The 57,180-nt window shown below is 59.5% G+C and carries 58 protein-coding genes (1 of these 58 only partly in view); 29 read left to right on the top strand and 29 right to left on the bottom strand.

The features are described from left to right. The first annotated feature begins 97 nt into the window (after positions 1-97). Genes ABD720_RS11320 through ABD720_RS11310 form a run of 3 tightly spaced genes read left to right on the top strand, consistent with a single transcriptional unit; the run spans position 98 to position 4,168 of the window. On the top strand, positions 98-2,056 hold the full coding sequence (locus ABD720_RS11320; protein ID WP_344763392.1) for a putative bifunctional diguanylate cyclase/phosphodiesterase: 1,959 nt from the start codon (positions 98-100) through the stop codon (positions 2,054-2,056). A gap of 51 nt (positions 2,057-2,107) precedes the next feature. Then, the gene (locus ABD720_RS11315; protein ID WP_344763391.1) at positions 2,108-3,103 is read left to right on the top strand and encodes a metallophosphoesterase family protein; all 996 of its coding nucleotides are present in this window, start codon (positions 2,108-2,110) and stop codon (positions 3,101-3,103) included. An 18-nt stretch (positions 3,104-3,121) separates the two neighbouring features. After that, the gene (locus ABD720_RS11310) at positions 3,122-4,168 is read left to right on the top strand and encodes a GMP reductase (protein ID WP_344763390.1); all 1,047 of its coding nucleotides are present in this window, start codon (positions 3,122-3,124) and stop codon (positions 4,166-4,168) included. 48 nt (positions 4,169-4,216) lie between these two features. Here the strand turns inward: ABD720_RS11310 and ppnN are convergent, their stop codons facing one another. Beyond that, entirely contained in the window at positions 4,217-5,587 is a 1,371-nt protein-coding gene (ppnN, locus tag ABD720_RS11305) for a nucleotide 5'-monophosphate nucleosidase PpnN (RefSeq protein ID WP_344763389.1), read from the bottom strand. 63 nt (positions 5,588-5,650) lie between these two features. Beyond that, positions 5,651-6,517 carry a tRNA cyclic N6-threonylcarbamoyladenosine(37) synthase TcdA gene (gene tcdA, locus ABD720_RS11300; protein WP_344763388.1) on the bottom strand — a complete coding sequence of 289 codons (867 nt, stop codon included), beginning with the start codon at positions 6,515-6,517 and terminating at the stop codon, positions 5,651-5,653. A gap of 93 nt (positions 6,518-6,610) precedes the next feature. Here tcdA and ABD720_RS11295 point away from each other — a divergent pair, with 93 nt between their 5' ends. The 3 genes from ABD720_RS11295 (at position 6,611) to ABD720_RS11285 (ending at position 8,773) form a co-directional block, all read left to right on the top strand. Beyond that, positions 6,611-7,171: a hemerythrin domain-containing protein gene (locus ABD720_RS11295; protein ID WP_344763387.1), complete on the top strand. Its 561-nt coding sequence runs from the start codon at positions 6,611-6,613 to the stop codon at positions 7,169-7,171. Further along, positions 7,158-7,793 carry a pyridoxamine 5'-phosphate oxidase gene (gene pdxH / locus ABD720_RS11290; RefSeq protein WP_344763386.1) on the top strand — a complete coding sequence of 212 codons (636 nt, stop codon included), beginning with the start codon at positions 7,158-7,160 and terminating at the stop codon, positions 7,791-7,793. The genes ABD720_RS11295 and pdxH overlap by 14 nt, the downstream gene beginning before the upstream one ends. 758 nt (positions 7,794-8,551) lie before the next feature. After that, a complete protein-coding gene (locus ABD720_RS11285) occupies positions 8,552-8,773 on the top strand; it encodes a hypothetical protein (protein WP_344763385.1) in 222 nt (73 codons plus the stop codon). Positions 8,774-9,318: 545 nt separating this feature from the next. On the opposite strand, the gene msrA is transcribed toward ABD720_RS11285, so the two are convergent. Then, complete coding sequence (msrA, locus tag ABD720_RS11280) at positions 9,319-9,849, bottom strand: peptide-methionine (S)-S-oxide reductase MsrA (RefSeq protein WP_344763384.1); 531 nt, start codon at positions 9,847-9,849, stop codon at positions 9,319-9,321. 101 nt (positions 9,850-9,950) lie between these two features. Here msrA and ABD720_RS11275 point away from each other — a divergent pair, with 101 nt between their 5' ends. Further along, positions 9,951-10,481 (top strand): flavin reductase family protein, encoded by a 531-nt coding sequence (locus tag ABD720_RS11275; RefSeq protein ID WP_344763383.1) that lies wholly within the window; start codon positions 9,951-9,953, stop codon positions 10,479-10,481. Positions 10,482-10,550: 69 nt separating this feature from the next. Here ABD720_RS11275 and ABD720_RS11270 read toward each other — a convergent pair whose 3' ends face one another. Next, positions 10,551-11,237: an OmpW/AlkL family protein gene (locus ABD720_RS11270; RefSeq protein WP_344763382.1), complete on the bottom strand. Its 687-nt coding sequence runs from the start codon at positions 11,235-11,237 to the stop codon at positions 10,551-10,553. Between the two features lie 100 nt (positions 11,238-11,337). On the opposite strand from ABD720_RS11270, the gene ABD720_RS11265 reads away from it, so the two are divergent. Beyond that, positions 11,338-11,592: a SemiSWEET transporter gene (locus tag ABD720_RS11265; RefSeq protein WP_344763381.1), complete on the top strand. Its 255-nt coding sequence runs from the start codon at positions 11,338-11,340 to the stop codon at positions 11,590-11,592. A 57-nt stretch (positions 11,593-11,649) separates the two neighbouring features. On the opposite strand, the gene ABD720_RS11260 is transcribed toward ABD720_RS11265, so the two are convergent. From ABD720_RS11260 to ABD720_RS11215, 10 genes are all read right to left on the bottom strand, one after another. Beyond that, a complete protein-coding gene (locus tag ABD720_RS11260; protein ID WP_344763380.1) occupies positions 11,650-12,717 on the bottom strand; it encodes an SGNH/GDSL hydrolase family protein in 1,068 nt (355 codons plus the stop codon). 123 nt (positions 12,718-12,840) lie between these two features. Continuing rightward, positions 12,841-13,869 carry an L-threonylcarbamoyladenylate synthase gene (locus ABD720_RS11255; RefSeq protein WP_344763379.1) on the bottom strand — a complete coding sequence of 343 codons (1,029 nt, stop codon included), beginning with the start codon at positions 13,867-13,869 and terminating at the stop codon, positions 12,841-12,843. A 10-nt stretch (positions 13,870-13,879) separates the two neighbouring features. Then, a complete protein-coding gene (locus ABD720_RS11250; protein ID WP_344763378.1) occupies positions 13,880-15,109 on the bottom strand; it encodes a 5-(carboxyamino)imidazole ribonucleotide synthase in 1,230 nt (409 codons plus the stop codon). Beyond that, positions 15,106-15,612 carry a 5-(carboxyamino)imidazole ribonucleotide mutase gene (purE, locus tag ABD720_RS11245; protein ID WP_344763377.1) on the bottom strand — a complete coding sequence of 169 codons (507 nt, stop codon included), beginning with the start codon at positions 15,610-15,612 and terminating at the stop codon, positions 15,106-15,108. The genes ABD720_RS11250 and purE overlap by 4 nt, the downstream gene beginning before the upstream one ends. A gap of 1 nt (position 15,613) precedes the next feature. Further along, positions 15,614-16,507, bottom strand: a complete 894-nt coding sequence (locus ABD720_RS11240) for a phosphoribosylaminoimidazolesuccinocarboxamide synthase (protein ID WP_344763376.1) — start codon at positions 16,505-16,507, stop codon at positions 15,614-15,616. 92 nt (positions 16,508-16,599) lie between these two features. Then, positions 16,600-17,664, bottom strand: coding sequence for a class II fructose-bisphosphate aldolase (fba, locus tag ABD720_RS11235; RefSeq protein ID WP_344763375.1), 1,065 nt, complete (start codon positions 17,662-17,664; stop codon positions 16,600-16,602). Positions 17,665-17,710: 46 nt separating this feature from the next. Continuing rightward, on the bottom strand, positions 17,711-19,144 hold the full coding sequence (pyk, locus tag ABD720_RS11230) for a pyruvate kinase (protein ID WP_344763686.1): 1,434 nt from the start codon (positions 19,142-19,144) through the stop codon (positions 17,711-17,713). A gap of 72 nt (positions 19,145-19,216) precedes the next feature. Next, positions 19,217-20,410 carry a phosphoglycerate kinase gene (locus ABD720_RS11225; RefSeq protein WP_344763374.1) on the bottom strand — a complete coding sequence of 398 codons (1,194 nt, stop codon included), beginning with the start codon at positions 20,408-20,410 and terminating at the stop codon, positions 19,217-19,219. 91 nt (positions 20,411-20,501) lie between these two features. Then, on the bottom strand, positions 20,502-20,825 hold the full coding sequence (locus tag ABD720_RS11220) for an AzlD domain-containing protein (protein WP_344763373.1): 324 nt from the start codon (positions 20,823-20,825) through the stop codon (positions 20,502-20,504). Next, complete coding sequence (locus ABD720_RS11215; protein ID WP_344763372.1) at positions 20,826-21,578, bottom strand: AzlC family ABC transporter permease; 753 nt, start codon at positions 21,576-21,578, stop codon at positions 20,826-20,828. A gap of 116 nt (positions 21,579-21,694) precedes the next feature. Between ABD720_RS11215 and ABD720_RS11210 the strand changes: the two genes are divergently transcribed. The 5 genes from ABD720_RS11210 to ABD720_RS11190 are packed head-to-tail and all read left to right on the top strand — an operon-like array spanning position 21,695 to position 24,856. After that, a complete protein-coding gene (locus tag ABD720_RS11210; RefSeq protein WP_344763371.1) occupies positions 21,695-21,895 on the top strand; it encodes a zinc-finger domain-containing protein in 201 nt (66 codons plus the stop codon). Between the two features lie 40 nt (positions 21,896-21,935). Next, positions 21,936-22,367, top strand: a complete 432-nt coding sequence (locus tag ABD720_RS11205) for a YybH family protein (protein ID WP_344763370.1) — start codon at positions 21,936-21,938, stop codon at positions 22,365-22,367. 46 nt (positions 22,368-22,413) lie between these two features. Continuing rightward, positions 22,414-23,379, top strand: a complete 966-nt coding sequence (locus ABD720_RS11200) for a YheT family hydrolase (RefSeq protein WP_344763369.1) — start codon at positions 22,414-22,416, stop codon at positions 23,377-23,379. Next, positions 23,372-24,013, top strand: coding sequence for a DUF2946 family protein (locus tag ABD720_RS11195; protein ID WP_344763368.1), 642 nt, complete (start codon positions 23,372-23,374; stop codon positions 24,011-24,013). The genes ABD720_RS11200 and ABD720_RS11195 overlap by 8 nt, the downstream gene beginning before the upstream one ends. Positions 24,014-24,019: 6 nt before the next feature. Further along, complete coding sequence (locus tag ABD720_RS11190) at positions 24,020-24,856, top strand: HDOD domain-containing protein (protein WP_344763367.1); 837 nt, start codon at positions 24,020-24,022, stop codon at positions 24,854-24,856. 18 nt (positions 24,857-24,874) lie between these two features. On the opposite strand, the gene ABD720_RS11185 is transcribed toward ABD720_RS11190, so the two are convergent. Beyond that, entirely contained in the window at positions 24,875-26,458 is a 1,584-nt protein-coding gene (locus ABD720_RS11185; RefSeq protein WP_425547966.1) for a M48 family metalloprotease, read from the bottom strand. A gap of 66 nt (positions 26,459-26,524) precedes the next feature. On the opposite strand from ABD720_RS11185, the gene moaC reads away from it, so the two are divergent. Continuing rightward, positions 26,525-27,037 (top strand): cyclic pyranopterin monophosphate synthase MoaC, encoded by a 513-nt coding sequence (gene moaC / locus ABD720_RS11180; protein ID WP_344763366.1) that lies wholly within the window; start codon positions 26,525-26,527, stop codon positions 27,035-27,037. 341 nt (positions 27,038-27,378) lie between these two features. On the opposite strand, the gene ABD720_RS11175 is transcribed toward moaC, so the two are convergent. The 9 genes from ABD720_RS11175 to recA form a co-directional block, all read right to left on the bottom strand. Next, on the bottom strand, positions 27,379-27,849 hold the full coding sequence (locus ABD720_RS11175) for a pilin (RefSeq protein ID WP_344763365.1): 471 nt from the start codon (positions 27,847-27,849) through the stop codon (positions 27,379-27,381). Between the two features lie 205 nt (positions 27,850-28,054). Beyond that, entirely contained in the window at positions 28,055-28,729 is a 675-nt protein-coding gene (locus tag ABD720_RS11170; protein ID WP_344763364.1) for an FHA domain-containing protein, read from the bottom strand. Positions 28,730-28,785: 56 nt separating this feature from the next. After that, entirely contained in the window at positions 28,786-29,604 is an 819-nt protein-coding gene (locus ABD720_RS11165) for a Stp1/IreP family PP2C-type Ser/Thr phosphatase (RefSeq protein WP_344763363.1), read from the bottom strand. 86 nt (positions 29,605-29,690) lie between these two features. Continuing rightward, on the bottom strand, positions 29,691-30,425 hold the full coding sequence (locus tag ABD720_RS11160) for a TerC family protein (protein ID WP_344763362.1): 735 nt from the start codon (positions 30,423-30,425) through the stop codon (positions 29,691-29,693). A 126-nt stretch (positions 30,426-30,551) separates the two neighbouring features. Next, positions 30,552-31,433, bottom strand: coding sequence for a succinate--CoA ligase subunit alpha (sucD, locus tag ABD720_RS11155; protein WP_344763361.1), 882 nt, complete (start codon positions 31,431-31,433; stop codon positions 30,552-30,554). A gap of 34 nt (positions 31,434-31,467) precedes the next feature. Beyond that, on the bottom strand, positions 31,468-32,634 hold the full coding sequence (gene sucC, locus ABD720_RS11150; protein ID WP_344763360.1) for an ADP-forming succinate--CoA ligase subunit beta: 1,167 nt from the start codon (positions 32,632-32,634) through the stop codon (positions 31,468-31,470). Between the two features lie 43 nt (positions 32,635-32,677). Next, positions 32,678-33,256 carry a DUF2889 domain-containing protein gene (locus tag ABD720_RS11145; protein ID WP_344763359.1) on the bottom strand — a complete coding sequence of 193 codons (579 nt, stop codon included), beginning with the start codon at positions 33,254-33,256 and terminating at the stop codon, positions 32,678-32,680. A gap of 679 nt (positions 33,257-33,935) precedes the next feature. After that, positions 33,936-34,409 carry a recombination regulator RecX gene (gene recX, locus ABD720_RS11140; protein ID WP_344763358.1) on the bottom strand — a complete coding sequence of 158 codons (474 nt, stop codon included), beginning with the start codon at positions 34,407-34,409 and terminating at the stop codon, positions 33,936-33,938. Between the two features lie 94 nt (positions 34,410-34,503). Then, a complete protein-coding gene (gene recA / locus ABD720_RS11135; RefSeq protein ID WP_344763357.1) occupies positions 34,504-35,610 on the bottom strand; it encodes a recombinase RecA in 1,107 nt (368 codons plus the stop codon). 278 nt (positions 35,611-35,888) lie between these two features. Here recA and ABD720_RS11130 point away from each other — a divergent pair, with 278 nt between their 5' ends. The 9 genes from ABD720_RS11130 (at position 35,889) to ABD720_RS11090 (ending at position 46,116) form a co-directional block, all read left to right on the top strand. Beyond that, entirely contained in the window at positions 35,889-36,857 is a 969-nt protein-coding gene (locus ABD720_RS11130; RefSeq protein WP_344763356.1) for a hypothetical protein, read from the top strand. A gap of 99 nt (positions 36,858-36,956) precedes the next feature. Beyond that, positions 36,957-37,667, top strand: a complete 711-nt coding sequence (locus ABD720_RS11125) for a response regulator (RefSeq protein WP_344763355.1) — start codon at positions 36,957-36,959, stop codon at positions 37,665-37,667. A gap of 1 nt (position 37,668) precedes the next feature. Then, on the top strand, positions 37,669-39,186 hold the full coding sequence (locus ABD720_RS11120) for a sensor histidine kinase (protein ID WP_425547965.1): 1,518 nt from the start codon (positions 37,669-37,671) through the stop codon (positions 39,184-39,186). After that, complete coding sequence (locus ABD720_RS11115; RefSeq protein WP_344763354.1) at positions 39,186-39,467, top strand: DUF4212 domain-containing protein; 282 nt, start codon at positions 39,186-39,188, stop codon at positions 39,465-39,467. Before ABD720_RS11120 ends, ABD720_RS11115 begins: the two co-directional genes overlap by 1 nt. Then, a complete protein-coding gene (locus ABD720_RS11110) occupies positions 39,457-41,496 on the top strand; it encodes a sodium:solute symporter family protein (RefSeq protein ID WP_344763353.1) in 2,040 nt (679 codons plus the stop codon). Before ABD720_RS11115 ends, ABD720_RS11110 begins: the two co-directional genes overlap by 11 nt. A 140-nt stretch (positions 41,497-41,636) precedes the next feature. After that, positions 41,637-43,052, top strand: a complete 1,416-nt coding sequence (locus ABD720_RS11105) for a circularly permuted type 2 ATP-grasp protein (protein ID WP_344763351.1) — start codon at positions 41,637-41,639, stop codon at positions 43,050-43,052. A gap of 1 nt (position 43,053) precedes the next feature. After that, positions 43,054-44,004, top strand: coding sequence for an alpha-E domain-containing protein (locus tag ABD720_RS11100; RefSeq protein ID WP_344763350.1), 951 nt, complete (start codon positions 43,054-43,056; stop codon positions 44,002-44,004). A gap of 283 nt (positions 44,005-44,287) precedes the next feature. Next, complete coding sequence (locus tag ABD720_RS11095; RefSeq protein WP_344763349.1) at positions 44,288-45,163, top strand: proteasome-type protease; 876 nt, start codon at positions 44,288-44,290, stop codon at positions 45,161-45,163. Positions 45,164-45,834: 671 nt separating this feature from the next. Beyond that, entirely contained in the window at positions 45,835-46,116 is a 282-nt protein-coding gene (locus ABD720_RS11090) for a hypothetical protein (RefSeq protein ID WP_344763348.1), read from the top strand. A 427-nt stretch (positions 46,117-46,543) separates the two neighbouring features. On the opposite strand, the gene recQ is transcribed toward ABD720_RS11090, so the two are convergent. The 4 genes from recQ to ABD720_RS11070 form a co-directional block, all read right to left on the bottom strand. Continuing rightward, the gene (gene recQ, locus ABD720_RS11085) at positions 46,544-48,376 is read right to left on the bottom strand and encodes a DNA helicase RecQ (RefSeq protein WP_344763347.1); all 1,833 of its coding nucleotides are present in this window, start codon (positions 48,374-48,376) and stop codon (positions 46,544-46,546) included. A 62-nt stretch (positions 48,377-48,438) separates the two neighbouring features. Then, positions 48,439-49,272, bottom strand: a complete 834-nt coding sequence (locus ABD720_RS11080; protein WP_344763346.1) for an undecaprenyl-diphosphate phosphatase — start codon at positions 49,270-49,272, stop codon at positions 48,439-48,441. A 168-nt stretch (positions 49,273-49,440) separates the two neighbouring features. Beyond that, complete coding sequence (locus ABD720_RS11075) at positions 49,441-49,800, bottom strand: DUF2288 domain-containing protein (RefSeq protein WP_344763345.1); 360 nt, start codon at positions 49,798-49,800, stop codon at positions 49,441-49,443. A 39-nt stretch (positions 49,801-49,839) separates the two neighbouring features. After that, complete coding sequence (locus ABD720_RS11070) at positions 49,840-50,046, bottom strand: SlyX family protein (RefSeq protein ID WP_344763344.1); 207 nt, start codon at positions 50,044-50,046, stop codon at positions 49,840-49,842. Between the two features lie 147 nt (positions 50,047-50,193). Here ABD720_RS11070 and ABD720_RS11065 point away from each other — a divergent pair, with 147 nt between their 5' ends. The 4 genes from ABD720_RS11065 (at position 50,194) to ABD720_RS11050 (ending at position 53,317) form a co-directional block, all read left to right on the top strand. Then, complete coding sequence (locus ABD720_RS11065; RefSeq protein ID WP_344763343.1) at positions 50,194-50,847, top strand: TetR/AcrR family transcriptional regulator; 654 nt, start codon at positions 50,194-50,196, stop codon at positions 50,845-50,847. Between the two features lie 67 nt (positions 50,848-50,914). After that, entirely contained in the window at positions 50,915-51,568 is a 654-nt protein-coding gene (locus tag ABD720_RS11060; RefSeq protein ID WP_344763342.1) for a protein-L-isoaspartate O-methyltransferase family protein, read from the top strand. Positions 51,569-51,576: 8 nt separating this feature from the next. After that, a complete protein-coding gene (locus ABD720_RS11055) occupies positions 51,577-51,900 on the top strand; it encodes a rhodanese-like domain-containing protein (RefSeq protein WP_344763341.1) in 324 nt (107 codons plus the stop codon). Between the two features lie 109 nt (positions 51,901-52,009). Further along, positions 52,010-53,317, top strand: a complete 1,308-nt coding sequence (locus ABD720_RS11050) for a TolC family outer membrane protein (protein ID WP_344763340.1) — start codon at positions 52,010-52,012, stop codon at positions 53,315-53,317. Between the two features lie 27 nt (positions 53,318-53,344). Here the strand turns inward: ABD720_RS11050 and ABD720_RS11045 are convergent, their stop codons facing one another. Beyond that, positions 53,345-53,989 carry a TetR family transcriptional regulator gene (locus tag ABD720_RS11045; protein WP_344763339.1) on the bottom strand — a complete coding sequence of 215 codons (645 nt, stop codon included), beginning with the start codon at positions 53,987-53,989 and terminating at the stop codon, positions 53,345-53,347. Positions 53,990-54,237: 248 nt separating this feature from the next. On the opposite strand from ABD720_RS11045, the gene ABD720_RS11040 reads away from it, so the two are divergent. Then, on the top strand, positions 54,238-55,458 hold the full coding sequence (locus ABD720_RS11040) for an efflux RND transporter periplasmic adaptor subunit (protein ID WP_344763338.1): 1,221 nt from the start codon (positions 54,238-54,240) through the stop codon (positions 55,456-55,458). Between the two features lie 10 nt (positions 55,459-55,468). Continuing rightward, positions 55,469-57,180 carry the 5' portion of an efflux RND transporter permease subunit gene (locus ABD720_RS11035; protein ID WP_344763337.1) on the top strand. The gene runs 1,438 nt beyond the window's last position, so only the first 1,712 of its 3,150 coding nucleotides appear in the window; the start codon lies at positions 55,469-55,471; its stop codon lies off the right edge, out of view.

Below are 57,180 nucleotides of genomic sequence, written 5' to 3'. Positions count from 1 at the left end.
TTAAGGATTAGTATTAACCAATAGTTACAAACCTATCCCTATCCTTCGACGTGGACCCATGAGCGCAAACGACCTTCAGCAAGCGATGGAGAGGACCGTGCCAGCAGCAGCCACGGCTACGGGTACACGCGGCATACGCATCAAACGCTTTCTGAGAACCAATATGGTGGGGGTGTTGTTATGGTCGAGCCTGCTGGGCTTGCTGATCGCATTTCTGATCGCCGAACGCCAGCAGCTCAGCCTTTCTGAAAACAATATGGCGGTCATCATTTTTGCGACTTTCGGCGCGTTGTGGCTGTGGTCACACATGGCCTGGCGACAGCATCAGCAAGTCGAGACGCGTGAGTCGTACCGCATTGCCACCGAAGGCGGCCTCGACGGCATCTCGATCCTGAATGCGATCTACGACCGGCGCGGCGACGCCGTCGATTTCATAGTCAGCGACTGCAATGAGCGCGGCGCAGCATTCGATGGAATGAACGCAGAGCAGCTCAAGGGAATGCGCCTATCGCGCCTGTATTCCAAACCACAGTTCCGGATCATGCTGGAGACACTGCGCTGTGCACTCCAGAATGGTTACCACGAAGATGAAGTGATGTTGCCGATCGACGGTCGGGCGACTCCGGTATGGATCTACCGGCGACTGGTGCGCACCGATGCCGGTATTGCCATCACGATGCGCGACATCTCCGATAAAAAAATGCACGAACACGAACTGTGGCGCCTCGCCAATGAGGATGCACTGACCACGCTACCGAATCGCAACTGGCTGACCGGTTTTTTGCCGGCGGCATTCAATCGGGCCAAGCAGGACGGCAGCAAACTGGCACTGCTGTTTATCGATCTGGATGATTTCAAGGACGTCAATGACTCGATGGGCCACTCCGCCGGCGATGAACTGTTGCGCATCGCGGCGCTGCGACTGCAAGCCGCGCTGCGGCCAGGCGACCATATCGCCCGTCTGGGCGGCGATGAGTTCACGGTCATCCTCGCGCCGATCGCCGATCGTGCCGCTGTGGCACAGGTTGCACAACGCATTTCCGATGCGTTTGCCAAACCCTTCGACATGAGCCACGGCTCCAATACCGTGGGCATCTCGATCGGCATCAGCCTCTTTCCGGACGATGGCGATGACGGCGAAGAGATACTCAAAAATTCCGATCTCGCCATGTATTACGCCAAGACGGCCGGCAAACATCGATTCCAGTTTTATGAACCGCGCATGTCGGACAGTCTGAAGGCCAGACTGGATATGGCGCGTGCCCTGCAGCATGCCATCGAGTATGACGAATTCGTGGTGTATTACCAGCCGCGGGTCAATACCTCGACCGGCGAACTGGTCAGCCTGGAGGCGCTGGTACGGTGGCTCCATCCGCAACGCGGTCTGGTGCCGCCACTCGAGTTTATTCCACTGGCCGAAGAAACCCGCTTGATCCTGCCGATGGGTGAACTGATCGTGGCGCACGTCTGCCGTCAGTTGAGCCTATGGAAAGAAGCAGGTTTGCCGGTGGTGCCGATCTCGGTCAATGTGTCTCCGCGACAGTTCAACCACGGCAATATCAAAGCCTTGTTTGCTACGCGCATGCTGCAGTACCAGATCGAATCCGGGCTGATTGAAATCGAAATTACCGAGTCGTCGATGATGGGCGAGCAAGAAGAAATATCGAGCGAACTGCGCTCCATCAGAGCGCTGGGCATCAAATTGCTGGTGGACGATTTTGGAACCGGTTATTCGTCGCTATCGCAATTGCAGAGACTGGCGATGGATGTGTTGAAGGTCGATCGCGCGTTCACTTCGGAGTTGGGCAAAAGCGAAGAAGGTGAAGTCTTCTTCCGTGCAATCCTGTCGATGGCGCACGCATTGGGCATGACGGTGGTTGCGGAGGGCGTGGAAACAGCTACCCAGCTGCGTATCCTGCAATCGCTCGACTGCGACGAAATTCAGGGATACTTTATTGCGCGTCCACTACCTCCCGCCGAGATCCCCCGCATCTTGCAGAAGCGCTTCCTCATCGATATGCCGCGCCAGATCGTATTTCCGCTAGAGATGCAATAGACGATTGCCTTGCTACCGTGAACGCCGTAATCTCCGCACAGGAGATCAACCATGCCGTCACGCACCATGTATTCACGCAATCTTTCTGGCAGCACCGTTTTTTGCAGCATGACGTCGAACCTCAGACAATCGCTCGCTCCCGTCAGCCTCGTGCTGGCAGTCTCGCTGAGCGGATGTGTCAGCGGCAATCGCACCGATCCCGGAACCGCCCACTATCCGGCATTACCCGGTAGCGGCATCACGGTCTATGCCGCAGGCGATATTGCAGACTGCCGCAAGATCGCCCCCGCAGAGACAGCGGCCGCACGCACCGCCGACCTGGTTGCTGCCGGACTGGCCGCTGACAGCACTGCCGTTGTCCTCACGCTCGGTGACAACGTGTATCAGTCCGGCACTGCCAGCGAACACACCAACTGCTATGCACCCACCTGGGGTCGCTTCAAGGCACGCACCTTGCCATCGCCAGGCAACCACGAGTATTACAGCAAGGATGCCGCTGGCTACTACGACTATTTTGGCACCGGCGCCGGCCCGGACCGGCGCGGCTATTACAGTGTCGACATCGGGGGTTGGCACGTCGTCTCTCTCAACAGCAACCTCAAGGGCGCAGCACAGCAGGCGCAGGTCGACTGGCTCAAGGCCGACCTGACAGCCCACCCGGCGACCTGCACGCTGGCCTATTGGCATCATCCGGTATTCAGTTCGGGTGGCCATGGCAACGACGACCGCATGCGCGAAGTCTGGCAGTTGCTCGCCGCGGCCGGCACCGAGCTGATCCTGTCAGCCCATGACCATGATTACGAACGTTTTGCGCCGCAGGATGCGCATGGTCAGTACGATGCGGCGCACGGCACGCGACAGTTCGTGGTGGGCACCGGTGGCGCGGAATTGTCGCCGTTTCGGCTGCTGCGCAATCACAGCGAGACAGCCGATAACGACACCTATGGCGTACTGAAACTGCACCTCAAAAGCACCGGCTACGAATGGGATTTCATGCCCGTCGGCGGCGGCACCTATCGCGATCACGGCAGCGCACGCTGCCACTGAACCGGACGACACCTCCCAATGCATATCGAAGAAGCCGTCAAACTGGATTTCAAGGATGTCCTGATTCGCCCGAAACGTTCGACCCTGAACTCGCGTTCCGAAGTCGACATCCGGCGCGAATTCGTGTTTCGCCACACGCAAAAAAAGTACCACGGCATCCCCATCATCGCCGCCAACATGGATGCGGTCGGCACCATGGAGATGGCGCAGGCGCTGCTACTGCACGGCCTGTCCACCGCGCTGCACAAGCATTATTCGATCGATCAGCTGGCGCAATTTTTTACCGGACTGCGCGCTGCCGGCAGCCCGATGTCCAGCGCGTTTTATTCGATGGGCATCGGCGAAACGGATTTCGACAAGTTCATTGCCGTCAATGCCAACACGCCGATCGACCATGTCTGCATTGATGTCGCCAATGGCTATACCGAACGCTTCATCAATTACGTCAAGAAAGTCCGCGCCGCCAAACCGGACCTGGTCATCATGGCCGGCAACGTGGTGACCGGCGACATCACCGAGGAACTGATTCTGGCCGGTGCCGATATCGTCAAGGTCGGCATCGGCCCGGGCTCGGTCTGTACCACGCGCAAGCTGACCGGCATCGGCTATCCCCAATTATCTGCAGTGATCGAATGTGCCGACGCCGCCCACGGACTGGGCGGGCAGATTTGTGCGGACGGTGGCTGCGCGGTGCCGGGTGACCTGGCCAAGGCCTTTGGCGGTGGCGCCGATTTCATCATGCTCGGTGGCATGCTGGCCGGCCATGACGAATGCGCAGGAGAACTGGTCGAGCGCGACGGCGCCATGTTCCAGCGTTTTTATGGCATGAGCAGCCGGACCGCCATGGAAAAATACAGCGGTGGCGTGGCCACCTATCGGGCCTCGGAAGGCAAGGAAGTGCTGGTACCGTATCGCGGGCCGGTGGCCGATACGCTGCTCGACATCCTCGGTGGGGTGCGCTCTGCCTGCACCTATGTCGGTGCGCACAAGCTGAAGGAACTGACCAAGCGCACCACTTTCATTCGGGTCACGCAACAGCTCAATGAAGTGTTTGGAAAATCATAGCCAGCGCGCCTGACGGAGGCATTGCGCCTCCGTCGGGTGCAGTTGGCATTACAGCAGCACGCGATAACAAGGCGCATACGCCTTGCCCGGCAATTTCATCCGGTGCTGCTCGACGAACGAGGTCAGCAGCGCATCCATCGACTTCATCAGTTCGGCATCGCCCTGCAATTCGAACGGTCCATGTTCCTCAATGGCCTGGATGCCGTCAGCCTTCACATTGCCCGCCACGATGCCTGAAAACGCCCGGCGCAGGTGCGCGGCCAGCAAATGCGGTTCCTGATTCTTGTGCAGGCGCAGTGCGCGCATGTTCTCGTGGGTAGGTGCAAACGGCTGCTGGAATTCCTGGTCGATTTTCAGGAGCCAGTTGAAGTAATACGCATCGCCATGTGCCTTGCGGAATTCGCGTACTTTCTTGATGCCGGCGTCCATCGCCTGTGCAACCTGGCCAGCATCGTCGACGATGATCTGGTAATGCGCCTGGGCCGCGACGCCGAGCGTGTCGGCAATGAAGCGATCGATCTGGGCGAAGTACTCGCGTGCGCTTTCCGGTCCGGTCAGGATGACCGGGAATGGCATCTCGGCATTGGCCGGATGCATCAGAATACCGAGCAGATACAGGAATTCTTCCGCTGTCCCGGGACCGCCCGGAAAAATGATGATGCCGTGGCCGGCACGCACGAACGCTTCCAGGCGCTTTTCGATGTCCGGCAGGATGACCAGCTCGTTACAGATCGGGTTCGGCGATTCGGCGGCGATGATGCCCGGCTCCGAGAATCCGATGTAGCGGCTGTTGTGGATACGCTGTTTCGAATGGCCGATGGTGGCGCCCTTCATCGGCCCCTTCATCGCACCCGGTCCGCAACCGGTACAAATATCGAGGCCGCGCAAACCCAGCTCGTAGCCGACCGTCTTGGTGTAGTTGTATTCATTGCGTGCAATCGAATGTCCACCCCAGCACACCACCATGTTCGGGCTGAGCAATGGTCGCAGCACTTGCGCGTTGCGCAGGATGTGGAACACCGCATCGGTGATGCCTTCGGACGAACTCAGATCAAGCGACGCATTGTGCTCGATCGCCTCATCAACGTAGATGATGTCGCGCAGCACCGCAAACAGATGCTCGCGGATACCGCGGATCATCTTGCCGTCAACGAAGGCGCTGGCGGGTGCGCCACGCACTTCGAGCTTGATGCCGCGCTCACGCAGGATGATGCTGATATCGAATGCCGGATAACGCTGCAGCAACACCTTGCCGTCATCCATGTCACTGCCGCAATTCAGGACGGCCAGCGAGCAGTTGCGGAACAGCTGGTACATGCCGCTGCGACTGCGATCGAGCAATTTGTTGACCTCGGCCTTGGACAGGACTTCGAGGTGACCTTCAGGAGAAATCTGGGTATCGACAGTGGGGTAAATCATAAGCAGGATGTCTCCAGAAAATGTATGCAACTCATGTGTACAACTTCAGTGTAACGAGATTGCTCAGGGTGCGGCGGCAATCCGGTTCAATACATGCGCCGCAGCAACAAGTCCGAACGTGGCAGTGACTACCATCGCCGAACCAAAGCCGGCACAGTTCAATCCGGTGACGCCGGCGGTTGCTTCGGCGTCATCCTCGTCGTCGGCCATCTCACCACTTTCTTCACCAACGGGAAAGCGCAACGGCTCGGTCGAAAACACCGCGTCGATGCCGAACTTGTTCTTGGTGCCACGCGGAAAACCATGCTCCGAACGCAAGCGTTTGCGCACTTTCGCCAGCAGCGGCTCCTGCTCGGTGCGGCACAGGTCACGCACTTCGATTTTAGTCGGATCGACCTGACCACCGGCACCGCCGATGGTAATCAGTTTGAGCTTGTGGGTACGGCAATAGGCAATCAGCGCGGTCTTGGCACGCACATTGTCGATCGCATCGATGATGTAGTCGTAGCCGCGCGCACCGATCATCACATCGAGGTTATCGGCATCGATAAAATCCTCGATCTGGTTGACCTGGCAAAACGGATTGATCTGCTGGATGCGCTCGGCCAGTGCAGTGACCTTGGCCTGACCGAGCGTGTCGGTCAATGCATGGATCTGGCGGTTGATGTTGGACTCGGCCAGGTTGTCCAGATCGATCATCGTGATCTGCCCGATCGCGCTGCGTGCGAGGGCTTCGACGATCCAGGAACCGACGCCACCGACACCAATGACACACACATGGGACGCCCGAAAACGCGCCAGTGCGGTGGCACCATACAGGCGGGCTATGCCGCCGAAGCGACGGTCGAAGTCGACGTCGGGATTGGTGATGACGGGAGAAGAATTGACCACGATGACCGGATCAGCAACTGGAGCAGGAAAAGATTTCATGCGGCCATTTTAACGGACGGCACCACCCTGTTTGCGCCTAAAATCATTCCGTTGCTCCGTCAGGGGTATTTGCTTCTCAGGAAGGGACTCATCATGAACGCGCTATTCGATACGGCACCGGATTTCGGACAGCCGATCGCGGTACTCAAACATTGTCACGACCGCATCCGCAAACAGCTCGACACCCTCGCCCGCCTGCCTGAACACCTGGCTGCCCATGGCGCGGACCGCGAAGCACAACACGCTGCCAGTGCCGTGCTGCGCTATTTTGACAAGGCCGCGCCGCATCACCATCAGGACGAAGAACAGGATTTGCTACCGATGCTCGACGGCATGGCCGAAGGCGATGATCGGGTTGCACTGGATGCCCTGTTACCCGAATTGCTAGCCGAGCATCAGCAGATGGATCAGTTGTGGAACGCACTGAAGACCGCACTGACCGGCATTGCCAGCGGCGCCAGCACGACCTTGTCGGAGCCTGGCATCACGTATTTCTCGACCACCTACCGGAACCACATGCACAAAGAAGAAAGCACCATCGCACCGATGGCCAAACGTCTGTTCAGCAGCGAGCAGATGAGCACGCTCGGCAATGCCATGCAACAGCGTCGCAGCGTACCTGCCACCACCGGGAGCAACCATGTCGATCGCTGACCTGCGCAAGGACTACTGTCACGCCAGCCTGTCGCGCTCGGAGGTGCTGCCCGACCCGATGCTGCAATTTGGCAAATGGTTCGACGAAGCACTGGCGGCGCAACTGCCGGAAGCCAATGCGATGAGTCTGGCCACGGTCGGCGCCGATGGCCGACCCTCTTCGCGCATCGTGCTGATCAAGGAATTCGATGCGGGCGGTGTCGTGTGGTACACCAATTATTCCAGCCGCAAGGGCCGCGACTTGCAGCACAACGATGCCGCCGCGCTGCTGTTCCACTGGGTCGCACTGGAGCGCCAGGTGCGCATCGAGGGCCGGGTTGAACTGGTCTCGGCGGAGGACAGCGATGCCTATTTCAACAGCCGTCCGCTGGCCAGCCGGATCGGCGCGATTGCCTCGGCACAGAGCGCACCGGTAGCCAGCCGGCAAGCGCTGGAAGACCAGTTTGTTGCCGCCCAGGCAGCCAATGGCGAGACGCCGCAGCGGCCGGCGCAATGGGGCGGCTATCGGCTGATCCCGGATTACCTCGAATTCTGGCAGGGCCGGCCATCGCGCCTGCATGACCGGATTGCCTATCGCCTGCAGGGTGACGGAGCGTGGGAGCGGGAGCGTCTGCAGCCGTAATGCGCACGCGAATCGGGGCGCGATCGGATGCAGCTTCAGGCTACGCCAGGTGCATGTTTTCGTAGGTTGGCAAGCCCAACATGCGTCAGGTTGCTTTGCGGGTCGCCACGACGCGCGGTCTGCGGTCTGCGGTCTGCGGTCTGCGGTCTGCGGTCTGCGGTAGCTAAAACGGTTTGCGCTCCGTGGAGCTAAGCCGGGTGCGGCCCGGCAGCCGCTCACTTTTTTTGCTTCGCTGTCGTAGGTTGGGCTGCGAAGCCCAACATGCGTCAAGCTGCCTTGTAGGTCGCCACGGCGTGCGGTCGTCGGTAGCTAAAACGGTTGCGCTCCGTGGAGGCAAGCCGGGTGCGGCCCGGCAGCCGGTCACTTTTTTTGCTTCGATGTCGTAGGTTGGGCTGCGAAGCCCAACATGCGTCAAGTTGCCTTGTAGGTCGCCACGGCGTGCGGTCGTCGGTAGCTAAAACGGGTTGCGCTCCGTGGAGGCAAGCCGGGTGCGGCCCGGCAGCCGGTCACTTCTTTTTGCTTCGCCAAAAAGCAGTAACCAAGAAAAAGGCGACCGCTAGACCGCTGCCCTGCGGGTTCCCAAATACCGTGCCCGGTCAGGGGGAGGGCCGCAAACTCGCTACGCTCAGACAGTGCGGCCCTCTTGTCCCCTGCCCGGACACGGTATTTGGCAGCGGCCTTTTATGCGGAATTCAACGTCAAAACCAAGCCCAGCCTTGATGATTGATTGATGGCCAGGCTCGCTTTGCGCGAGAAAGATGGCTTGTAAAAGCCTTGTAGGTTTTGGTTTTGATGTTGGTTTTGATGTTGGTTTTGACGTTGGTTTTGATGTTGGTTTTGACGTTGATTTTGAAGTTGGTTTCGACGTTGGTTTTGAACTCGAAGTCGATCACGACGAGGAAGTTTTCTCGCGCAAAGCGAGCACGACCATCCCGCTGGTTCTAAGGCTGTGCTTGGTTTTGACCTTGAATTCCGCATAAAAAGATCGCTGCCAAAAACCGGGTGCGGCAAGAGGATCAGAGACCCGCACTGTCTGAGGTGTAGCAGGGGTTTCGGATCGCATGCGATCCGCCTGCGGAACGGGATCCGCTTGCAAGCGGATCTGCGCCCTGCAAGGGCAGCGAGTTTGCGGGTCTCCCTCTTGCCGTACCCAGTTTTTGGGAACCCGCAGGGCAGCGGTCTTGCGGTCGCCTTTTTCTTGGTTACTGCTTTTTGGCGAATCAAAAAGAAGTGACCGGCTGCCGGGCCGCCCCCGGCTTGGTCATGACGGAGCACAACCCGTTCTAGCTACCGCAAAGAAAGCTAACCGCATGTTGCGACTTTCAGCTCGTAGGTTGCCGTGAAAGATATCAGCCGTTCGGCCGCACGCCCCCTCTCGCCCGACAGCGATGCGGTGGGTTGATGTGAAGTAAAACGAATTGAGCGCTTTGCAGGTCGAAACTGCCATTCGAATGACATCCCTGCATTACGGCGTCTCGTACCACCAGTTTCTTTCATTGGCGCGTTGCAGCGCATGGCGCCAAGCTTACCCGCGTGCCTTGTCGGCAAACATCTTGCGAAACTTGACCACTTTCGGTGCCACCACAAACGCGCAATATCCCTGCTGCGGATGCTGCACAAAATAGTTCTGGTGGTAATCCTCGGCTTTGTAATACGTCGTCTCCGGGCTGAGTTCGGTAACGATCGGTGCATCCCAGACATTCGCCATCTCGGCAATCACGTGCTTTGCGGTATCCTGCTGTTGAGGCGTATGGAAATAAATCACCGAACGATACTGCGTACCCACATCGGCGCCCTGCCGGTTCGGCGTAGTCGGATCATGAATGGTAAAGAAAATTTCGAGTAGTTCGCGATAGCTGACGACCGCATTGTCGAACGTGATCCGGACCACTTCAGCGTGCCCGGTAGTGCCATTGCAGACCGCTTCGTAACTCGGATTGGGTACACTGCCACCCGTGTAGCCTGACTCGACTGCGGTGACGCCGTTGAGTTGCTGAAAGACCGCTTCGGTGCACCAGAAGCAACCACCGCCCAATGTCGCTATTTCAGTTGCCATAATTTGCTCCCTCTGAGGTAAACCCCGACTTTAACGCAAAGCGCGGGCAACCGCAGCCAGCGCGCTTTTTCGGCATAATGGAGCCACTTTCAGGGAATCCGATGCCACAGTCCACGCAACACGCCACACAGTCCATCAACGAGCCAGTCTTCGACACGCGCCATTTCCGACAAGCACTGGCCCAATTCGCCACCGGCGTCACGGTCATCACCACCCGCAGCGCCACTGGCGAAATGACCGGCCTGACAGCAACCTCGTTCAATTCGGTCTCGCTGCAACCACCGCTGGTGCTGTGGAGCCTGGGCAGTAACGGCAGCACTCTGCCGGCCTTCACGGACAGTACGCATTACGTCATCAATGTGCTGGCCGCAGACCAGGCGGCGCTGGCAACCCGTTTTGCCAGCCGCATCCCGAACCGCTTTGAAGGTGTCGACTTCGATCTTTCAGAAACCGGCCAGCCTATCCTGCGCGGTGCCATTGCCTGGTTTGAATGCACCAACCGCAGCCGCTACCCGGAAGGTGACCATGTCATCTTTGTTGGCGAAGTCGCACACTGCGCATTCTCGCCGAAGCCACCGCTGCTGTTCCATGGTGGCGCGTTTGTCTCGACCACACCCATTTTGCCTGCATGAAAAAAGCCCCGGAGACGCTGTGTATCCGGGGCTTTTTCATGTTCGTGTCGAACGGTGAATCGCGCTACATCAGAACTTGTAGCCCACCGAAATACTGAACGCAACAGGATCGAGCTTGGTATCGATGGTGCGCTTGGTGCCTGACGAATCGAGCGTGGCAGTGGTCTTCAGATAGGTTTTGGTGAGGGCCGTATCGAGGAACCAGCGATCATTGATCGAGTAGGTCGCGCCGATTTGTGGCGTGATGCCGAACTTCGCATCGATCTCAATGTTGGTTGGACCGAGCAGAGCCACCAGAGTCGGGCTGGCATGCGCATCGCGGAAATAGGCATACGTCAGGCCCAGACCGACATAGGGACGCAACTTCGCCTGTGGTTCCATGAAGCGATACTGGACAAACAGGGTTGGCGGCAATTGCTGCACGTCGCCGATCTTGCCCACGCCGTCGATGGAGCCCTTGCCGATCATGTCATGCCGATACGGCAGACCCAGTACCAGCTCCGTTGAAACGTTATCCGTGACCATGTAAGTCGCTGCCACGATAGGCGCGTAAGCGCTGTTGACATCAACCTTGACGCCGCCCAGACCCGGGCCGCTCAGGTCACCGCTGCTGACCTTGGGGGTAATCAGGTTTTCACCGACCTTGACGGTCCATTGCCCGGCCGATTGCGCGGCTGCCGGTACCGTGATGGCGGCCAGAGCGAGGGCCGCAAACGTGGCCGCTAATGTTGGCAGATTCGTTGTAAATTTTTTCATGTGTCTTCTCCAGATCGAGGGATACTTGCCGTAATGAATTTTAATGATTCCAGTGGCGGTATTGTGTGTCGCCGTTCCCATCCAACTTTCCATTTCCTCCATGCCTGACACCGACCTTATTGGCTATCTCGCCGCGACATTGACGACTACAGCTTTCATTCCACAGGCATGGCTCACCTGGAAAACCCGTCGCGCGGAGGGCGTGTCGTTGCTGATGTATTCGATCTTCGTCATCGGGATTGCGCTCTGGCTAGCCTATGGCTGGATGAGCGGTATCTGGCCGGTGATTATTGCCAATGCCATCACCTTGTTGCTGGCCAGTTTTATCCTGCTGATGAAGATCGTCTATAAATAAGGTCGAAGAAGGTTACTCAAAAGCATACCGGGCTGCGCCAGCCCGGTTGACAGTCGATTAGAACCAGCCTTTTTTCGCCAGTTGCAGCGTAACGTAATCGGCGAAGAGACGATGGCCAAAGATGGTTGGGTGCACGCTGTCGGCGAACAGGAAGCCCGCATTGGCAGTGGGAATCAGCGTGGTGGAATTACAGAACAGGGACGAGCCGCCTGGCAGTTTGGTCAGGTCACAGGCCGGTACCGACGAGTTGGTGACGCCGTACTGCACTGAATTGGCAAAGACATCCTTGTTGGCTGCGTTGGCATCGATCACCACCACGTCGAGCGCCAGATCGGTGACTGCTTTCTGGAACGTCGTGTTGAAGGTATTGACCAACCCGGTCAACAGCGCGCGGCCATCGGCGGTCAGCGTGGAACCGTACGGTGTGGCTGCACTGTCAGGCAGGTTCATCACCACGACGTACTTGGCGCCTTTGGCGAGCACCTTGTCACGCACATAACCAGCCAGTTCGGTGGCGGCCGTTGCCATCGCCAGCCCGGCAGTTTGCTGCGCCTGCTGCGCGGCAGCACCGACACTGGCGGCAGTGGCGCCCGGTGCCGCACTGGCACCAGCGACGACCGCGCCGACATAACCGGCCTGATAGAACACATCGTTATTGCCGCCATACACAAAGACCAGATCAGTCGGCTTGTAGCTGACGTTGGCAGCAAGATGGTTGTCCATCTGCGTTTTCATTGGAATGGTGAGTGCGCCGGTATCGTGACCGATACCGTTGATATTGGTCACGCGCGAGCCACCCTGACCGTAGGCAGTACAGCTGGCTTTAGGACAGGTGACACTACTGTTGCCATAGCCGACCACGTTGGACGTGATGGCCAAATTGAGTTTGGCGGCGATGTCCTCGATCCAGATCGGACCGGGGTTGGTAGTGAACTTGCCGCCGGTTGGCAGGCCAGTTAGCGGATTGATGGTGGCTGGTGTGTAGGCACCGGTATCGCTGAGGCTGTCGCCGAAAGAGACGACGGCACTGAACTGTGGCTTGCCAGGACTGCCAGTGCTGCCGCCGCCGCAACCGGCAAGAACAGCAAGAGAAAGGACGGCCAGGGATAGTTTGAACTGCTGCATTGCATGTCTCCTTTAAAGGGCTTTTTTACGGACGAAAACGAACGTATGTACTTTTATTTTGAACGAGTATGTCACCGTTACCGATGCATGCATAGATTCAAAACGTCGAACCAAAGGACTTTTTTAGAGGAGATGTTCCAAAATACCAACAGAGTCGTGCGCAGCCCGGCGCAGACGATCGTGCACCGCTTGCCAGGGTGCGTTTTTTGGTGGGGATTCGACCAGAATCAGATCGGCAGCAACGGCGTCGAGCTCCCGCAAGCCAGCATACAGCGCATGCGCAAAGCCGGCTGGCGATGCTGGCAGGCGCAGCGCGAACAGTACCCCTTGCGGGTCAGTGTCGCTCCAGTGCATCAGCGCGACGCGCCGACCAGCGTGAAGCAGTTGCTGCAGGCGCGGCAGCAGTTCCGCCGACGCAACCATCGCCACCGGTGTCAGCGGTGCGTAATGGGCCTGCAGCGTGCCGGATGCGCGCGGTGCGGCAGCATCCGGTGCGCCGGGCATGACGCCCAGCACCGCGGCGAGTTCGGCAACCGTGACGCGCCCCGGTCGCAGCAGCACCGGACCGTGGGTGGCCAGACGGGTCAGGTCGACGATGCTGGATTCGATACCGACGTCGCTCTGGCCGCCGTCGAGCACCATGTCTACTGCGCTGTCAGTTCCAGTCCCGATGCCGACACCGAATTCATCCCGCACATGCTGCGCCGTGGTCGGGCTGACATGCCCGAACTTGTTGGCGGAAGGCGCGGCGATACCGCCCTTGCCACTTTTGAATTCACGCAATAACGCCTGCGCGACGGGATGCGACGGACAACGCACGCCCACCGAATCCTGGCCGCCGGCGACCGCAGCGGGAATATGGGCCGCACGCGGCAGGATCAGCGTCAGCGGACCTGGCCAGAAGGCATCGATCAAGGCCTGCGCCTCGAACGGGATCGCACTAGCCCAGTAACCAAGATCGGCACCGGGTGCCAGATGCACGATCACGGGATGATTCGACGGTCGGCCCTTGGCGGCATAGATGCGTGCGATGGCCGCCGGATTTTCGGCATCGGCGCCGAGGCCGTAGACCGTCTCGGTTGGAAAGGCAACCAGCCGCCCCTGTTCCAGCAAGCGAGCGGCAGTGGCGATGTCAGCCGGCGGAACGATCATGCCGATCGCCTCAGAGCGCAATGCGCAGAATCGCGCACGCTGCGTGCAAGCTGTCCTGCGCTTCGGCCAGCGTCGATGCGACAAAGGTAACGTGCCCCATCTTGCGCGACGGGCGCGGATCATCCTTGCCATACAGATGCAAGGTTGCACCAGGCAGCGCCAGCACCCTGTCCCATGCGGGTTCTGTGCAGGCGCCGCTGGCGGTATCGAACCACAAATCACCAAGAAGATTGAGCATCACGGCTGGCGAATGCTGACGCACATCCCCCAGCGCGAGGCCGGCCATGGCCCGTACCTGCTGGGCAAACTGGCTGGTCATGCAGGCATCGATGGTGTAGTGGCCGCTGTTGTGCGGACGCGGTGCCATCTCGTTGACGACCAGCGAGCCATCGTCGAGGATAAAAAACTCGATGCACAGGACACCGACGTAACCGAGCTGCTCGATGATCGCCAGCGCCGCGTCGTGGGCGCGGAGCGCGCACTCCGGTGACACATGCGGACCGGGTACGGTGGTGGTGAACAGGATGCCGTCGCGATGAACGTTTTCAGCGATCGGATAAACCACCGATGTGCCATCGGCCCCACGCGCGGCCAACACCGAGACTTCGTAGGCCAGCGGCAGCATTTTTTCGAGCACGCAAGGCACGCCCTGCATACCGGCAAATGCGCTACTGACGTCCTCCAGTGTGCGCACCCGCACCTGCCCTTTGCCATCGTAACCAAGCCGGACCGTCTTCACGATTCCGGGCAACAGCGTCGCAGCAATCAGGTCGGCATTGATCGCAATATCCTGGTCGGCAGCGATCAGCAGATGCGGCGCGGGCAGGACGCCGGAGCGTTCTGCACAGTCTATGAAAAACTTCTTTTCGACCATCCGGTCCTGTGCCACCGAGACATTGGCGGCGGACGGCGCGACCGTGGCCCGCTGCGCCAGCAAGGCCAGGCTGGCGGCCGGCACGTTCTCGAATTCGGTAGTGACAGCGACGCATTGCGCAGCCAGTTCCTGCAATGCCGCCGCATCGTCGTAGCGCGCCACCAGATGATGATCGGCGGCATGCGCGGCCGGCGAATCCGCGACCGGCTCCAGCACCGCGACCTTGTAGCCCATCGCTTGTGCGGCATGCACGAACATCCGGCCTAGCTGACCGCCGCCCATCACGCCCAGCCAGGTAGCGGGAGTCGCTCGCGGAATCAGCGCTGAGGTTGGCTCGGCAGTGGCGAGCTGTACTGACTCAGTCATAGCGGCAACACCATGGCGAGCGCAATGTTTGTTTGCGCGACACGGAAGGCTTCCAGCTTGGTAGCCAGTGCGTCATCCGTCGTGGCCAGGATCGCGATCGCTGCCAGAGCGGCGTTGGCCGCACCGGCTTCGCCGATTGCGAAGGTTGCCACCGGAATGCCTTTTGGCATCTGCACGATCGACAGCAGCGAATCCTCACCGCGCAAATACTTCGACGGCACCGGTACACCCAGCACCGGCACGATGGTTTTTGCCGCCAGCATACCGGGCAAATGTGCCGCGCCGCCAGCGCCGGCAATGATCGCGACCAGACCACGTGACCGGGCCGTCTCGGCATAGGCAAACAACTGGTCCGGCATCCGGTGCGCCGAAATGACCTGCGCTTCATGCGCAATGCCGAAGTCTTTCAGGATCGCGACCGCATGCTGCATCACGTCCCAATCCGACGACGACCCCATCACCACACCGACGACCGGCGTGCCTGCTGTATTCAAATCCGTCATCTCAGTCCTCCAGCGTGCCGCCGGTCAGGCGCTCCAGCGCTTCACGGTATTTGGCACCGGTTTTTTCCACCACATCCGCCGGCAGGTTCGGCGCCGGTGCGGTCTTGGGCCAGTCGAGCGTTTCCAGATAGTCGCGCACGAACTGCTTGTCGAACGATGGCGGCGACATGCCGGGTGCATACGAATCAGCTGGCCAGAAACGCGACGAGTCAGCCGTCAGCACTTCATCCATCAGATACATCGTGCCCGCATCATCCAGTCCGAATTCGAACTTGGTGTCGGCGATGATGATGCCGCGCGTGGCGGCGAAGTCGGCAGCGGCCTGATACAACTGGATGCTGACATCACGCATTTTGGCAGCCAGTTCGGCACCGATGCGTTGTTCCATGTCAGCGAAACTAATGTTCTCGTCGTGTTCGCCCATCTCGGCCTTGGCCGCTGGCGTAAAGATCGGTGCTGCCAGCTTGTCGGCCTGGCGCAATCCTGCCGGCAATGCCACGCCACAGACGGCACCGGTGGCCTGGTAATCCTTCCAGCCGGAGCCAATCAGGTAACCGCGCACGACAGCCTCGACCATGATCGGCTGCAGCCGCTTGGCCACGACCGCACGACCGCGTACCTGATCGACTTCAGTCGGATGCACGACGCTTTCCGGCGTCACGCCGGTGAGGTGGTTCGGTACGATCGCGGCCAGCTTGTCGAACCAGAAATTCGACATCTGGTTGAGCACGCGACCCTTGGCGGGAATCGCTTCGTTCATCACCACGTCGAACGCCGACAGGCGATCGGTGGTAACGATCAGGATGCGGTCGTCGCCCACCGCGTAGTTGTCACGGACCTTGCCGCGGCCCAGCAGCGGCAAGGAAGGAATGTCGGATTGATACAGACTGTTCATATGCTTTTTCCATGAAATCCGGCCGGGGATGCATGCGCAGCGCCGGCCGAAAAGGTGCCCAATAAGTTGTCCGTAAAAGGACGTAATGCGGATTACTGAACGATCTGCTTGAGGTCGCCCTGCTTGTACTTGGTCGCCATTTTTTCGAGCGACAGTGGCGTGATTTTCGACGCCTGGCCTTCGCAACCGAACGACAGGAAACGCGCCTTGGCCACCAGCATCGCCGCTTCGCGGGCTGGCTTCAGATAATCACGCGGATCGAACTTGGACGGATTCTCGAACAGGTAACGGCGGATCGCACCGGTCATGGCGAGGCGGATATCGGTATCGATATTGATCTTGCGCACGCCGTGCTTGATGCCTTCCTGGATTTCTTCGACAGGCACGCCATAGGTCTCTTTCATGTCGCCACCGAATTCACGTATCTCGGCCAGCAACTCTTGCGGCACCGACGACGAACCATGCATCACCAGATGCGTGTTCGGGATGCGTGCATGGATTTCCTTGATGCGGTCGATGGCCAGGATGTCGCCCGTCGGCTTGCGTGAAAACTTGTACGCGCCGTGCGAGGTACCAATCGCGATGGCCAGTGCATCGCACTGGGTCAGATGGACGAAGTCGGCAGCCTGCGCGACATCGGTCAGCAATTGCTCGCGGGTCATCTTGCCATCGGCACCGTGGCCATCTTCCTTGTCGCCCATCATCGTTTCGAGTGAACCGAGCACGCCCAGTTCGGCTTCGACCGTGACACCAATGGCATGCGAGAAATCGACCACCTTGCGTGAGACTTCGACGTTGTATTCGTAACTGGCGACCGATTTGCCGTCTTCATTGAGCGAGCCATCCATCATCACCGACGAAAATCCGGAGCGGATCGCCGTCATGCAGACCGCTGGCGACTGACCATGATCCTGGTGCATCACGATCGGTATGTGCGGATAGGCTTCGATGGCCGCTTCGATCAGGTGACGCAGGAAGGGCTCGCCAGCATATTTGCGGGCGCCGGCCGAGGCCTGCATGATGACCGGCGAATTGACCGCATCGGCCGCGCCCATGATCGCGAGGACCTGTTCGAGGTTGTTGACGTTGAATGCCGGCAGGCCGTAGCCATTTTCAGCAGCATGATCGAGCAGTTGACGCATTGAGACGAGTGGCATGGTGTAACTCCAGAGCTAGGTGAATTCAGATGTCAGTTGTCAATTATCAGTTGTCGCCGATCTTCATGATCTTCAGCGCATTGGTGCCGCCGGCCTGCCCCATCGGCTCGCCCCAGGTGACGACGATCATGTCACCTTTCTGGACGACGCCTTTGGCAAGCAACAACTCCTGGGCGTTCTTCACAACGTCATCGGACTCGGTGGACTGATCCAGCTGGAACGGCCGGACATTGCGGTACAGCGCGGCCTTGCGCTGGGTCGCCACGCTGGGCGTCATCGCAAAAATCGGAATATCGATGTTGTGCCGGCTCATCCACAGCGGGGTCGAGCCCGACTCGGTCAGCGCCACGATGGCTTTCACGCGCAGATGATACGCGGTGAACAGCGCACCGTAGGCAATCGACTGGTCGATACGTGTGAAGGTGACATTCAGAAAGTCGGCGTCGAGCTTGTAGTCTTCGGACTTTTCGGCCTCGATGCAGATCGCATCCATCGCCTCGACCGTCTCGACCGGATAGCGGCCGGACGCGGTTTCGGCCGAGGTCATCACGGCATCGGTGCCATCCAGCACTGCGTTGGCCACGTCGGAGACTTCGGCACGGGTTGGCACCGCATTGACGATCATCGACTCCATCATCTGGGTCGCGGTGATGGCCAGTTTATTGGAGGCGCGGGCCATCTTGATCATGCGCTTTTGCAGCGCCGGTACGGCCGCATTGCCGACTTCGACGGCCAGGTCGCCACGCGCGACCATGATGCCATCGGAGGCATCGAGGATTTCCTGCAGGACCGGAATCGCTTCGGCCCGCTCGATTTTGGCAATCATCAGTGGCTTGTGACCGAATTCTTCTCCGGCGATGTTGGCCAGGTGACGCGCCAGCACCATGTCGGTGGCACTTTTCGGGAACGATACCGCGACGTAATCGGCCTGGATGCTCATCGCGGTCTTGATGTCTTCCATGTCCTTGCCGGTCAGTGCTGGCGCCGACAGGCCGCCGCCCTGACGATTGATACCCTTGTTGTTCGACAGTTCGCCGCCGATACGCACCGTGGTGTGAATCGCGCTGCCAACGATCTTGTCGACGATCAGCACGATCAGGCCATCATTGAGCAACAACACATCGTTGGCACGCAGGTCGCGCGGCAACTCGCGATAGTCCAGACCGACAACTTCCTGATTGCCCAGCTGGCAGGCTGCATCGAGGATGAAGTGGGCACCTTTGACTAGCTCGATCTTGCCATGCTCGAATTTGCCGACGCGGATTTTGGGGCCCTGCAGGTCGGCCATGATGGCGATTTCGCGTCCGCAGTCGGCTGCGGCCTGACGCACCATCGCCGCTCGGTCGATGTGGTCCTGCGCCTTGCCATGCGAAAAATTCAGCCGCACTACATTGACACCGGCCCTGATCATCCGTGTCAGCGTATCGAGGTCGCTGGAGGCCGGTCCGATGGTGGCAACAATTTTGGTAGCGCGTGACAACGACATGCGGTTTTCCTTGTGAAAATGTCGCGGCGCTTCAGGCTGAAGCGTCGCGGTTTTTACTGGGGCCAGTTAGCCGGCAGCACGTTGCTCCAGCACGGCAACCGCCGGCAAGGTCTGGCCTTCGAGAAATTCCAGAAACGCGCCACCGCCGGTGGAAATGTAGTCGATACGGTCACTGATGCCGTACTTCGCAATCGCAGCCAGCGTATCGCCACCGCCGGCAATCGAAAACGCTGCGGCGTCGGCAATGGCCAGCGCCAGGGTTTTGGTGCCATGACCGAACTGGTCGAATTCGAACACGCCGACCGGGCCATTCCAGACCACGGTACCAGATTTGGCAATCTGCACGGCCAGCAGTGCGGCGGTTTGCGGCCCGATATCCAGGATCATGTCGTCGTCTTCGACGTCGGCGACCAGTTTGACCGTGGCGGTGGCCGTGGCAGAAAATTCCTTGGCACAAACCACATCGGTCGGGATCGGCACCGAGGCACCGCGGGCGCTCATCATTGCCATGATCTCTTTGGCTTCGGCCACCAGATCGGCTTCGGCCAGCGATTTGCCGATCTTCAGGCCAGCGGCCAGCATGAAGGTGTTGGCAATCCCGCCGCCGACGATCAGCTGGTCGACCTTGGCCGCCAGAGCTTTCAGAATCGAGAGTTTGGACGAGACTTTGGAGCCAGCCACGATCGCCACCAGCGGCCGGGCTGGCGCATGCAGCGCCTTGCCCAGTGCATCGAGTTCAGCGGCCAGCAACGGGCCGGCGCAAGCGACCGGAGCGTAGCGGGCGATGCCGTGCGTGGTGGCTTCGGCGCGATGGGCCGTGCCGAACGCGTCATTGACATAGATGTCGCAGAGCGCGGCCATTTTTTTCGCGAGGACGTCGTCGTTCTTTTTTTCGCCGAGATTGACGCGGCAGTTTTCGAGCAGCACAACCTGGCCTGGCGCGACATCGACGCCATCGATCCAGTCCTGGCGCAGCGCGACCGGCTGGCCGAGCAATTCGGCGAGGCGCACGGCAATCGGTGCGAGGGAATCTTTTGGTGTGAATGTGCCTTCGGTCGGACGACCCAGATGCGAGGTCACCATCACGGCAGCGCCGGCATCGAGCGCCTGGCGAATCGCCGGCACCGAGGCACGGATGCGGGTGTCTTCGGTGATGTTGCCGGCATCGTCCTGCGGCACATTCAGATCGGCGCGAATGAAGACGCGCTTGCCACGCAGCTGGTTGTCGGCGATCAGGTCGCTGAGTCGATTGAATTGCATAGCCAAAACCCCGATACCTACGTTGAAAGAGGCGACATTTTAACCCAGCCAGTAGGCCTGCCCGGCGTTTTTCCGGTAGTAGTCGGACAACCTACATAATCAGCCGCAGTGCCGTATAAAGGGCCATCCCGATGACGATAGTGCCCAGCATGTGTTTGGTCAGCAGGAAAAAAACCACCGCGCCGATCCCGGCCAGCAGGCGCGGATTGGTCCAGTGCAGATCCACCGCGCCACCGACCATCACCAGGTCCGGCGCGACGATGGCGGCCATCGCGGCGGCCGGGGCGTAGCGCAAGGCATGCTGCAAGCGCTCGGGCAGCTTGACTGCATGACCCAGTAAAAAGAAGGAACTGCGTGTCACGATCGTGGCCAGCGTGAGCAGCGCAATCGTGATCCAGATTTCGGTCGTGGTCATTCAGTTCTTCCCCGGCAGGTGTTTGTCCATCAGGCGATCAATCAGCATGGCAACTGCCATGCCGGCCAGTACCGCCACCAGCAAGCCGAGCCGGTACGGCACATGCGCCGCCAGAATCGCGACCACACCGGCGACCAGCACGCCACCGAGCGCGGCAAGATTGACGGTCATCGGAATCATCACCGCCAGCAGCGCCAGCGTGCCGGCAAAACCGATGCCCCAGCTTTCCGGTATCTGGCTTGCCAGCAGGATGCCGATCAACGCCCCGCTTTGCCAGGCACACCAGTTCGGGTAGCAGATTCCGGTGAAATAGCCGACCTTGCCGGCCGGCTGATGCAAGGTTTCGGAAGGAAACCGGCGCGGAAAAAACCCCATCGTGATGTCGGCATTGAAGTAGCCGTACCAGAGCCGCCGATGCCACGGCAAATGCGCAAAATGCGGCCCGATCGCCGCTGCAAAAATCACGAAGCGCAAGTTCACCACCAGCGCAGTGACAAAGACCACCCACTCCGGCGCATTCGCGGCAATCAGAGGCAACGCCGCCAATTGGGCCGAGCCGGCAAACACGAAGAACGACATGCCCAGCGCCTGCCACAGGGTCAGCCCGGATTTGACCATCGCCATGCCGGACACCATGCCCCAGGCAAAGATACCCGGCATGGTCGCGCCACTGATCTTGAAGGCATCGGAGAAAGCGCGTTTTTCGAGGACGGCGGCGGATTGATGGCCAGAGGCGGTTTCGGCGTTGAGCATGGGTACGGTGCAATGGTGGTGCAGTGATTAACCGCTCATTTTACAGTCGAACTTTTTGGCGATGCCGAATCCGCTAAAATCAGGCTTTTCTTCCCTGACAAAGCTGGAACATCGCCATGAGCAATTTGAAGTCACCCTCTGCCCCCGTCGAACTCGGCGCCATGGATTTGCCCGCCCATTGCCCGAACGACGCGATGCCGGTCTGGTCATCGCATCCGCGCGTCTTTCTTGACATGGGCACCAACGGCCACGCCAAATGTCCGTACTGTGGCACCGAATACCAGATGCGACCGGGCGAAGCAGTGCACGCGCACTGACTGCCTGCGCCACACATTCCCTGAACACCACGGAGCCACCATGTCTCGCAAAAAACAATTAGGAGGCACGCCGGATGACACCGAAGCCGCCTTTTATGATGCACTCGGTCGCGCCGACCTCGACGCGTTGATGGCACTGTGGGCCGATGACGAAGAAATCACCTGCATTCATCCGGGTGCGCCGCGCCTGATCGGCCATGCGGCAATCCGCGCCTCGTGGCAAGCCGTGTTCGAACACGGTGGCGTGCACATCCATCCGGTGCAACTGCATGTGATGCAAAACCTGATGGCCGCCACCCATAGCGTGCTCGAACAAATGCGCAGCGGCGACATCACGCAGGACCTGCACATCATCGCCACCAATGTGTACCTGAAGACTCCGCTGGGCTGGCGCATCGCGGTGCATCATGCCTCGATCGCGCCGGGCAAGCCACCGGTGGCAGCCATTCCGGATTCAACGACGTTGCACTGAACCGCTCCTGACCTGGTCGTTTTGGAACGGCAGAAAGATCGCACTTATGCATTACCACGCTCCCCGCTGGCTACCCGGCGGACATCTGCAAACGGTGTATCCGGCCAAGTGCATCGACAAGCCCGTGGTGGCTTATCGACGCGAACGCTGGGACGCGCCGGATGGTGATTTTGTCGATATCGATTTCGTCGCGGGTCGGCCGGGCATGCCGTTCGTGGTGCTGTTCCACGGGCTGGAAGGTTCGTCCGACAGTCACTATTGCCGCGCGCTGATGGCGCATCTGCACAGCCTGGGCTGGTCCGGTGCGGTACCGCATTTTCGCGGCTGTTCGGGTGAACTGAATCTGGCACCGCGCTTCTATCATTCCGGCGATGCGCAGGAACTCGACTGGGTGCTGCGCCGCCTGAAGGCAGGCCCCGAGGTGGCGCAGGCCAGTGCATTTTTTGCCGTCGGCGTATCCCTTGGCGGCAATGCCCTGCTGCGCTGGCTGGGCGAGTCGCAGCATGGTGCCGAGATCGTCGATGCGGCCTGCGCCATTTCGGCGCCGCTGGATCTGGCAGGTGGCGGCGCGGCACTGTCGTCAGGATTCAACATGCTGTACACCCGCATGTTCCTGCAGACCCTGAAACCGAAGTGTCTGCAAAAGCTTGCGCAGTTCCCGGGCCTGTTCGACCGCGACAAATTATTGGCCGCGCGCGATCTGTACGAGTTCGACAATCTCGTCACGGCACCGCTGCACGGTTACCGCAATACCGAGGATTACTGGGACCGCGCCAGTGCCCGCCATGTGCTGGGTGACATCACCGTGCCGGCGCTGGTGCTCAATGCGCGCAACGACCCGTTCCTGCCGCCGCGACATTTGCCAGGCAGCGCGGCGGCCAGCGTGGTGCTGGAGTTTCCGGAGACCGGCGGCCATGTCGGCTTCGCCAGCGGCAGCCTGCCCGGCCGACTCGACTGGCTGCCACGCCGCATCGTCAAATTTCTTCAGCAACGGAGCCCGGTTCATGGATGACATCGTCAAGCAATCCCTCGTCAAATGGCCTAACGTGCCGCATTGCTATGGCTGGCTGGGCCTCGATGCGCGCGGCTACTGGCGCATGCGCGATGAAGCCGCCCAGCATCACGACCAGCCCGGCGACAAGATCGCTCACGTCGCGCTGCTGGGGTTCATCAATCGCAATTATCTGCACGATGCGCAGGGGCGCTGGTACTTTCAGAATGGTCCGCAACGGGTGTATGTGAATCTGGAGGCGACGCCGTTTGTAGCTCACACCGTGGCACACACCGAGGCGCATGGCGCTCCATCATTGAAACTGGTATTGCAAACCGGCGAGACACTGGAGCAACTTGACGCAGCCTGGCTCACCGATACCGGCCAGCTACTGGTGCAAGCCGGCGAGCGCGTGGCGCTGGTCGACGATCGCGATCTGGCACGCTGCCTGACGCATGTGGAGATCGACGGTGCGCCTGCGGGTGATGCGGCGCTGATGGCATGGCTGGACGATCCGGCCGGACCGACGGTACTGACACTGGCCTATGGCGACCAGCAGCTGCCGGTGGGGCGACTGGCCAGTGATGAACTGGCAGGCCACTTCGGTTTTGTACAGCGGCCGCAAGCGGACCCCGCAAATGATTTCAAGGAGTAGGACACGATGGCCACAGTGATACGCGATGATGTCATCAAGAACGTACGAGACCTGCCGTCACTTCCGGCTGTCGTGATGGAATTACTCAACAGCATCGACGAGGACAATGTCGACATCAGCGTGCTGGCCAACAAAGTGGCGCAGGATATGGCGTTGACGGCAAAGACGCTGTCGCTCGCTAATTCGTCCTATTTTGCGCCGGCCGTCAAAGTGACGACCATCCAGCAGGCCATCACCTTGCTGGGTATGCGCAATGTGCGCACGCTCATTACCAAAGCCGCACTGAGTGGCTGTTTTCCGGAACGCGCGTGCAAGGGATTCGATCACGCCCTGTTTTGGCAGCACTCGACTGCGACCTCGATTGCAGCAGGCATTCTTGCGCTGCACCTGAACCTGAACCAGGACTACGCCCGCACGGCAGCGCTATTGCATGACATTGGCCGGTTGGTGCTGGTGAGCTGCTTTCCGCAGGACTATGCGAGCGCCGTCGAACTGCATACCGAACAAGGCATCGCGATGCTGGAGGCAGAACGTCAGGTTTTTGGCATGGACCATGCCGAAGCGGGCGCCCTGCTGGCAGCGAACTGGAATTTTTCGGACACGATGCGCCTGGCGATTGCCGGCCATCATGAGCCGGACCGTCCGGGTGCCGGTTTTCTGGCGGCGATCGTGCATGTTGCCAATGCCATGGTGCATCAGATCGCGTCCGCCGAAGAAGGCCATCAGATCATGCCTTCGGTATCGCGCACGGCATGGGAGGCACTGAACCTGGATGACGCGATTTATGCGCGGATTTGTCAGGAAGTGCAGGTGGCGTTCGAGAAGCTGCAAGCGGCAACCTGACAGCCGACCCGCTGGCCGTTATTTGCTGCGCTTGCTGTCCGCCAGTTCCTCGCGCCAGCGTGCCTCGAAATCGCGCTCCCGCGCATCCACCAGCGCCTGGTCATAAAAAGAGGCATCCGGTGCGGCACGGGCAATTCGCAACTGGTCCATCGCTGCCGGCAAACTGCCGCCGAGCGCATACGCTTCGGCCAGCGCCAGATGCTGCAGCACCAGCTTGCCCTTGGCCGAATAGGCTTTGGCCAGTTGTTCCTGCAGTTCTGATTCCTGGCGGTACAGCTGGATCTGGTCACGCAGGTAGGCAATTGCATCGTCGGTGCGGCCGGCTGCCAGCAGGGTGTCGGCATAACGCCGCGCCAGACCGCGCGACAGCGGAAAACGGTTGCGCGCCGTATTGGCCAGTGTCACGGCGTCGTCCGTCTTGCCGGACGCCAGCAGAAGGTCGATACCGAGATAATCCAGCACGCTGCTTTCGCCGCCATCCCGCGGCGCACCGCTGTGCAGGGCGGTGCGCGCTTCCTGCAGCAATCCGCGAGCTTTGGCGTAGTCGCCGCGCCGGTACGCGACCAGCGACAGACCGTATTTGCCGGCCACGGTTTGGGTGCGGGTTTTTTGCAGCAGTTGCGCGGCATAGATGACGCTGGCATCGCGCCAGCCCTGCGACGTATCATCCTGCAAGACCCGCACGCGGGCCCGAATCAACTGGAAATCCAGCGTATCGGCGTGCTGGCGATACCGCAGGTCGCGCGTGCGCGCCTGGATATCGGCGATGCGTTCGGTGGTCAGCGGATGCGAGCGCAGATACGCCGGAATGCCTTCGGAGTACCCGCTGGACGCGGTCTGCATGCGCCCGAAAAAAGCCACCATACCCGCCGTCTCGAAGCCGGCATCGCGCAATATCTGCAAACCCACGCGATCGGCTTCGCGTTCGGCATCGCGACTGAAATTGAGCTGGCGCTGCAATGCCACGCCTTCCGACCCCACTACCAGCGCCGCCGACGCATCCGGATTGGCACGCGCGGCCAGCACGGCCAGGATCACGCCGGCCAGCGGAATGAGCATGTCCTGTTTTTGCTGACCGAGCATGCGGGCGATATGGCGTTGCGCCACGTGACCGATTTCGTGCGAGATCACCGACGCCAGTTCGGACTCGCTCTGCGCTGCCAGCAGCAACGCCGAATGCGCGGCAATAAAACCACCGGGCAGCGCAAAGGCGTTGAGCATCGGGTCCCGCACCACAAAAAAGAAATAGTCGAAACTCGCCTCGCCGCGCGCTTCCGGTCGCGCCGCCAGCAACTGGTTGCCGAAGTCATTCATGTATTCCAGCGTGGGCGCGTCGTCGAGATAGTCCGGATTGCGCCGGATATCGCGCATGATGGTTTCGCCCAGCTTACGCTCGGTCAGCGGCGACAGCGATTGCCGATCGGAATCGCCCAGACTGGGCAAATTGACGTTGTCGGTCAGAGTGGCGGCGCCGAAGGACGCTGGACAGAACAGCGCCGCGAGTACCGCGACGATGGTGGCGCGCCGCCTGCAGCGTCCGGAAAGCCGGAGGATGGACGGTCCGGCGCGGGGCAACGGGATGCGGTCATTGGATGATTTCACGGTGCTATGATACCCGCTCACCGGCCTGCCGCGCCGCCCCTGTCCACCCTGCTTTCTCGAACCTTCATGACGAACCACACCCTGCCGCAAGACCCCGTACCACCGCATGCAGAACTGACCCATTTCGACGCTACCGGACAAGCCCACATGGTCGATGTCGGCAGTAAAGCCGAAACCCACCGCGTCGCCATCGCCACCGGCACGATTCGCATGAAACCGGAAACGCTGGCATTAATCCAGTCGGGAACCGCGAAGAAAGGCGATGTGCTTGGGATTGCCCGGATTGCCGCAATCATGGCGACCAAGCGCACCAGCGAACTGATTCCGTTGTGCCATCCGCTGGCATTGACGCGGGTGGTGGTGGAGTTCAGTGTGGATGCGCCTAACAGCAGTATCAGCTGTACGGCGCAGGTGGAAACATTCGGGAAGACTGGCGTGGAGATCGAGGCGCTGGCCGCGGTACAGGTTGGATTATTGACCGTCTATGACATGTGCAAGGCGGTCGATCGGGGGATGGTGATTGACGGAGTGCGGGTGCTGGAGAAGCACGGGGGGCGGTCGGGGGATTGGGTGGCCTGAGTGCTTTGCGGCTACCAAGGGGCAGGGGAAGTATTGCAATGATCGATACGTAGTCGCGCCTGAGCGGGCAGCCATGACGTACGCCTTTGCCTGAAACGGAAGGTGGCCTACGTCTTTTGCCAGCATTTCGTGGTTTGCAAGGAACTCGACCAGCAGTAACTTGGCATTTGCTCGCCACTGGTCGAGTTGCTTAGCAACTTAATTTTTCAACGTTTGTCTACGTGACTTGCCGCTTTCCGAAACCTGTCAATTGGCAAAGCATGCAGAATATTTAAAAGCGCGAAACGAAGGACCGGAAGCCGCCCAGCTCACCGAAGCGAGCCGGAATCTTTTTGCAACGATTATGGGCAACCACCTTGACCAGGCTTGAGTCCCCGGACGGCGTCACAAATCGTCGAGGTGCCTGCAGCCCATTCCATATTGGCCTGCCCAGCACCGGTTGTTGGAGTCAAAGTGTATGCCAATGCAACACCCGCATTGGTCGTCGCCCCTGTCGTGGCAACGGTGATCGCGCCAGTCGTAGAGCTAATAGTTGGAAGGGTTGTGATGAATTTGGTAGTTGCTGTCATATTGGCGATGCCGTTGGTTCCCATCGTAGCGCAGTTAGTGAATGTGCTGTTGCCAGCCTGATAGCATTCGGCAATAGAAGTTTTCAGGCTCTCCAGTTCGGCGGCGGCACCGGCGGCACGGGTACGCGAGGTATAGTTTGAATATTGCGGCAGGGCAATGGCAGCCAAGATACCAATAATCGCCACCACGATCATCAATTCAATCAGCGTGAAGCCTTGCTGTGTTTTTTTGATCATTTTCATTTTATTTGTCCTATGAGAAGTGGGCAGAGGCTTCTGCCTTGATCACTACCTCGCAATCCGTGTGCCAGCCCCAACTACAACAAAACTACACAAAATTTAGACAAATCCTAGAAAATGTGACTGCATCCATCACCCACAACTGACAATTAATGTCAGGCAACACTTTTTTTGTCACTCCGCCCTGCCCGATGCTGCCCGCCCCGAGCTAACGCAACAAAAATATCATCTCAGTCCCCGACAAATCCAGCACACACCCCGACTCGATCGGAGTCGCACCGGCACCGATCGAGATGCTATTGACCAAGGGATAGACATCTCCCTCGACGTGCGTAATCAAAAACCCTTGTGGCCGCCGGGTGATTACTGCGACCTGGACACCAGGACATCCGATCGTGGTGAGTGACTTGGTCAGGTTGACTTCTCTCCCTGCATCCGGACCGGTCAGTATGCGGATCACCGGCATCGGGGCTGGCGAACTGGCAGTGGCGCCGGCAATCGCGGTTTCTCCACGCGGTACTGAGGCATCGATGTGGAACAGTTCGGATTTGGCAACCGGCGCAGGCTCCGCGAGGCTCTGGTCAGACATGCGCGGGACCGTACTGTCGTAGCGCAGCTCGTAGCCGGCCAGTCGGATCACGTCATTATTTTGCAGGCAATGCTTGCGTATCGGCTGGCCGTTGACTTGCGTGCCGTTGGTGCTGTTGAGGTCTTCGACAAAACACTCCTGACGGAGCATGCTGATCATCGCGTGCCGTGCACTGACCGAGCGCATCGCCAGCACGATGTCGTTCTGCGGTCCACGACCGATGGTAGTTCGTTCACCGGCCAGCACGACGTCGTGCAGCACCTGGCCATCTTTTGACACTATGATCTTAGGCAATTTTGCTGTCCCCCAGATACCAGTTCACTTGGCTGGAACATGGGCGTACTGTTGGGCTAGGTGATCCAGTTCAGAATGCGCTCGATCAGCCCGCCTTTGTCCGTACCCATTGCTTGCACCCGAACCAGCATAACGGAAATATTGTCACTCCCGCCATAGTCGTTCGCGCTCGTCACCAGATTGTCGGCAGCCTCTTGCAGGCTGTGGCCGGAAGCGTGCAGGATGTCGCTGATCTGTTGTGCGGTGAGCATGTCCGACAGGCCATCCGAGCACAGCAAATAGACGTCGTCTGGCGCGATCGGGTAGGTGTGCACCTCGACTTCCAGGGCATCGTCGATACCCACCGCGCGCGTAATCAAGTTTCTGTTTTCAGCAAATTGGGCCAGCTCGGGACTGATCAGGCCGGCGTCGATCTGGTCCTGCAATTGCGAGTGATCGCGGGTGAGTTGTTCTAGTACCTCGTCCCGAAACCGGTAACACCGTGAATCACCGACGTGTGCCAGCGTGAGCTGACCGCGTTGAAACAGCGCCACGACCAGCGTGGTCCCCATGCCCGCATAAGCAGGTTCGTCGAACGCCGCATCCAGAATTGCCAGGTTGGCGTAGGACACGGCATCGATCAGCAAGTCGCCAAAATCCTCCGGAGCGGAGTCGCTCGGGGCGGCCGCCAGAAGCCGCAACCGGGATTCGATGACTTGCGGAACGATCGACGTAGCGATGCTGCTGGCGACTTCGCCGGCGTTGTATCCGCCCATGCCGTCGGCCAGCACCAGCAGGCCAAAGTCCGGACTGAGCGCGATCGCATCCTCGTTATGCGGACGTACCCGGCCAGTGTCGGTACGCACCGCAAACTCCAGTGGCGGGAGACTAGCCATCGATCGTGGCGTCAGCCAATCCACAGTAGCCGGTTCTAACCATCATGCTCCACCTTTCCAAGGGAACCACACGCCAGGACGCGCACTTAGTGTTCTGGCACTGCGCGGGAATTGCGTCGCGCCAGCGTCTTTCCGGTCAGGACCACAACAACGGCACCGACCAGCCCGGGTACGCTCAGCGTCACGCCTGTCAACTGCAGGCTCAGGGCTTGTGCGGGCAATACCGACACGAGCCACGGCCCCAGTGCGATATCCGTAAATATCATGGCGCCGGCGAGGTAGCCTAACAGCCCGGCACCAAAAGTGATGATCAGCGGCAGCCGCTCCATCAGTTTCAGCACCAGCGTGCTGCCCCACACGACAATCGGCACACTGACCAGAATACCGAATACGACCAGCAGCAATTGGTGTTCGCCGGCGGCCTGTCCGGCCGCACTGGCCACGGCGATCACATTGTCGATACTCATGACGAGATCGGCAATGATGATGGTTTTGATGGCGCTGGCCAGACGATCGCTGCCAGGCAGCTTACTGTGGTCGCCACCTTCGTCGGACAGGAGTTTGACACCGATCCATAACAACAGCAGCCCGCCCGCCAGCTTCAGATACGGCACCTGCAACAGGGTTACAGCGAAGCCGATCAGGACGATCCTGATGGCAATTGCACCGGCGGTACCCCATAAAATACCCTTCAGTCGCAGGTGCGCAGGCAGGTTGCGGCAGGCCAGCGCGATCACGATCGCATTGTCGCCACCGAGCAGCAGGTCGATCAGGATGATCTGGCCGACAGCGACCCAGTTCAGGGTAAGCAAAAAATCCATGGTCTTTCAACAGGTGTCAGCGGACCATCACGTCCGCTCGAACGAATAGGGAGATGCAAAAAAGCAGCGGGGAGCCGAAGCTCCCCGCGAGTCGCCGCGAGGACGACCGATCCAGCTTGTCGTCGATTACAACATGGATTTCAGCAGACGCGCCATTTCGGACGGGTTTCTGGTGACGGTGATACCGCAGGCTTCCATGATTTCCAGCTTGGCCTGCGCAGTGTCTGCACCACCGGAGATCAGCGCACCAGCATGACCCATGCGCTTGCCCGGTGGCGCGGTCACGCCAGCGATGAAGCCGACGACCGGTTTTTTCATGTTGTCTTTGATCCAGTAAGCCGCGTTGGCTTCGTCAGGACCGCCGATTTCACCAATCATGATGACCGCGTCGGTATCCGGATCGTCGTTGAACGCCTTCATGATGTCGATGTGCTTCAAGCCATTTATCGGATCGCCGCCGATGCCGACTGCGGTCGATTGGCCCAGGCCCAGCGCCGTCAGTTGACCCACTGCTTCATAGGTCAGCGTGCCGGAACGCGAGACCACACCGATACGGCCCTTCATGTGGATATGGCCCGGCATGATGCCGATCTTGATTTCGTCAGGCGTAATCAGGCCAGGGCAGTTTGGTCCGAGCAGCAAGGTCTTGCTGCCAGACTTTGCCATGCGGTCTTTCAGCGCCATCATGTCACGTACCGGAATGCCTTCGGTAATGCAGATCGCCAGGTCGAGTTCGGCTTCGACGGCTTCCCAGATCGCGGCAGCAGCGCCGGCTGGCGGAACATAAATTACCGAGACGTTGACACCCGTCTTGGCTTTGGCTTCTGCGACGCTGGCAAAAATCGGAATGCCTTCGAAGTCTTCACCGGCCTTCTTTGGATTGACGCCGGCGACGAAACAGTTCGCGCCATTGGCGTATTCGCGGCACATGCGCGTGTGGAATTGACCGGTCTTGCCGGTAATTCCCTGGGTTACGACTTTGGTATCTTTATTGATCAGAATCGACATGGTTGTTCCTAGTAGCTCGTATTTTGGCGTGCGGTTAGTGCGCTTTGGCGGCAGCAACAACCTGGCGGGCGGCGTCTTCCATCGTGTCGGCTGCAATGATCGGCAGGCCGGACTCGGCGAGCATTTTCTTGCCCAGGTCCTCGTTGGTACCTTTCATGCGCACGACCAGCGGCACTTTCAGGGACACGGCTTTGGACGCAACGATCACGCCTTCGGCAATTACGTCGCACTTCATGATGCCGCCGAAGATGTTGACCAGAATGGCTTTCAGCCCCGGATTCTTCAGCATGATCTTGAAGGCTTCGGTGACCTTTTCTGCGGTGGCACCGCCGCCGACGTCAAGAAAGTTGGCTGGCTCGCCGCCGAACAGTTTGATGGTGTCCATCGTGGCCATGGCCAGACCGGCGCCGTTGACGAGGCAGCCGATATCACCGTCCAGCGAGATGTAGGCGAGGTCGAATTTTGAGGCTTCGACTTCGGCCGGATCTTCTTCATCCAGATCGCGAAAGGCGACGATTTCTGGCTGGCGATACAGCGCATTGGCGTCAAAGTTGAACTTCGCGTCGAGCGCGATGACCTTGCCGGAGCCGGTCAGGATCAGCGGGTTGATTTCGGCCAGCGATGCGTCGGTTTCCCAGTACGCCTTGTACAAGCCTTGCAACTGGGTGCGGGCGTCGACGATGGAGGCCGGTGGCACGCCAATCTTGGCAGAGATCGCATCGGCTTCGGCATCGGTCAGGCCAACCGACGGATCGATCGCGACATGATGCAGCAGTTCAGGATGGCTTTCGGCGACTTCTTCGATGTCCATGCCGCCTTCGCTGGATGCCATCAGCACCACGCGCTGCGTAACACGATCGGTTACCAGGCTGACGTACAGTTCTTTCTGGATGTCGGCGCCTTCTTCGATCAGCAGGCGACGCACTTTCTGGCCTTCAGGACCAGTCTGATGCGTGACGAGTTGCATGCCGAGGATGGCTGTGGCGTATTCGCGCACTTGCTCAAGAGACTTGGCCACTTTGACGCCGCCGCCCTTGCCGCGACCACCTGCATGAATCTGGGCTTTGACCACCCAGACCGGGCCACCGAGTGTCTCGGCTGCCTTCACGGCCTCGTCGACGGAATTGCACGGAATGCCGCGCGGAACTGTGACGCCATACTTGCGGAGGATTTCCTTGCCCTGATACTCATGGATTTTCATGCGAGCTTCCCTTCAAACGCTGATCGTAAAAGTGCTGGGTTGACTAACTGGATTGAGACGGGTCCGCGACTTTGATCGACCATCGCGGATAATATTGCGCTACCGCCACACCATCGGTGCGTAATGCGTGGCAGCGGTCGAGTTGAAAAGGTTTTTCATGCTGGTTGGCGCTGTCGCCGTCGCGCGTATCGATCACATCGCCGGCAAAGGCCTGAATCGCTGCGGTTGGCAGGATTTGGGCGAGCTCGGTCAAGTGCGAACACCCTGCGATGCCGGCGACCCGGCCTTTGAGTTCATGTCTGAACCCCTTTAGCAGGTTCAGGCCGACTAGTGATTGGTAGGCCGGGCCGATGGTGTCGCAAAATCCGGGGTACGGTACAGCGTCGGAAACGGCTTCGGCCGCCACCACATTGAACGCGAGGTCGATGGTCAGACGCAGCTTGAGGTCATGAATGGGCTCGCCAGCGTCACGACTGCCAGAAGCCAATGTCACGACGCGGGTTTTAATATCGGTAATTTGTGCATCGATGTCCCACAACCCGTCATCACGAGCAAACGCCTCGACCTTGATGGAGCGAGTGTGCTTCAGAGCGCGACGGGAAACAGGCGGAGATAGGGGCATACGGACCAATGCCATGAAAGAGCGGCGATAAAAAAAGAAGGCCGCATTTGCGTTCAGTGAAAGCAGATTCTGCGTTCACAACCGCTCATGCGGCAGTGCAAAAACCGGGAAAGTGTAGCACAGCTCAATTTGGTATTACACATCTGCAGCGCCGATTGCAGGCAATCTGGCGGACCGGCATAGTCAATTGGCAGACAGTTTTGGGCAGCCGGGAAAACTTCTCACCTGCCGGAACGCAAACAATCGTCGACCATGATTCATGGTTGGCAAAGAATTATTTTCAGGAAAGGAAACTACTGGGACTGATTACCGTCAGTTCTTGTCTGGAAAGGGACTATTTTTAACGCTAATCGATACGGCACATGCTTGACGGACGAGTGCGTCGTCCTTGCTGCGTAACTTTTCGAGCGGCGGTCATTGTCATCTCGAACCCGGCTTCAGTTGGGTTGATACTGACTCGACACCTGTACTTGGGACCTGTACTTGGGACCTGTAGTTGATACCCGTCCCCGATGGCGGGCACTCGAATCGTCCATTGGCGGCCAAGCCGCACATCCCGAGATTGCGACAAGAACGGCACCGCCAGCGGCTTGTAGAAGACACCCGTAGCCAGCGATTTACTAGAAAACAGTCGAATGGACGATCGGCGTGAGCGTACAACTACAGCCAAACAACTAGCTCATTCCTCGTCCGCCATAAAATCATCCTCATCGCCACGCAACCGCATTGCCGCCTGAATCGCCCGATGCGAAAAGCCGCGTTGCTGCAAAAATCGCATTTGCTTGCCGCGCTCGGCAGCGCTTGTCGGTGGCTCTCCGAATTTCCGGAGCCAGACCTCCCGCGCCCGCGCCACTTCATCAGTCTGCAATCTGCCTTTCAGGACACTCAGTTCCTCGCCCTGAATGCCGTGGCTTTGCAGTTCGGAGACGATCCGGTTATTACCGAAGCGCGCCGCACGACGGTGAATCAACGATTCCGAAAAACGCGCTTGCGACAGGAATTTGGCGTTCTCCAGCCAGTCAAGCAAGGCGTCGAGGTCCTCGCCTTCCTGCACATGACGTTGCAACTTGCGCGACAGCTCCAGCCGGCTATGTTCACGCATCGACAAATAGCGCAGCGCCCTCGCCTTCAGACTGACTTGCGGCCGGGCCATCAGCGGTGCGCGGCGGGCATGAATTTGTCGGGATGCTGTGCGGTGCGCACATCAGCACACCGGCACACTCCCCGACAAGCGCAAGCCGCGCCGATCATTCTGCCGCGACGTCCTTGCTGTCGGCAGCGGCCTTATCGGCTGCTGCTTTCTTTTTGGCGGCAGGCTCGGCGGCCTTGATGGCACCCAGTTCCGGCACACCCAGCGAGACACGGACCTTGTTTTCGATCTCGCGGGCGAGTTCCGGACGCTCTTTCAGGAAAGTGCGTGCGTTGTCCTTGCCCTGGCCGATGCGTTCGCCGTTGTAGCTGTACCAGGCACCCGCTTTTTCGACGATCTTGGCCTCTGCGCCGAGATCGAGGATTTCACCTTCGCGGGAGACGCCTTCGCCATACAGAATGTCGAAATGCGCTTCGCGAAATGGCGGTGCGATCTTGTTCTTGACGACCTTGACCTTGGTTTCATTGCCGATGACTTCATCGCCGGACTTGATCGAGCCGGTGCGGCGGATATCCAGGCGTACCGAGGCATAGAACTTCAATGCATTGCCGCCCGTAGTGGTCTCGGGGTTACCGAACATGACACCGATCTTCATCCGGATCTGGTTGATGAAGATGACCAGTGTGTTGGTGCGATTGATCGACCCAGTCAGTTTGCGCAGTGCTTGCGACATCAGTCGTGCCTGCAAACCAGGCAACGAATCGCCCATGTCGCCTTCGATTTCAGCGCGTGGCGTCAGGGCGGCGACCGAGTCGATGACGATCAGGTCAACGGCACCCGAACGCACCAGTGCATCGGTAATTTCGAGCGCCTGCTCGCCGGTATCGGGCTGCGAAATCAGCAGGTCCGACAGGTTGATGCCAAGTTTTTGGGCGTAGCCCACATCGAGCGCATGTTCGGCATCGATAAAGGCGCAGGTGCCGCCGAGCTTTTGCATCTCGGCGATGGTTTGCAACGTCAGGGTGGTCTTGCCGGAGGATTCCGGACCGTAAATTTCGACCACACGGCCGCGTGGCAGGCCACCGACACCAAGGGCGATGTCGAGACCGAGCGAGCCGGTCGATACGACCTGGACTTCTTCGACCACGGCGCCATCGGCCATACGCATGACCGAACCTTTGCCGAACTGTTTTTCGATCTGGGCCAGCGCTGCCGCTAGCGCCTTGCTCTTGTCTGAACCGGGTAAGGCTTTTTTGTCGTCCATGAATCTTCTTTCAACGGTAGGGATGCCAGCGATCTGGCATCGTTACATCAATCACAAGCCATCATATTCAATCACAGCTCGCACTGTATAAAAAAACAGTGGTTTATGCAAGCAGGGTTTTTTGTGCCAGATCAAACTTCTGGCCCGGGCGTCAACGTGACCAACTGGCAATCCGGGATCATCCCACGATGCGGCCGCGCAGGTCGCAGGATACATGACGAAATATTTGTCTGCGCATCCGGTGGTAACCTTCGCACTTGCGTCGATTCGATGACGCAATGACTTATTGCCACCAAGAGACTCCACCGAATTCACGCCGCTACTTGCCCTACGAAACCACATCCTCATTGCGCCAGCCCCGCCGGCGGTCTACCGACCGGATGACTCCGGTCGAGCCACCGCGTTCCCGGCCGGTCACAATTTCGGTCGCTGCCGTCGTGACCCTGCTGCTGCATGGCCTGGTGCTCTGGCTTATCCTGCATCACACGAGCGACTTTCCGCAGCCGTTGGATGGCAAGCGTGATACCGAAACCACGTTGATGATGATTCCGAACGTACCGGATGCCGCGGCACAGCCGAAGCGCGCACGCGGCGTCGAAGTACCGGCCAGGCCAACGGTCGTTCCGCGCAAGCCAAAACCGCAAAAGCAGGCGCCGGTACGCGCCAGTCGACCGCGGCCAGTTCCCGACACGCCAAGCCTGCCGGCACTCGCCCGCACCGTTCCGCCGCCCGAGCCCGCAACCCCACCCGTCGATGACTTCTCCAGCCGACTGGCCGCGAAGCAGCAACAGCGTGCGGAAGCCGAATCACAGGAACGCGCAACCCAGGCTGCACGCGGCACGCCCGAGCAACAGGATAACGAGCGCGGCAAGCAGGCGGCGCTGGCCAATATCGCCTCCAGTCTGAAGTCCGCTGGCATCGAGAAGGAAAGCGGCGGCGGCCTGTTCCAGTTACAAAGTGTCGGTGCACACAACGCCGAATTCCTGTTCCGCGGCTGGAAGAAAGACGCCGGCCGCAACTGGAGCCAGATGCTCAACGTCGAACAAGGTAGCGAGCTCGATATCCGGATCGCCGTGGTCAAGAAGATGATCGAGATCATTCGCCAGCATACCCAGGAGGATTTCTCGTGGGATTCACGCCGGCTAGGCAAAAAAATTATGTTGAGCGCCCGTCCGGAAGAGTCCGCCGGTCTGCAGCAATTTTTGCTACGGGAGTTCTTTCCCGACTACAGCCCGCCGCGCCGATGAACGATCCGGTGAATTTGTCATCTCTGGCAAAACCATCATTTCTTGCCCGAATCCAGCGAACGCAATAAACTCTGCGCATTCCTCCCTGGGCCAAATACCATGCGTATCCTGCTTGCCGAAGACGACAGCGTACTGGCCGATGGATTGACGCGTTCGCTGCGCCAGTCCGGCTATGCCACCGATTGCGTGCATAACGGCGTGGAGGCCGATCTGGCGCTGTCGACACAGGACTTCGACCTGCTGATCCTCGACCTCGGCCTGCCACGGATGTCGGGCCTGGAAGTGCTGCGCAAGCTGCGCGCCCGCAATTCCCACCTGCCCGTGCTGATCCTGACCGCCGCCGATTCAATCGAGCAGCGCGTCAAGGGACTCGACCTCGGTGCTGATGATTACATGGCCAAGCCATTTGCCCTGTCCGAACTCGAAGCGCGCGTGCGCGCCCTGACCCGGCGCGGTGTTGGCGGCGGACCGACCGTGGTGCGGCACGGGCCGCTGTCCTACGATCAGGTTGGCCGCATCGCGTATCTGAACGAACAGATGCTGGATCTGTCGGCACGCGAACTCGGCTTGCTGGAAGTGCTGCTGCAGCGTACCGGCCGGCTGGTCTCGAAAGAGCAGCTGGTCGACCATCTGTGCGAATGGGGTGAGGAAGTCAGCAACAACGCGATCGAAGTCTACGTCCACCGCTTGCGCAAGAAGATCGAAAGCGGCGGCGTCAGGATTGCCACCGTGCGCGGGCTCGGTTACTGCCTCGAAAAATTTCCCGACGTGACGGCATTGCCCGTGCCTCCAGCGCCAGCGGCGACCTGACGTGCCGCTACGGAACACGCCGAACACCCTGCCAGCGGATACGCCCGACAACATCGCAGAACCGATCCAGCGTTCCCTGTTCGGCGAAATTCTGGACTGGATGCTGGTGCCGTTGCTGCTGCTCTGGCCAATGAGCATTGCCATCACCTACCTGGTCGCAAAATCGATCGCCAACCAGCCGTTCGACCGCGCGCTCGATGACAGCGTTACCGTGCTGTCGCAACAGGTGCGAGAAGTCGACGGCAAGGTGGTGGCACTGTTGCCCGGCACGGCACGCGACATCCTGCGCGCTGACGATGTCGACAACGTGTACTACCAGGTGCTCGGCCCGCGCGGCGAATTTGTCGACGGCGACCGCGACATGCCGGCGCTGGTGGATGAAGAAAAACCGGCCACCAGCTCGGTACAGTTCCGCAACGACCGACTGCACGGCACCGAAGTGCGGATCGCCTATGTGCTGGTCGATCTGCGCGCTCCGGAACAGGCCAGCGACGCCTCGCGGGAGCCACGACTCGCGCTGGTGCAGGTCGGCGAGACTCTGGACAAGCGGGCACAACTGGCCAATGAAATCATCAAAGGCGTGATCCTGCCGCAGTTCATCATCCTGCCGGTCGCACTGGCGCTGGTCTGGTTTGCGTTGGCACGCGGACTGGCACCGCTGGCCGAGTTGCAGCAACGCATACGGGCACGCCGGCCAGACGACCTCAGTCCGATCGCCTCCGGCCAGGTGCCGGAAGAAATTTCGCCGCTGGTGCGCTCGCTCAACGACATGCTGGAACGCCTGTCGCAAACCATCCAGCTGCAAAAGCGCTTCATTGCCGATGCCGCGCACCAGATGAAAACGCCGCTGGCCGGCATGCGCATGCAATCGGAACTGGCGCTGCGCCAGACCTCACAGACAGAAATCCATCGCTCGCTGGAACAGCTCTCGAAAAGCTCCGAATCGGCCACCCGCCTGATCAACCAGCTGCTGGCGCTGGCGCATGCAGAGAACCAGACCCCGCAAGCCAAAGCATTCGTCCCGATCGAGCTGTGCGAACTGGCCCGCAATGTCGTGCAGGACTGGGTACAGACCGCCTTCACGCGACACATCGATATCGGTTTCGAGCAGCCCGGACATCCCGTCATGACCAGTGGCAATCCGATGATGCTGCGCGAATTGCTGGGCAATCTGATCGACAACGCGCTGCGCTACACCCCGCCGCACGGTAGCGTGACCATCCGCGTGCGCATCGATGAGGACCGCGAGCATGCCATGCTGGAAATCGAAGACACAGGACCCGGTATTGCGGCCACCGAGCGCAACCATGTCTTCGAGCGCTTTTATCGCATCCTTGGCAGCAATGCCGAAGGCAGTGGGCTGGGACTGGCGATCGTGCGTGAAATTGCATTGCAACACGATGCCGAAGTCGACATTTTCAACAATCCGCACAGCCACGATCCGAAGGTGCCGGGCAGCCTGTTCCGTGTCACGTTGCCGATGTCGCAGCTGCATGCCTTCATCGAGGACATCGGCTGATGCGTGAATTCCTGCACGGTGCACCACTCAAGCCTGCCGCGCATTGGCGCATGACCCGCCGCCTGACATTGCAGTTGCTGGCAGGCTGGTTCGGCATCACCTTCACGATCATTTATTTCGCGCGCCAGCTGGATGGCTACGCGCTGTTCGGTTGGCCGTTGTCGTTTTATCTGGCGGCGCAGGGCGCTACCGTACTGTATGTCGTGATCATCGCTGGTTATGCCTGGCGCATGGCGGCGCTGGACCGTCGCTTTGTCGAGGAAAACAGCGATGGCGAGTAATGCCTTTTCGGCCCGACTGAAGCGCTATTACGCCTGGTTTGCGCTGGGTTTCGTGCTGTTCCTGATCACGCTGGCGCTGCTCGAAAAAGAAGGCATGCCGCGTCTGTGGATCGGCTACCTGTTCCTGTTCGCGACCATCGTGATGTACGCCGGCATCGGCGTCATGAGCCGCACTTCCGACGTCACCGAATACTACGTGGCCGGGCGGCGCGTGCCCGCCATGTTCAATGGCATGGCAACGGCCGCCGACTGGATGTCGGCTGCCAGTTTCCTGAGCCTGGCCGGTGGCCTGTATTTGCAGGGTTTCGACGGGCTGGCCTACATCATGGGATGGACTGGTGGCTTCGTCCTCGTGGCGCTGCTGGTGGCGCCGTATCTGCGCAAGTTCGGTCAATACACGATTCCCGATTACCTGGCGGCGCGCTACGGCGGGCGCTACGGAAACGATATGGTGCGCACGCTGGCGGTGATGGCCACCGTGATTGTGTCGTTCACGTATGTGGTCGCGCAAATCTACGGCGTCGGCCTGATCACGTCGCGTTTTACGGGCGTGGACTTCTCGGTCGGGATATTCCTCGGGCTGGCCAGCATCCTGGTCTGTTCCTTCCTCGGCGGCATGCGCGCGATCACCTGGACCCAGGTGGCGCAGTACCTGATCATGTTGATCGCCTACATGATTCCGGTGGTGTGGATGTCGGTCAAGCACACCAGTGTGCCGGTACCGCAGATTTCCTATGGCACGGCGCTATCGACGCTCGGTGAACGCGAAAAGGTGCTCAGTGCCGATCCCGGCGAGAAGCAGGTACGCGATGTGTTCGTGCAGCGCGCAGCCGATCTCGATGTACGCTTGCGCGCACTGCCCGGCTCCTGGGAAGATGGCCGGGTCGATGCGCAGCGCCGCGTCGAGCAACTCAAACGCGAGAACGCCTCGCTGATCGATATCAAGACCGCAGCACGAGCGCTTGCGGCGTATCCGAAGGATGCCAGCGAAGCCCAGCGCAAATGGACCGAGGCACGCACCAATTACCTGGCGCGCGCCGCGCCGCTGGTGCCGCATGCAAAGCCCTTTCCGGGCACCGATGCTGCCGCTTCCGACATCAAGCGCAACAACTTCCTTGCGCTGGTGCTGTGCCTGATGATGGGTACTGCGGCCCTGCCGCATGTGCTGGTGCGGTACTACACCACGCCGTCGGTCATCGAAACGCGCAAATCGGTGTTCTGGACGCTGTTTTTCATCATGCTGCTGTACATCACGATTCCGGCGCTGGCGGTGCTTGTGAAGGTGGATATTTACACCTCGCTGGTCGGCTCCGAATACTCGCACCTGCCGGGCTGGGTCTCTTACTGGACCAATCTCGACAAAGCCAATCCACTGGTCAGCATCGTCGACATCAATCACGACGGTATCGTGCAGCTGGCTGAAATCGTTCTGGATGGCGACATCGTGGTGCTCGCCACGCCCGAAATCGCCGGACTGCCGTATGTCATCTCGGGTCTGATCGCTGCCGGCGGACTGGCGGCGGCGCTGTCGACTGCCGACGGACTGTTGCTGACAATTTCCAGCGCCCTCTCGCATGATGTCTACTTCAAGAAAATCGATCCGACCGCGTCGCCGCAGAAGCGCGTCACCATTTCGAAGCTGCTCTTGCTGGTGGTGGCGCTGATCGCCGCCTATGTTGCGTCACTCAAGCCGGGCAACATCCTGTCGATGGTCGGCGCGGCATTTTCACTGGCGGCATCGATGCTGTTTCCGGCGCTGGCGCTGGGGGTGTTCTGGAAGCGTGCAAACCAGCCCGGTGCCATTGCCGGCATGCTGGTCGGTCTGGTGGTCTGTGTGATCTACATGTTGCGCACCTATCCGGCGCTCGGTGGCTCGATTGCGGGGCAATGGTTCCATATTGCACCAATTTCAGCAGGAATCTTTGGTGTGCCAGCCGGATTCCTTGCGCTGGTGATCGTCAGCCTGATGACGCCGCCGCCCGATCAGCACACACTGGCGCTGATCGACCGGTTGCGTCGGCCGGATTGATTCTGCAGAGCCGGGCTGGCGATTTCAGCGCGACAATTCAGATCATCGAACCCGCTGGCACATTTCTTGATACTCTTTGTACAAGCTCGCTGCAGGCAAGACGCTGCAGTGCTTTCAGAAAAACAGTAACGGGATCACAGATGGCGAATTTTTTCGATGAGATGCATTCCAGTGGCGCTGCCGGCGTGCGCCAACACTATCAGGAATTCCAGGCATGGCTCACCGAGCAGCCTGCCAACATCATCGCGCGCAAGCAAGCTGAAGCCGACCTGATTTTCCGCCGTGTCGGCATTACCTTTGCGGTCTACGGCAGCGATGCAGGCACCGAACGCCTGATTCCGTTCGACATCATTCCCCGCATTATCACGGCGGCCGAATGGACCACTCTCGAAAAAGGACTGGTGCAGCGCGTCAAGGCCCTGAACATGTTCCTGCACGATATTTATCATGACCAGAACATCATCAAGGCCGGCGTGATCCCGGCAGAACAGATTTTCCATAACGCGCAGTATCGCCCCGAGATGCAAGGTATTTCGGTGGCCAACGACATCTACGCCCACATCGCCGGTGTCGACATCGTGCGCGCTGGCGAAGGCGAGTTCTATGTGCTCGAAGACAACCTGCGGGTGCCATCGGGCGTGTCGTACATGCTCGAAAATCGCAAGATGATGATGCGGCTTTTTCCTGAACTGTTCGCCCGACACCAGATCGCACCGGTGGCGCACTATCCCGATATGTTGCTCGACAACCTGCGCTCCGTAGCGCCGATCGGCGTGACCGATCCGACCGTGGTGGTGATGTCGCCTGGGATGTACAACTCGGCGTATTTCGAGCATGCCTTCCTGGCCCAGCAAATGGGCATTGAATTGGTCGAAGGCAAGGATATGTTCGTCGATGACAATGCGGTGTTCATGCGCACCACGCGCGGCCCGCAACGCGTCGACGTGATCTATCGCCGTCTCGATGATGACTATCTCGATCCGCTGGCCTTCCGCGCCGACTCCTCGCTGGGTGTGCCCGGCTTGCTCTCGGTCTACCGCGATGGCCGCGTCACGCTGGCCAATGCAATCGGTACCGGCGTGGCCGATGACAAGTCGATCTATCCGTTCGTGCCCGACATGGTCCGTTTTTACCTGACCGAAGAGCCGATCCTCAATAACGTGCCGACTTTCCAGTGCCGGAAAAAAGAAGACCTGGCCTACACGCTGGCCCACATGGCTGAGCTGGTCGTCAAGGAAGTTCATGGCGCCGGTGGCTACGGCATGCTGGTTGGTCCGGCGTCGACCGCAGCCGAGATCGAGGACTTCCGGGCGCGCGTGATCGCCAAACCCGACGGCTATATTGCCCAGCCCACGCTGGCACTGTCGGCCTGTCCGACCTTTGTCGAGGCTGGTATCGCGCCACGTCACATCGACCTGCGCCCGTTCGTCCTGTCTGGCAAAACCATCTCGATGGTGCCTGGCGGCCTGACGCGCGTAGCGCTGAAAGAAGGTTCGCTGGTGGTGAATTCATCACAGGGCGGCGGCACCAAAGACACCTGGATTCTGGAGAAATAATATGTTGAGCCGCACCGCTGACCACCTGTTCTGGATGGCGCGCTACACAGAGCGCGCAGAAAATACCGCCCGCATGCTCGATGTCAATACCGAGACCGGACTGCTGCCACAATCGAAAGAAGCCGCCACCCGTGGCTGGCGCGCCCTGCTGGAGATTTCCGAACTGCTGGAGCTATTCGACAAGAAATATCCGACGCTGACGCCCAAGGATGTCCTCAACTTCATGGTCAAGGACATGAGCAACCCGTCCTCGATTGCGTCGTGCCTGAAACAGGCACGCGAAAATGCACGTGCCGTGCGCGGCACGCTCACCACCGAAGTCTGGGAAACCCACAACGCCACCTGGCTTGAACTGCAGAGCAAGCTGCGCGATGGCGAACTGGAACAAAATCCGGTGCAGTTTTTCGAATGGGTCAAGTACCGCTCTCACCTGTCGCGCGGCGTCACTATCGGCACCATGCTCAAGGATGAGTCGTTCTACTTCATCCGGCTGGGCACCTTCCTGGAGCGGGCCGACAACACCGCCCGCATCCTCGACGTGAAATTCCACGGTACCGGTCCCAACCAGCCGCAAGTGCACGAACAGCAGATCGATTTTTATTACTGGGCCGCGCTGCTGCGCTCGGTGTCGGCCTTCGAAATTTATCGCAAGGTCTATCGTGACGTCATCACGCCGGCCCGCGTGGCCGAACTGCTGATCCTGCGCGAAAACATGCCGCGCTCCCTGCTGGCGTGCATGGTGGAAGTGGTCGCCAATCTGAAGCATGTCGGCACCGAGGCGTCACAGGAAACCGAGCGCCTGGCCGGTGTGCTCAAGGCCGAACTGCAATTCGGCCAGATCGAAGACATCCAGACCGCCGGACTGGATAACTATCTGACCCAATTCCTGGAGCGCATCGGCGAATTGGGTGCCCGGGTCAGTCACGACTTCCTGGTGCCGCTGGAGGCCTGACGCGTCTGGTCGTCGGTCAATCCATGCAGGGCTGCTATCCGGCACTACCCGTGCGCACCAAGGTCTACCGGTAATCGGCGATTTGTGGTGCATCCGCGTGCCAAGGCGGCGCAGCGCACGTGTCTGCAGTGCGCTGCGTCAGCAGCAGTGGTCCGTTGCTGGCGATGGCAACGATTCCAAACTTGGCCTGAACCGATTTTTGTTGCCTGCTCGCATTTATCTGGACCATAGCGGCGCAACGTTCTGTAGAATTCAGACTCCCGTTTGTTTTCAGGTACGCACCATGACTTACTGTGTTGCCATGCGCCTTGACGCTGGCTTGGTTTTCTTGTCGGACTCTCGCACCAACGCTGGTGTCGATCATGTCGGCACCTTCCGCAAGATGAGCGTGTTCGAAGTACCGGGCGACAGGATGATGGTGCTCCTGACTGCTGGCAATCTGGCGATTTCGCAATCGGTGCGCCAGCTACTGACGGATTACAAGAACAAGGCGGGGCGCAGTCTGTGGACCGCCAGTTCGATGTACGAAGCAGCCCAGATTCTCGGCGAAGCAATCCGTACCGTGCACGAGCGCGACTCGGCAGCCCTCGACAAATTCGGTATCTCATTCAACGCCAGCATGATTTTCGGCGGTCAGATCAAGGGTGAACGCTGCCGCTTGTTCCAGATCTACAGCGCCGGCAACTTCATTGAATCGCAGGATGAAAGCGTCTATCTGCAGATCGGCGAAGCCAAATACGGCAAACCCATCATCGACCGCGTGGTCAGCCTCGACACCTCGCTCGACGAAGCCGCCAAGTGCGCGCTGATCTCGATGGACTCGACGCTGCGCTCGAACATCTCGGTCGGCCTGCCGCTCGACTTGCTGGTCTACGAAGCCGACAAACTGGCCGTGACGCGCTTCGTCACCATCGATGAAAAAAACCAGTACTTCCGCATGATTCGCGATACCTGGGGCGAACAGTTGAAACGGGTATTCGACGGCATCGCCGATCCGGTCTGGGATGCGGCACCGGAGATTGTCGGCAACGTCCTGCGCAATACGAACATGCGCAGCAAACCGGTGCGGGTGCCACTGCCAGAGGACATGTCGGGCGGGATTTTGCCGGTGGCGTTGCAGGCGCTGGCGCAGGATGGTACTGGTGGGCTGCAGCAGTAAGCATGGCGGGTCGTAGGGCGTCGATTCGACTGCGGAGCCAGCCCTTCCAATGTGGACTTCAACTGCGAATTTCCCCATGCAAACTACCGACTGTAGGTTGCCGTGAAAGATATCAGCCGTTCGGCAGCGCACCCCCCTCGCCCGACAGCGATGCGGTGGGTTGATGTGAAGTAAAACGAATTGAGCGCTTTGCAGGTCGAAACTGCCATTCGAATGGCATCCCTGCATTACGGCGTCTCGTAACGCCAGTTTCTTTCATTGTTCAGGGCGCCGCAAGGTGCGCTGCATGGCTGTTGGGCTGCGAAGCCCAACATGCGTCAGGTTGCTTTGCGGGTCGCCGCGACGCGCGGGCTGCGGGCTGCGGGCTGCGGTAGCTAAAATGGGTTGCGCTCCGTGGAGCCAAGCCGGGTGCGGCCCGGCAGCCGCTCATTTTTTTTCGCCAAATAAAGTAAGCAAAAAAAGGCGACCGCTAGACCGCTGCCCTGCGGTTTCCCAAATACCGTGCCCGGTCAGGGGGAGGGCCGCAAACTCGCTACGCTCAGACAGTGCGGCCCTCTTATCCCCTGCCCGGACACGGTATTTGGCAGCGGCCTTTTATGCGGAATTCAACGTCAAAACCAAGCCCAGCCTTGGTGATTGATTGATGGCCAGGCTCGCTTTTCGCGAGAAAGATGGCTTGTAAAAGCCTTGTAGGTTTTGGTTTTGATGTTGGTTTTGACGTTGGTTTTGATGTTGGTTTTGATGTTGGTTTTGACGTTGGTTTTGATGTTGGTTTTGATGTTGGTTTTGACGTTGGTTTTGATGTTGGTTTTGATGTTGGTTTTGATGTTGGTTTTGACGTTGGTTTTGAACTCGATGTCGATCACGACGAGGAAGTTTTCTCGCGCAAAGCGAGCACGACCATCTCGCTGGTTCCAAGGCTGGGCTTGGTTTTGACCTTGAATTCCGCATAAAAAGATCGCTGCCAAAAACCGGGTGCGGCAAGAGGATCAGAAGCCCGCACTGTCTGAGCGCAGCGAGTTTGCGGGCTTCCCTCTTGCCGTACCCGGTTTTTGGGTACCCGCAGGGCAGCGGTCTTGCGGTCGACTTTTTCTTGATTACTGCTTTTTGGCGAAGCAAAAAGAAGTGACCGGCTGCCGGGCCGCACCCGGCTTGGTCATGACGGAGCGCAACCCGTTTTAGCTACCGCAGACCGCGCGTCGTGGCGACCTACAAGCCAGCTTGACGCATGTTGGGCTTGCAGCCCGACCTACAGTCGGTGATTTTTAGAGTGAAATTTACAGGCAACGCTTGCCTTGAAAAAGCTGGCTGTAGTACCCGGCATCCATCACGCAAAACCTCTCGCTTGACGAAAAAAACCACGACCTCAACGCGGCACGCCTATCCTTCCGCCAGCTCCGAAATCAGGCCCACGATCTCGGCACCGTAGGTTTCCAGTTTCTTCTCCCCCACCCCGCTCACCCCACGCAAATCCTCCAGCGACGCTGGTCGCGCCTTGGCAATCTCGCGCATCGTCGCATCATGGAAAATCACGTAGGCCGGCACGTTGTGCTTGCGTGCGGTCTCCATGCGCCACCAGCGCAGCTTGTCGAAGATGACCTGATCGTGGCCGGACAGGTCACTTTCGACATAGCCTTTCGGCGCTTTGCCGGATGCCCGTTTTGCCTTGACTGGCTTCTGGTAGGCACGTAGCTGCACTTGCTCGCCGCCGCGCAAAACGGGTTTGGCAGCATCGGTCAGCTTAAGTGCGTTGTAGGACTCGTAATCGACGGCAACCAGGCCCAGTGCAATCGACTGGCGCAGGATCGCGCGCCATTCGGCTTCGCTGGACTCTGCGCCGATGCCGAACACCGAGAGCTGGTCGTGGCGCCATTGCTTGACCTTGTCGGAATCGATCCCGCGCAAAACATCGAGCACATGCCCTGCGCCAAAACGCTGGTCTACACGGTAGATGGCGGAGAGCAGTTTCTGCACCGGTACGGTAGCGTTGAACGATACCGGTGGCGTCAGACAGGTGTCGCAATTGCCGCAGGGTTGCGAGGCCTGCCCGAAGTACTCCAGCAAATGGCGACGGCGGCATCCGAGCGTTTCGCACAGGCCGAGCATCGCGTCGAGCTTCACGCCCAGCACGCGCTTGAAGGTTTCGTCGGCTTCGGATTCATCGATCATGCGGCGCTGCTGCACGACATCCTGCAAGCCATAGGCCATCCACGCATTGGCCGGCTGGCCGTCACGACCGGCCCGACCGGTTTCCTGGTAGTAGCCTTCGATGCTTTTGGGCAGGTCGAGATGCGCAACGAAACGCACATCGGGCTTGTCGATCCCCATGCCGAAGGCAATCGTGGCGGTCATCACGATGCCTTCTTCACGCAGGAAGCGCGCTTGATTCCGGCTGCGCTCGTCGAACTTCATGCCGGCGTGGTACGGCAGCGCACGGATGCCACTGGCGTTGAGGAATTCCGCGGTTTCTTCGACTTTTTTTCGGGACAGGCAATACACGATGCCGGCATCGCCGACATGCTCGGCCTGAATGAAGTCGAGCAGCTGCTTGCGCCCGTTGGCCTTCTCGACGATCTGATAGCGAATGTTGGGCCGGTCGAAGGACGAGATGAACATCTTCGCGGCATCGAGCTGCAGGCGGTGAGCGATTTCGGTACGGGTTTGCTGGTCGGCCGTGGCGGTCAGGGCGATGCGCGGCACATTCGGGAAGCGCTCATGCAATACCGACAGCTTGATGTATTCGGGCCGGAAATCATGCCCCCATTGCGAAACGCAATGCGCTTCATCGATCGCGAACAATGCAATCTTCGAGGCCGACAGCAGGTCCAGACAGCGCGGCGTCATCAGGCGTTCCGGGGCGACGTACACCAGGTCGAGCTCGCCAGTACGTACCTGACGTTCGATGCGGGAGGCTTCTTCGTAGGTCTGGGTCGAGTTCAGGAACGCTGCCCGCACCCCGACTTCGGCCAGTGCATCGACCTGGTCCTGCATCAGGGCGATCAGCGGCGAGATCACGACGCCGACACCGTCACGCAACAGCGCCGGAATCTGGTAACACAGCGATTTACCGCCACCGGTAGGCATCAGCACCAGCGCATCGCCACCTTGCGCGATCAGTTCGACGATTTCAGCCTGCTGGCCCCGGAAGGACGCATAACCGAAGATGGTTTCGAGCAGGTGCAGGGCGCGGGTGGAGGTGCTTGTTTCAGTCATTCCAGAGTGTGGGTAACGTGGTCGTTGTTAAAAAAATAGGCAATGCGCAGCCGGTCTGGTTCCTAGTCGGCCCACACCACAAGGCCACTGTAAGCGGTTGCAAGGATCACGAAACCGAACACGATGCGGTACCACGCAAAGACCGTGAAATCATGCGAGCTGATGTAACGGAGCAACCAGCGCACGCATAAAAACGCGGAACCAAAAGCGGCCAGCGTGCCGATGCCAAACAACGGCAGATCGCTCACCGACAGCAGCGCACGGGCCTTGTACAGGGAATAGACGGTGGCACCGATCAGAGTCGGGATGGCCAGAAAAAAGGAGAACTCGGTGGCGGCCTTGCGTGACAGACCCAACATCATGCCACCGATGATCGTGGCACCCGAACGACTGGTGCCCGGGATCAGCGCGAAGGCCTGCGCCAGCCCCACCTTGAGCGCATCCAGTGCCGTCATGTCGTCGACCGAATCGATCCGCGGCGGCACCGTGCTGGCCTTGTTGCGGCGTTCGACCCACAGGATGACCAGACCACCGACAATGAACGCCAGCGCCACCGGTACCGGCGCAAACAGCTTTGCTTTGATCGCACTGGAAAACAGCAGACCCAGCACGGCTGCCGGGATGAACGCGATCACCAGGTTGATGGCGAATTTCTGCGCAGTGCGGTCACTGAACAAGCCAGTACACACCTGCATCATGCGCGCCCGGTACTCCCAGATAATCGCAAAAATGGCACCCGACTGGATGACAATTTCGAAGGTCTTGACCTTCTCGCCAGTGAAGTTGAGCAGGCTACCCGCCAGGATCAGATGGCCGGTCGATGAAATCGGCAAAAACTCCGTCAAGCCTTCGACGATGCCCATGATCAGGGCTTTTAATGCGAGGAGAATATCCATGTGTGCGGTTGGGGTGTCTATGTTCAGTGAAGCTGCGCAGGAACGATATCCGGCGAGCGAAAAATAGTGCGCGGTCCCGTCAGGACGGGCCAAAGATTACCACGCGCACTGTTGCCAGAGTGGCTGTTCTCGCCACCCGCAGGCGCAATCGGGGTGTGACGGGTTCGTTCAATCTGTAGCAGATTGCGGTGGCGCCTTGCGCTGATCAAGTTGCACCAGAATCCAGGGTTTGACGATCACGCTCCACAGCGCCGGATCGGTTTCGCTCCAGGCCGCGGCCAGTGTGTCGCTGACCCGATGCACCAAGCCATCGGCCATCCAGTTGCTCACCGCAGTCGTGTCGTCCATCGACATGCGCACCGCGACATCCACCAGATCGAGCGTACCGTCGATGGCGACCATCACGCCTGAGGCAAAATGGGGCAGCAGTTCATGCCACTGCAGGCGCGCCGTCTCGCGATTCAAACGGGCATGGATGGTCTGGTAGGTGTTGTGGCAGGCGTCGTTATCGGTAGCAGGCATGGTCATGGAAATTATCGTCAAAGTCAGTGTGTGCAAACTCGCGTGTCAGTAATGCGGAGGAGGTTCATGCGCCGGTCGCGATTCCCCGGAGGCATCACCGGACGTCTGCAGGTGGCGCGCCAGCGCAGCGCACAAGCCTTCGAGTTCGGTGATTTTCTTTTGCTGGCGATACACCGTTTCGTTGAGTGTATCGAGCAGGTCTTCCTGGCGCGACAGTTTGATTTCGATATCGATCAGGCGGTCTTCGGTCATGGTGCGATGGCGGGTCAAGGATGAACTGGATGCGATTGTCTCATGCGGATTCAGCGCACTGCCAACCGCATTGCCAACCTTGACGCTACAGGACCGGCCACGTATATTACTGACTCGCAAGTAAGTTAAATAATTCCATCATTCACTATGCTCTGCCCCCTCAAAAACACGCCCCGCTGGGCCCGCCGCAAGGAAGCCCGGCCTCAGGAATTGCTTGATGCCGCGCTCGATTTGTTCGTCGAACGCGGCTTCGCTGCGACCCGGCTGGACGATGTGGCGAAGCAGGCAGGGGTATCAAAGGGAACGCTGTATCTGTATTACAGCAGCAAGGAAGATTTATTCAAGGCGGTGGTCCGCGAGAACATAATCCCGTTGCTCGGCGAAGCCGAACTGATCGTCAATGACTATGCCGGCACCAGCGCGGCGCTGCTGCGCGACATCGTGCTCGGCTGGTGGGCACGCATCGGCGAAACGCGGTTGTCCGGGATCACTAAATTGATCATGGCCGAAGCCGGCAATTTTCCTGACCTCGCCGCGTTCTATCATGAGGAAGTCATTCAACGAGGCAATGCCATGATTGCCAGGGTGATCGGGCGCGGCATCGACAGCGGCGAGTTCAGCGTGCGCGACCCGATACAGACTACCAGTGTCATCGTCGCGCCGGTCATGATGCTGATCATGTGGAAGCATTCCTTCGGCGGCCCCTGTGCGATACAGACGTTATCGCCGCAAGCGTATCTGCATGGGTTCATGGATGTCTTGTTGCATGGCTTGCTGAGCCAGCCAGCCAGGCCGGTTTGATAGAATGTCGCACGTTGCAGATTGCTTCCACTCATCTCCCTTCACCTCACGCATTGAAAACCCTGACATGAATATCGAACAAGCCCGCTTCAACATGATCGAACAGCAAATTCGCACTTGGGATGTACTGGACCAGGACGTCCTTGATTTGCTGATGATAGTCAAGCGGGAGGTGTTTGTTCCAGCCGCCTACACCGCACTGGCGTTTGTCGATACCGAGATTCCGCTGCCGTGTGGACAGAACATGCTGATGCCGAAGTTCGAGGCGCGCATCCTGCAGGAAGCCGCTCCCAAAAAGCATGAACATGTGCTGGAGATCGGTACCGGGTCTGGTTACATGGCCGCCCTGCTGGCGTATCGCGCGCGACATGTGACGACCGTCGAGATCGAACCCGAACTGCAGGCAATGGCACAGCGCAATCTGCGCGACTATGGCATCGACAACGTCGATGTCGTTCCTGGCGACGGCGCACGCGGCTGGAGTAGCGCCGCACCGTATGACGTGATCGTGATTTCGGGTGCATTGCCGGTCTTGCCGGATGATTTCCTGGCGCAGGTCAAGGTTGGTGGCCGGATCCTGTGTGTAATTGGCGTGGCGCCGGCCATGACAGCCCAGGTCATTACCCGCGTTTCGGACATCGGCTACAGCACGGTGAACCTGTTCGAAACCGTCATCACGCCGCTGCGTAACGCGCTCACGCCGTCACAATTCACTTTCTGAGGCTGTCGATGCAACATCTCACTGCGCCCGAACTGCACGCATGGATTCAGGATGCGACGCGTGTCAGCCCCTTTTTGCTGGATGTACGCGAGCCCTGGGAATTTGACACCTGCCATCTGGAGTCGGCGGTCACGATACCCATGCGTACTATCCCGGCGCGACTGGCGGAACTGGACGAGGATGCTCCCATCGTCTGTATTTGCCATCACGGGGCGCGCAGCATGCAGGTGGCAAACTTCCTGGAACAGCAGGGATTCACCGACGTCACCAACCTGACCGGCGGCATTCACGCCTGGTCACAGCAGGTCGATCCGACGGTTCCGACGTATTGAGCGGCTGCAGTTGGCCACCGTCTTTAGCCACCGTCTTTAGCCATCGTACCAAGCCAGCAAACCAGCAGCGGCACCCAGCCAACCACGACCCGATTCCACCGGAGAATTTATGCGTAATTTTGTCATCGCCCCGCTGCTTGCAGGCGTCTTCCTGTCAGTCTCTGCGCAGGCCGCCGACCTGGTTCAGGTGTATCGCGACGCAGTCAGCAACGATGCGGTGATTGCCAGTGCCCGCTCGGCCCTGATGGCCGGGCAGGAGCGCAGCGTGCAAGGGCGTGCAGGATTACTGCCGCAAATCGGGCTCGGCGGCAGCTACAGCCAGATCAATGCAGAAACCGCAGGACGCAAAGCCGATTACAACGTCAACAACTATGCGCTGACACTGACGCAACCGCTGTTCCGGATGGCCAACTGGGAAACCTATCAGCAAGGCAAACTGTCGGTGGCGGTCAGCGAAGCGATATATGCGCAAGCCAGGCAAGACCTGATCACCCGCGTCGCCCAGGCCTACTTCGATGTCCTGGCCGCACAGGATGTGCTGGCCTTCCTGAAAGCACAGGAAAACGCCATCACCGAGCAACTGGCCTCGGCAAAACGCAACTTTGAAGTCGGCACAGCCACCATCACCGACACCAATGAAGCCCAGGCCCGTTTCGACCTGGCCATCGCCCAGCAGATCGCTGCGCAAAATGATCTCGATGTGAAGACCGCAGCGCTGCAGCAAATCATCGGCAAGCCACCTGGCGTGCTGGCGACGTTGCGCCCGGGTCTGAAGCTCAGTGCGCCGGCACCGGTCCAGATCGAGCCCTGGGTCAGCAGTGCCGAACAGCAGAATTACAGCGTGATCAGCCAGCAACTGGCACTCGACATCGCCCGTCGCGAGATCGGCCGCAATCGCGCCGGCCATTTGCCGACCGTCGATCTGGTGGCCAGCCACGGCTACAGCAACCAGAGTAGTCCCAGCTTCAATACCCCAGGCGGCACCGGCACCTCCAATTCCGTCGGTGTGCAATGGCAGATCCCGCTATATGCCGGCTTTGCAATCACCAGCAAGGTACGCGAAGCGATTTCACTGGAAGACAAGGCGCGCTCGGATCTGGATATTGCCCGCCGCAGCGCGGCCCAGGCAGCACGCCAGTTCTACCTCGGAGTCAATAGCGGGCTGGCGCAAGTGCGCGCCTATGAAGCGGCAGAAATTTCCAGTCAGTCCGCGGTGGAATCGAACCGGCTCGGCTATCAGGTCGGCGTGCGCATCAATATCGATGTCCTCAATGCGCAGCAACAGCTGTTTTCGACCCGACAGCTACTGGCCAAAGCGCGCTATGACACGCTGATGGCCGGCTTGCGTTTGAAATCGGCAGCGGGCACGCTGACCGAAGACGACGTCGCCAAGGTCAACGGCTTGCTGCAGAATTGACCCTATCACGACCTTTGGCAAACCGGCTCAGGCGGCCTGCGGAAGTCTGAGCGATGCTGCATTGCGCATCATGTCCAGACCCGCATCCAGAAAGCGCTCGACCTGACCGCCCAGATCGAAACTCTGCGGCGAAAACAACCAGTTATTGATCAGACCGTCAACCATCGCATGCAGGCTGACCGCGCCAAGATGCGTATCCAGATCAGCCGGTAACTGGCCCATGGCACACGCTTCCCTGAGCAAGCGTTCGATATTGTCCATTCCGCCGATAAAGCATTCATGCTGCCGCGTCCAGATCGGGTCGTCGACATCGACCAGTTCGCACTTATGGAAGATCACTTCGAACACTTTGCGGGCATGCGGGTTGTGCACGATCTCGCGGATCGCGAACAAAAATGCGGCCCGCAAAAGCTTCAGCGGGTCCCGTTCGGAATGGTCGGCGGTTTTCCGAATCATGGCCTCCATGGGCAGGTGTACCCGCTCGCACATCGCATTGAACAGATCGCCCTTGTTCTTGAAATGCCAGTAAATCGCGCCGCGAGTGACGTTGGCTGCGAGCGCGACGTCGGCCAGCGAGGTGCGCGTCACGCCATTCGCATGAAAAATATTTTCCGCGGCATCGAGAATGCGGCTGCGGGTTTCTAACGCTTCTTCTTTGGTTGATCTGGACATAAGTTGGGAACGGGTGCCTGCAAAAGTAGTGATTCACCATGCCGTCTCGGGCAGGTTGGACGCACGATACATACATCTCTGAATGTATATATAATACCACCGGTCGTTTGTGCGCTCCGGTTTGCATCGATTGTTAATCACCAGCCGGTCATGCATAAACAGTAACTTTATTGCAGTGTATCTTGCAGTCGCATCTTCCGCTCCGATCACGTATTCCAATGCACCTCCATTTCATTGCGAGAATTCCAATGCAACTATCCCGTCCCGATTCAACGCTGCGCTTAGTCGCCCCGCTGCTGCTGCTCGCCACCCTCGCCGCCTGCGGAGAAAAAGCCCCGTCAGGTCCACCCGCTGGCGCAATGCCGCCGCCCGAAGTCGCCATTGTTACCGTGACGCCAGCCCGCCTCGCGTTGAGCACCGAATTACCGGGGCGTGTCGAGGCTAGCCGGGTCGCCCAGGTCAGGGCACGTGTCGCCGGCATCGTGCTCAAGCGCGTGTTCCGCGAAGGTAGTGAAGTCAAGGCCGGCGACGTGCTGTTCCGCATAGATTCAGCGCCATTCAAGGCAACTTATGACAGCGCCCAGGCAGCGGTCGCCAAGGCGGAAGCCAATCTCGCGCAAGCCAGTTTGAAAGTGCAACGCTACGAACCGCTGATCAAGACCAATGCGATCAGCAAACAGGAATTCGACGACGCCGCCACGGCGCAAAAGCAGGCCAGCGCCGACCTTGCCTCCAGCAAGGCAGCGCGCCAGAATGCCGGCCTGAGCCTGGGCTATGCGACAGTGACCGCACCGATTTCCGGTCGCATCGGCCGCGCGCAAGTCACCGAAGGTGCGCTGGTCGGCATGGGCGAAGCCACGCCGCTGGCCACCATCCAGCAAGTCGATACGGTCTACGTCAACATGACCCAGTCCAGCACCGAAGTGCTGGCGCTGCAGCGCGCCATGGCGAGCGGACGCTTGCAAAGCGCCGGCAAGGGCCTGGCCAAAGTCACGCTGCTGACCGAAGACGGCAAGGACTATCCGCAATCGGGCAAATTGCTGTTCTCGGACCTGAGCGTGGATGAAAGCTCGGGCGCGGTCACGTTGCGCGCCGAGTTCCCGAATCCCGACCGGTTGCTGTTGCCAGGCATGTATGTCCGGGCAAAACTGGCCCAGGCGGTCAATGAGCAGGCCATTACGGTGCCACAACAGGCCGTGCAACGCGGCGCCCAAGGCGCATCGGTCATGCTGGTCGGTGCGGATGGCAAAGTCGCGGTGCGTCCGGTACGTGCGGATACTGCCCAGGGCAATCTGTGGATCGTCAGTGAAGGCCTGAAGGCAGGCGACAAGGTGATCGTCGAAGGCTTCCAGAAAGCCAAGCCGGGCACGGCCGTGAAAGCAGTTGCGTGGCCTGGTCCGGTGGGTTCCGCTGCGCTCCCTGCTGCTACCCCCGCAACCCCGGCAGCTGCAACGCCGGCAGCGAAATAAGGAGTCCGGCATGGCAAAATTCTTCATTGACCGACCGGTCTTCGCGTGGATGCTCGCGCTCTTCATCCTGCTTGCTGGTGCGTTATCCATTACGCGTCTGCCAGTCTCGCAATACCCAACCATTGCACCGCCGTCCATCGTCATTTCCGCAACCTACCCGGGTGCCTCGGCACAGATTCTCGATGACAGCGTCACGAGTCTGATCGAACAGGAAATGAACGGTGCCGATGGCCTGAAGTACATCGAATCGCAAAGCCAGGCCAATGGCCAGGTTGCGATCACCGTCACCTTCGAACCGGGCACCAATCCCGATCTGGCAGCGGTCGATGTCCAGAACCGCCTGAAGCGGGTCGAGGCGCGCCTGCCGCAGGCGGTCACGCAGCAAGGCGTGCAGGTTGCCAAGGCACGCAGCAACATCCTGCTCTTCACCACGCTGTCGTCGACCGACGGCAAACTCGATCCGGTCGCGCTCGGCGACTACCTGTCGCGCAATGTCCTCAATGAATTGAAGCGGGTGCCGGGCGTTGGCCAGGCACAGTTGTTTGGTACCGAACGTGCCATGCGGATCTGGATCGACCCGGCCAAGCTGATCGGCTACAAACTGACCGTGGCCGACATCACCACGGCAGTGCGGGCCCAGAATGCGCAGGTCTCATCCGGTACGCTGGGCGAACTGCCTAGCCCCGGCTCACAGCAATATTCGGCCCCCGTCATCGTCACCGGCCAGTTGTCGACACCGGAAGAGTTCGGCAAGGTGGTCCTGCGCGCCAACCCGGACGGCTCGGTCGTGCGTCTGGCCGATGTCGCCCGTCTTGAAATTGGTGGCCAGAGTTACGGTACCTCGGCACGCCTGAACGGCAAACCGACCGCCGCCGTGGCGGTGCAGTTGTCGCCGACCGGCAATGCACTCGGCACCGCCAAGGCCGTGCGCGCAAAGATGGAAGAATTGTCGAAATTCTTCCCGGCTGGCGTGAAATACGACATCCCTTACGACACCTCGAAGTTCGTCGAAATCTCGATCGAAGAAGTGGTCAAGACCTTGCTCGAAGCGATTGTCCTGGTGTTCCTGGTGATGTACCTGTTCCTGCAGAATTTCCGCTACACGCTGATCCCGACCATCGTCGTGCCGGTCGCCCTGATGGGGACGTTCGGCGTGATGTCGCTGTTCGGCTTTTCGATCAATGTGCTGACCATGTTCGGCATGGTGCTGGCCATTGGTATCCTGGTCGATGATGCCATCGTGGTAGTCGAAAACGTCGAACGCATCATGAGTGAAGAAGGTTTGTCACCGCGTGATGCGACCCGCAAGGCGATGGGCCAGATCACCGGTGCCATCATCGGCATCACGCTGGTCTTGATTGCGGTATTCCTGCCGATGGCCCTGTTCGGTGGCGCGGTCGGTGCGATCTACCGGCAGTTCTCGCTGTCGATGGTGTCATCGATGGCGTTCTCGGCCTTGCTGGCCCTGACCCTGACGCCGGCGCTGTGCGCGACCATCCTGAAACCGGTCGAAGCGGGCCACCATGTCGAAAAGAAGGGCTTTTTTGGCTGGTTCAATCGTGGCTTCGCGCGCACGGCTACCGGGTATCAAAGCTTCATCGGCAAAATGCTGGGCGGCACCTTGCGCTACATGCTGGTGTATGGCGTGATCCTGCTGGTGGTGGGTTTCATGTATGTGCGACTGCCATCCTCGTTCCTGCCGACCGAAGACCAGGGTTACAT

It is taken from the genome of Actimicrobium antarcticum (assembly GCF_039536745.1).
Taxonomy (GTDB): domain Bacteria; phylum Pseudomonadota; class Gammaproteobacteria; order Burkholderiales; family Burkholderiaceae_D; genus Actimicrobium; species Actimicrobium antarcticum.
Note: the sequence above shows the minus strand (reverse complement) of the source record. Positions and strands in the feature narration are given on the sequence as shown.

Coding starts and splice junctions, on each gene's coding strand:
- ABD720_RS11315 (WP_344763391.1), top strand. CDS start 2,108: ATGCCGTCACGCACCATGTATTCACGCAATCTTTCTGGCAGCACCGTT.
- ABD720_RS11310 (WP_344763390.1), top strand. CDS start 3,122: ATGCATATCGAAGAAGCCGTCAAACTGGATTTCAAGGATGTCCTGATT.
- ppnN (WP_344763389.1), bottom strand. CDS start 5,587: ATGATTTACCCCACTGTCGATACCCAGATTTCTCCTGAAGGTCACCTC.
- tcdA (WP_344763388.1), bottom strand. CDS start 6,517: ATGAAATCTTTTCCTGCTCCAGTTGCTGATCCGGTCATCGTGGTCAAT.
- ABD720_RS11295 (WP_344763387.1), top strand. CDS start 6,611: ATGAACGCGCTATTCGATACGGCACCGGATTTCGGACAGCCGATCGCG.
- pdxH (WP_344763386.1), top strand. CDS start 7,158: ATGTCGATCGCTGACCTGCGCAAGGACTACTGTCACGCCAGCCTGTCG.
- ABD720_RS11285 (WP_344763385.1), top strand. CDS start 8,552: ATGGCTTGTAAAAGCCTTGTAGGTTTTGGTTTTGATGTTGGTTTTGAT.
- msrA (WP_344763384.1), bottom strand. CDS start 9,849: ATGGCAACTGAAATAGCGACATTGGGCGGTGGTTGCTTCTGGTGCACC.
- ABD720_RS11275 (WP_344763383.1), top strand. CDS start 9,951: ATGCCACAGTCCACGCAACACGCCACACAGTCCATCAACGAGCCAGTC.
- ABD720_RS11270 (WP_344763382.1), bottom strand. CDS start 11,237: ATGAAAAAATTTACAACGAATCTGCCAACATTAGCGGCCACGTTTGCG.
- ABD720_RS11265 (WP_344763381.1), top strand. CDS start 11,338: ATGCCTGACACCGACCTTATTGGCTATCTCGCCGCGACATTGACGACT.
- ABD720_RS11260 (WP_344763380.1), bottom strand. CDS start 12,717: ATGCAGCAGTTCAAACTATCCCTGGCCGTCCTTTCTCTTGCTGTTCTT.
- ABD720_RS11255 (WP_344763379.1), bottom strand. CDS start 13,869: ATGATCGTTCCGCCGGCTGACATCGCCACTGCCGCTCGCTTGCTGGAA.
- ABD720_RS11250 (WP_344763378.1), bottom strand. CDS start 15,109: ATGACTGAGTCAGTACAGCTCGCCACTGCCGAGCCAACCTCAGCGCTG.
- purE (WP_344763377.1), bottom strand. CDS start 15,612: ATGACGGATTTGAATACAGCAGGCACGCCGGTCGTCGGTGTGGTGATG.
- ABD720_RS11240 (WP_344763376.1), bottom strand. CDS start 16,507: ATGAACAGTCTGTATCAATCCGACATTCCTTCCTTGCCGCTGCTGGGC.
- fba (WP_344763375.1), bottom strand. CDS start 17,664: ATGCCACTCGTCTCAATGCGTCAACTGCTCGATCATGCTGCTGAAAAT.
- ABD720_RS11225 (WP_344763374.1), bottom strand. CDS start 20,410: ATGCAATTCAATCGACTCAGCGACCTGATCGCCGACAACCAGCTGCGT.
- ABD720_RS11220 (WP_344763373.1), bottom strand. CDS start 20,825: ATGACCACGACCGAAATCTGGATCACGATTGCGCTGCTCACGCTGGCC.
- ABD720_RS11215 (WP_344763372.1), bottom strand. CDS start 21,578: ATGCTCAACGCCGAAACCGCCTCTGGCCATCAATCCGCCGCCGTCCTC.
- ABD720_RS11210 (WP_344763371.1), top strand. CDS start 21,695: ATGAGCAATTTGAAGTCACCCTCTGCCCCCGTCGAACTCGGCGCCATG.
- ABD720_RS11205 (WP_344763370.1), top strand. CDS start 21,936: ATGTCTCGCAAAAAACAATTAGGAGGCACGCCGGATGACACCGAAGCC.
- ABD720_RS11200 (WP_344763369.1), top strand. CDS start 22,414: ATGCATTACCACGCTCCCCGCTGGCTACCCGGCGGACATCTGCAAACG.
- ABD720_RS11195 (WP_344763368.1), top strand. CDS start 23,372: ATGGATGACATCGTCAAGCAATCCCTCGTCAAATGGCCTAACGTGCCG.
- ABD720_RS11190 (WP_344763367.1), top strand. CDS start 24,020: ATGGCCACAGTGATACGCGATGATGTCATCAAGAACGTACGAGACCTG.
- moaC (WP_344763366.1), top strand. CDS start 26,525: ATGACGAACCACACCCTGCCGCAAGACCCCGTACCACCGCATGCAGAA.
- ABD720_RS11175 (WP_344763365.1), bottom strand. CDS start 27,849: ATGAAAATGATCAAAAAAACACAGCAAGGCTTCACGCTGATTGAATTG.
- ABD720_RS11165 (WP_344763363.1), bottom strand. CDS start 29,604: ATGGCTAGTCTCCCGCCACTGGAGTTTGCGGTGCGTACCGACACTGGC.
- ABD720_RS11160 (WP_344763362.1), bottom strand. CDS start 30,425: ATGGATTTTTTGCTTACCCTGAACTGGGTCGCTGTCGGCCAGATCATC.
- sucD (WP_344763361.1), bottom strand. CDS start 31,433: ATGTCGATTCTGATCAATAAAGATACCAAAGTCGTAACCCAGGGAATT.
- sucC (WP_344763360.1), bottom strand. CDS start 32,634: ATGAAAATCCATGAGTATCAGGGCAAGGAAATCCTCCGCAAGTATGGC.
- ABD720_RS11145 (WP_344763359.1), bottom strand. CDS start 33,256: ATGCCCCTATCTCCGCCTGTTTCCCGTCGCGCTCTGAAGCACACTCGC.
- recX (WP_344763358.1), bottom strand. CDS start 34,409: ATGGCCCGGCCGCAAGTCAGTCTGAAGGCGAGGGCGCTGCGCTATTTG.
- recA (WP_344763357.1), bottom strand. CDS start 35,610: ATGGACGACAAAAAAGCCTTACCCGGTTCAGACAAGAGCAAGGCGCTA.
- ABD720_RS11130 (WP_344763356.1), top strand. CDS start 35,889: ATGACTTATTGCCACCAAGAGACTCCACCGAATTCACGCCGCTACTTG.
- ABD720_RS11125 (WP_344763355.1), top strand. CDS start 36,957: ATGCGTATCCTGCTTGCCGAAGACGACAGCGTACTGGCCGATGGATTG.
- ABD720_RS11115 (WP_344763354.1), top strand. CDS start 39,186: ATGCGTGAATTCCTGCACGGTGCACCACTCAAGCCTGCCGCGCATTGG.
- ABD720_RS11110 (WP_344763353.1), top strand. CDS start 39,457: ATGGCGAGTAATGCCTTTTCGGCCCGACTGAAGCGCTATTACGCCTGG.
- ABD720_RS11105 (WP_344763351.1), top strand. CDS start 41,637: ATGGCGAATTTTTTCGATGAGATGCATTCCAGTGGCGCTGCCGGCGTG.
- ABD720_RS11100 (WP_344763350.1), top strand. CDS start 43,054: ATGTTGAGCCGCACCGCTGACCACCTGTTCTGGATGGCGCGCTACACA.
- ABD720_RS11095 (WP_344763349.1), top strand. CDS start 44,288: ATGACTTACTGTGTTGCCATGCGCCTTGACGCTGGCTTGGTTTTCTTG.
- ABD720_RS11090 (WP_344763348.1), top strand. CDS start 45,835: ATGGCTTGTAAAAGCCTTGTAGGTTTTGGTTTTGATGTTGGTTTTGAC.
- recQ (WP_344763347.1), bottom strand. CDS start 48,376: ATGACTGAAACAAGCACCTCCACCCGCGCCCTGCACCTGCTCGAAACC.
- ABD720_RS11080 (WP_344763346.1), bottom strand. CDS start 49,272: ATGGATATTCTCCTCGCATTAAAAGCCCTGATCATGGGCATCGTCGAA.
- ABD720_RS11075 (WP_344763345.1), bottom strand. CDS start 49,800: ATGACCATGCCTGCTACCGATAACGACGCCTGCCACAACACCTACCAG.
- ABD720_RS11070 (WP_344763344.1), bottom strand. CDS start 50,046: ATGACCGAAGACCGCCTGATCGATATCGAAATCAAACTGTCGCGCCAG.
- ABD720_RS11065 (WP_344763343.1), top strand. CDS start 50,194: ATGCTCTGCCCCCTCAAAAACACGCCCCGCTGGGCCCGCCGCAAGGAA.
- ABD720_RS11060 (WP_344763342.1), top strand. CDS start 50,915: ATGAATATCGAACAAGCCCGCTTCAACATGATCGAACAGCAAATTCGC.
- ABD720_RS11055 (WP_344763341.1), top strand. CDS start 51,577: ATGCAACATCTCACTGCGCCCGAACTGCACGCATGGATTCAGGATGCG.
- ABD720_RS11050 (WP_344763340.1), top strand. CDS start 52,010: ATGCGTAATTTTGTCATCGCCCCGCTGCTTGCAGGCGTCTTCCTGTCA.
- ABD720_RS11045 (WP_344763339.1), bottom strand. CDS start 53,989: ATGTCCAGATCAACCAAAGAAGAAGCGTTAGAAACCCGCAGCCGCATT.
- ABD720_RS11040 (WP_344763338.1), top strand. CDS start 54,238: ATGCAACTATCCCGTCCCGATTCAACGCTGCGCTTAGTCGCCCCGCTG.